Annotated in this window: 72 protein-coding genes and 1 pseudogene (2 of these 73 cut by a window edge); 42 read left to right on the plus strand and 31 right to left on the minus strand. The window is 37.5% G+C overall.

The window, feature by feature from the left end:
- Window positions 1-71, minus strand: partial view of a hypothetical protein gene (locus MHB39_RS10085; protein ID WP_016993992.1) — the 5' portion only. Its footprint begins 160 nt before the window's first position; 71 of the gene's 231 nt are visible here — the first part of the coding sequence; its start codon is at window positions 69-71; its stop codon lies beyond the left edge, outside the window.
- A gap of 507 nt (window positions 72-578) precedes the next feature.
- On the opposite strand from MHB39_RS10085, the gene MHB39_RS10090 reads away from it, so the two are divergent.
- The 7 genes from MHB39_RS10090 to MHB39_RS10120 all read left to right on the plus strand — a co-directional run bounded on the left by MHB39_RS10090 (window position 579) and on the right by MHB39_RS10120 (window position 4,305).
- On the plus strand, window positions 579-965 hold the full coding sequence (locus MHB39_RS10090) for a hypothetical protein (RefSeq protein WP_016993991.1): 387 nt from the start codon (window positions 579-581) through the stop codon (window positions 963-965).
- A gap of 76 nt (window positions 966-1,041) precedes the next feature.
- Complete coding sequence (locus tag MHB39_RS10095) at window positions 1,042-1,662, plus strand: SDR family oxidoreductase (RefSeq protein ID WP_016993990.1); 621 nt, start codon at window positions 1,042-1,044, stop codon at window positions 1,660-1,662.
- A gap of 15 nt (window positions 1,663-1,677) precedes the next feature.
- A complete protein-coding gene (locus MHB39_RS10100) occupies window positions 1,678-1,854 on the plus strand; it encodes a hypothetical protein (RefSeq protein WP_342546552.1) in 177 nt (58 codons plus the stop codon).
- A gap of 165 nt (window positions 1,855-2,019) precedes the next feature.
- The gene (locus tag MHB39_RS10105; RefSeq protein WP_016993988.1) at window positions 2,020-2,175 is read left to right on the plus strand and encodes a hypothetical protein; all 156 of its coding nucleotides are present in this window, start codon (window positions 2,020-2,022) and stop codon (window positions 2,173-2,175) included.
- Between the two features lie 556 nt (window positions 2,176-2,731).
- Window positions 2,732-3,061, plus strand: coding sequence for a hypothetical protein (locus tag MHB39_RS10110; protein ID WP_342546553.1), 330 nt, complete (start codon window positions 2,732-2,734; stop codon window positions 3,059-3,061).
- Entirely contained in the window at window positions 3,045-3,683 is a 639-nt protein-coding gene (locus MHB39_RS10115) for an O-methyltransferase (protein WP_342546554.1), read from the plus strand. Before MHB39_RS10110 ends, MHB39_RS10115 begins: the two co-directional genes overlap by 17 nt.
- Window positions 3,684-3,747: 64 nt before the next feature.
- Entirely contained in the window at window positions 3,748-4,305 is a 558-nt protein-coding gene (locus MHB39_RS10120) for an isochorismatase family protein (RefSeq protein WP_036081009.1), read from the plus strand.
- Window positions 4,306-4,342: 37 nt separating this feature from the next.
- Here the strand turns inward: MHB39_RS10120 and MHB39_RS10125 are convergent, their stop codons facing one another.
- Both MHB39_RS10125 and MHB39_RS10130 read right to left on the minus strand, forming a co-directional pair.
- Window positions 4,343-4,555: a hypothetical protein gene (locus MHB39_RS10125; RefSeq protein ID WP_016993983.1), complete on the minus strand. Its 213-nt coding sequence runs from the start codon at window positions 4,553-4,555 to the stop codon at window positions 4,343-4,345.
- Window positions 4,556-4,560: 5 nt separating this feature from the next.
- A complete protein-coding gene (locus MHB39_RS10130; RefSeq protein WP_342546555.1) occupies window positions 4,561-4,908 on the minus strand; it encodes a hypothetical protein in 348 nt (115 codons plus the stop codon).
- Window positions 4,909-5,205: 297 nt separating this feature from the next.
- Here MHB39_RS10130 and MHB39_RS10135 point away from each other — a divergent pair, with 297 nt between their 5' ends.
- The gene (locus tag MHB39_RS10135; protein WP_342546556.1) at window positions 5,206-6,087 is read left to right on the plus strand and encodes an AraC family transcriptional regulator; all 882 of its coding nucleotides are present in this window, start codon (window positions 5,206-5,208) and stop codon (window positions 6,085-6,087) included.
- An 11-nt stretch (window positions 6,088-6,098) separates the two neighbouring features.
- Here the strand turns inward: MHB39_RS10135 and csaA are convergent, their stop codons facing one another.
- The 3 genes from csaA to MHB39_RS10150 all read right to left on the minus strand — a co-directional run bounded on the left by csaA (window position 6,099) and on the right by MHB39_RS10150 (window position 7,116).
- Window positions 6,099-6,431: a chaperone CsaA gene (gene csaA, locus MHB39_RS10140; protein ID WP_258858797.1), complete on the minus strand. Its 333-nt coding sequence runs from the start codon at window positions 6,429-6,431 to the stop codon at window positions 6,099-6,101.
- An 89-nt stretch (window positions 6,432-6,520) separates the two neighbouring features.
- Complete coding sequence (locus tag MHB39_RS10145; RefSeq protein WP_004228639.1) at window positions 6,521-6,697, minus strand: hypothetical protein; 177 nt, start codon at window positions 6,695-6,697, stop codon at window positions 6,521-6,523.
- A gap of 77 nt (window positions 6,698-6,774) precedes the next feature.
- Window positions 6,775-7,116 carry a hypothetical protein gene (locus tag MHB39_RS10150; protein ID WP_342546557.1) on the minus strand — a complete coding sequence of 114 codons (342 nt, stop codon included), beginning with the start codon at window positions 7,114-7,116 and terminating at the stop codon, window positions 6,775-6,777.
- Window positions 7,117-7,232: 116 nt separating this feature from the next.
- On the opposite strand from MHB39_RS10150, the gene MHB39_RS10155 reads away from it, so the two are divergent.
- The 4 genes from MHB39_RS10155 (at window position 7,233) to MHB39_RS10170 (ending at window position 10,009) form a co-directional block, all read left to right on the plus strand.
- A complete protein-coding gene (locus MHB39_RS10155; protein WP_342546559.1) occupies window positions 7,233-7,517 on the plus strand; it encodes a DUF5316 domain-containing protein in 285 nt (94 codons plus the stop codon).
- Between the two features lie 630 nt (window positions 7,518-8,147).
- Window positions 8,148-8,456, plus strand: coding sequence for a hypothetical protein (locus MHB39_RS10160; protein ID WP_004228634.1), 309 nt, complete (start codon window positions 8,148-8,150; stop codon window positions 8,454-8,456).
- Window positions 8,457-8,562: 106 nt separating this feature from the next.
- Window positions 8,563-8,982, plus strand: coding sequence for a hypothetical protein (locus MHB39_RS10165; protein ID WP_016993978.1), 420 nt, complete (start codon window positions 8,563-8,565; stop codon window positions 8,980-8,982).
- Between the two features lie 214 nt (window positions 8,983-9,196).
- A complete protein-coding gene (locus MHB39_RS10170) occupies window positions 9,197-10,009 on the plus strand; it encodes a DnaD domain protein (protein ID WP_333006664.1) in 813 nt (270 codons plus the stop codon).
- Here the strand turns inward: MHB39_RS10170 and MHB39_RS10175 are convergent.
- Complete coding sequence (locus MHB39_RS10175) at window positions 9,995-10,915, minus strand: aminoglycoside phosphotransferase family protein (protein WP_312126090.1); 921 nt, start codon at window positions 10,913-10,915, stop codon at window positions 9,995-9,997. The genes MHB39_RS10170 and MHB39_RS10175 overlap by 15 nt on opposite strands.
- 369 nt (window positions 10,916-11,284) lie before the next feature.
- Between MHB39_RS10175 and MHB39_RS10180 the strand changes: the two genes are divergently transcribed.
- Together MHB39_RS10180 and MHB39_RS10185 are read left to right on the plus strand one after the other, a co-directional pair.
- The gene (locus MHB39_RS10180; RefSeq protein WP_016995468.1) at window positions 11,285-12,061 is read left to right on the plus strand and encodes an N-acetylmuramoyl-L-alanine amidase; all 777 of its coding nucleotides are present in this window, start codon (window positions 11,285-11,287) and stop codon (window positions 12,059-12,061) included.
- Window positions 12,062-12,168: 107 nt separating this feature from the next.
- On the plus strand, window positions 12,169-12,447 hold the full coding sequence (locus MHB39_RS10185) for a hypothetical protein (RefSeq protein ID WP_036080983.1): 279 nt from the start codon (window positions 12,169-12,171) through the stop codon (window positions 12,445-12,447).
- A gap of 50 nt (window positions 12,448-12,497) precedes the next feature.
- On the opposite strand, the gene MHB39_RS10190 is transcribed toward MHB39_RS10185, so the two are convergent.
- From MHB39_RS10190 to MHB39_RS10205, 4 genes are all read right to left on the minus strand, one after another.
- On the minus strand, window positions 12,498-13,106 hold the full coding sequence (locus MHB39_RS10190; protein WP_342546564.1) for a copper amine oxidase N-terminal domain-containing protein: 609 nt from the start codon (window positions 13,104-13,106) through the stop codon (window positions 12,498-12,500).
- A 143-nt stretch (window positions 13,107-13,249) separates the two neighbouring features.
- Entirely contained in the window at window positions 13,250-13,741 is a 492-nt protein-coding gene (locus MHB39_RS10195; protein ID WP_258858791.1) for a DUF2975 domain-containing protein, read from the minus strand.
- A gap of 143 nt (window positions 13,742-13,884) precedes the next feature.
- Entirely contained in the window at window positions 13,885-14,592 is a 708-nt protein-coding gene (locus tag MHB39_RS10200; protein WP_258858790.1) for a DNA alkylation repair protein, read from the minus strand.
- Window positions 14,593-14,610: 18 nt separating this feature from the next.
- Window positions 14,611-15,204: a TetR/AcrR family transcriptional regulator C-terminal domain-containing protein gene (locus tag MHB39_RS10205; protein WP_342546566.1), complete on the minus strand. Its 594-nt coding sequence runs from the start codon at window positions 15,202-15,204 to the stop codon at window positions 14,611-14,613.
- A 127-nt stretch (window positions 15,205-15,331) separates the two neighbouring features.
- Between MHB39_RS10205 and MHB39_RS10210 the strand changes: the two genes are divergently transcribed.
- Window positions 15,332-18,412: an MMPL family transporter gene (locus MHB39_RS10210; protein WP_342546567.1), complete on the plus strand. Its 3,081-nt coding sequence runs from the start codon at window positions 15,332-15,334 to the stop codon at window positions 18,410-18,412.
- An 86-nt stretch (window positions 18,413-18,498) separates the two neighbouring features.
- On the opposite strand, the gene MHB39_RS10215 is transcribed toward MHB39_RS10210, so the two are convergent.
- Window positions 18,499-19,119 carry a hypothetical protein gene (locus MHB39_RS10215; protein WP_036080965.1) on the minus strand — a complete coding sequence of 207 codons (621 nt, stop codon included), beginning with the start codon at window positions 19,117-19,119 and terminating at the stop codon, window positions 18,499-18,501.
- A gap of 271 nt (window positions 19,120-19,390) precedes the next feature.
- Here MHB39_RS10215 and MHB39_RS10220 point away from each other — a divergent pair, with 271 nt between their 5' ends.
- The 7 genes from MHB39_RS10220 to MHB39_RS10250 all read left to right on the plus strand — a co-directional run bounded on the left by MHB39_RS10220 (window position 19,391) and on the right by MHB39_RS10250 (window position 23,934).
- Window positions 19,391-19,735 carry a KGG domain-containing protein gene (locus tag MHB39_RS10220; protein ID WP_309484730.1) on the plus strand — a complete coding sequence of 115 codons (345 nt, stop codon included), beginning with the start codon at window positions 19,391-19,393 and terminating at the stop codon, window positions 19,733-19,735.
- 179 nt (window positions 19,736-19,914) lie between these two features.
- On the plus strand, window positions 19,915-20,469 hold the full coding sequence (locus tag MHB39_RS10225; protein ID WP_258858787.1) for an integrase: 555 nt from the start codon (window positions 19,915-19,917) through the stop codon (window positions 20,467-20,469).
- A gap of 71 nt (window positions 20,470-20,540) precedes the next feature.
- The gene (locus MHB39_RS10230; RefSeq protein ID WP_243456430.1) at window positions 20,541-20,723 is read left to right on the plus strand and encodes a hypothetical protein; all 183 of its coding nucleotides are present in this window, start codon (window positions 20,541-20,543) and stop codon (window positions 20,721-20,723) included.
- Between the two features lie 772 nt (window positions 20,724-21,495).
- A complete protein-coding gene (locus tag MHB39_RS10235; RefSeq protein ID WP_036080957.1) occupies window positions 21,496-21,963 on the plus strand; it encodes an NUDIX hydrolase in 468 nt (155 codons plus the stop codon).
- Between the two features lie 29 nt (window positions 21,964-21,992).
- Window positions 21,993-23,030, plus strand: a complete 1,038-nt coding sequence (locus tag MHB39_RS10240; protein ID WP_342546570.1) for an aminotransferase class V-fold PLP-dependent enzyme — start codon at window positions 21,993-21,995, stop codon at window positions 23,028-23,030.
- A gap of 94 nt (window positions 23,031-23,124) precedes the next feature.
- The gene (locus tag MHB39_RS10245) at window positions 23,125-23,676 is read left to right on the plus strand and encodes a DUF1697 domain-containing protein (protein WP_342546571.1); all 552 of its coding nucleotides are present in this window, start codon (window positions 23,125-23,127) and stop codon (window positions 23,674-23,676) included.
- A 45-nt stretch (window positions 23,677-23,721) separates the two neighbouring features.
- The gene (locus MHB39_RS10250) at window positions 23,722-23,934 is read left to right on the plus strand and encodes a hypothetical protein (RefSeq protein WP_342546574.1); all 213 of its coding nucleotides are present in this window, start codon (window positions 23,722-23,724) and stop codon (window positions 23,932-23,934) included.
- 45 nt (window positions 23,935-23,979) lie between these two features.
- Here MHB39_RS10250 and MHB39_RS10255 read toward each other — a convergent pair whose 3' ends face one another.
- Entirely contained in the window at window positions 23,980-24,171 is a 192-nt protein-coding gene (locus tag MHB39_RS10255) for a hypothetical protein (RefSeq protein WP_016991486.1), read from the minus strand.
- A gap of 436 nt (window positions 24,172-24,607) precedes the next feature.
- Here MHB39_RS10255 and MHB39_RS10260 point away from each other — a divergent pair, with 436 nt between their 5' ends.
- A complete protein-coding gene (locus MHB39_RS10260) occupies window positions 24,608-25,408 on the plus strand; it encodes an SDR family NAD(P)-dependent oxidoreductase (protein WP_342546576.1) in 801 nt (266 codons plus the stop codon).
- A 61-nt stretch (window positions 25,409-25,469) separates the two neighbouring features.
- Here MHB39_RS10260 and MHB39_RS10265 read toward each other — a convergent pair whose 3' ends face one another.
- Window positions 25,470-25,973, minus strand: coding sequence for a DinB family protein (locus MHB39_RS10265; RefSeq protein ID WP_342546577.1), 504 nt, complete (start codon window positions 25,971-25,973; stop codon window positions 25,470-25,472).
- A 349-nt stretch (window positions 25,974-26,322) separates the two neighbouring features.
- Window positions 26,323-27,195 (minus strand): DMT family transporter, encoded by an 873-nt coding sequence (locus tag MHB39_RS10270; protein ID WP_342546578.1) that lies wholly within the window; start codon window positions 27,193-27,195, stop codon window positions 26,323-26,325.
- 213 nt (window positions 27,196-27,408) lie between these two features.
- On the opposite strand from MHB39_RS10270, the gene MHB39_RS10275 reads away from it, so the two are divergent.
- Window positions 27,409-27,825 (plus strand): GNAT family N-acetyltransferase, encoded by a 417-nt coding sequence (locus MHB39_RS10275; protein WP_279494756.1) that lies wholly within the window; start codon window positions 27,409-27,411, stop codon window positions 27,823-27,825.
- Window positions 27,826-27,861: 36 nt separating this feature from the next.
- Here MHB39_RS10275 and MHB39_RS10280 read toward each other — a convergent pair whose 3' ends face one another.
- From MHB39_RS10280 to MHB39_RS10300, 5 genes are all read right to left on the minus strand, one after another.
- Window positions 27,862-28,332 carry a hypothetical protein gene (locus tag MHB39_RS10280; RefSeq protein WP_279494757.1) on the minus strand — a complete coding sequence of 157 codons (471 nt, stop codon included), beginning with the start codon at window positions 28,330-28,332 and terminating at the stop codon, window positions 27,862-27,864.
- A 51-nt stretch (window positions 28,333-28,383) separates the two neighbouring features.
- On the minus strand, window positions 28,384-28,833 hold the full coding sequence (locus MHB39_RS10285) for a DinB family protein (protein WP_342546581.1): 450 nt from the start codon (window positions 28,831-28,833) through the stop codon (window positions 28,384-28,386).
- Window positions 28,834-28,960: 127 nt separating this feature from the next.
- Entirely contained in the window at window positions 28,961-29,506 is a 546-nt protein-coding gene (locus tag MHB39_RS10290) for a hypothetical protein (RefSeq protein ID WP_048393824.1), read from the minus strand.
- A gap of 345 nt (window positions 29,507-29,851) precedes the next feature.
- A complete protein-coding gene (locus MHB39_RS10295; protein ID WP_342546583.1) occupies window positions 29,852-31,036 on the minus strand; it encodes an MFS transporter in 1,185 nt (394 codons plus the stop codon).
- A gap of 17 nt (window positions 31,037-31,053) precedes the next feature.
- On the minus strand, window positions 31,054-31,872 hold the full coding sequence (locus MHB39_RS10300) for a MerR family transcriptional regulator (protein WP_342546585.1): 819 nt from the start codon (window positions 31,870-31,872) through the stop codon (window positions 31,054-31,056).
- A gap of 239 nt (window positions 31,873-32,111) precedes the next feature.
- Here MHB39_RS10300 and MHB39_RS10305 point away from each other — a divergent pair, with 239 nt between their 5' ends.
- Both MHB39_RS10305 and MHB39_RS10310 read left to right on the plus strand, forming a co-directional pair.
- A complete protein-coding gene (locus MHB39_RS10305) occupies window positions 32,112-32,597 on the plus strand; it encodes a DUF2975 domain-containing protein (protein WP_342546586.1) in 486 nt (161 codons plus the stop codon).
- Between the two features lie 211 nt (window positions 32,598-32,808).
- Complete coding sequence (locus MHB39_RS10310; protein WP_342546588.1) at window positions 32,809-33,318, plus strand: GNAT family N-acetyltransferase; 510 nt, start codon at window positions 32,809-32,811, stop codon at window positions 33,316-33,318.
- 1,216 nt (window positions 33,319-34,534) lie between these two features.
- Here the strand turns inward: MHB39_RS10310 and MHB39_RS10315 are convergent.
- The 4 genes from MHB39_RS10315 to MHB39_RS10330 all read right to left on the minus strand — a co-directional run bounded on the left by MHB39_RS10315 (window position 34,535) and on the right by MHB39_RS10330 (window position 37,061).
- A complete protein-coding gene (locus tag MHB39_RS10315; protein WP_339280872.1) occupies window positions 34,535-35,182 on the minus strand; it encodes a pentapeptide repeat-containing protein in 648 nt (215 codons plus the stop codon).
- 75 nt (window positions 35,183-35,257) lie between these two features.
- A complete protein-coding gene (locus MHB39_RS10320; protein ID WP_339280873.1) occupies window positions 35,258-36,208 on the minus strand; it encodes a bile acid:sodium symporter family protein in 951 nt (316 codons plus the stop codon).
- 90 nt (window positions 36,209-36,298) lie between these two features.
- A complete protein-coding gene (locus MHB39_RS10325) occupies window positions 36,299-36,490 on the minus strand; it encodes a hypothetical protein (RefSeq protein ID WP_258858773.1) in 192 nt (63 codons plus the stop codon).
- A gap of 37 nt (window positions 36,491-36,527) precedes the next feature.
- Window positions 36,528-37,061: an HXXEE domain-containing protein gene (locus tag MHB39_RS10330; protein ID WP_342546591.1), complete on the minus strand. Its 534-nt coding sequence runs from the start codon at window positions 37,059-37,061 to the stop codon at window positions 36,528-36,530.
- A 362-nt stretch (window positions 37,062-37,423) separates the two neighbouring features.
- Here MHB39_RS10330 and MHB39_RS10335 point away from each other — a divergent pair, with 362 nt between their 5' ends.
- Complete coding sequence (locus MHB39_RS10335; protein WP_054549388.1) at window positions 37,424-39,196, plus strand: oleate hydratase; 1,773 nt, start codon at window positions 37,424-37,426, stop codon at window positions 39,194-39,196.
- Between the two features lie 187 nt (window positions 39,197-39,383).
- Here MHB39_RS10335 and MHB39_RS10340 read toward each other — a convergent pair whose 3' ends face one another.
- Entirely contained in the window at window positions 39,384-39,845 is a 462-nt protein-coding gene (locus MHB39_RS10340; RefSeq protein ID WP_342546595.1) for a GNAT family N-acetyltransferase, read from the minus strand.
- Window positions 39,846-39,923: 78 nt separating this feature from the next.
- On the opposite strand from MHB39_RS10340, the gene MHB39_RS10345 reads away from it, so the two are divergent.
- Entirely contained in the window at window positions 39,924-40,319 is a 396-nt protein-coding gene (locus MHB39_RS10345) for a pyrimidine dimer DNA glycosylase/endonuclease V (RefSeq protein ID WP_342546597.1), read from the plus strand.
- 14 nt (window positions 40,320-40,333) lie between these two features.
- On the plus strand, window positions 40,334-40,957 hold the full coding sequence (locus tag MHB39_RS10350) for an HAD family hydrolase (protein ID WP_342546599.1): 624 nt from the start codon (window positions 40,334-40,336) through the stop codon (window positions 40,955-40,957).
- A gap of 227 nt (window positions 40,958-41,184) precedes the next feature.
- On the opposite strand, the gene MHB39_RS10355 is transcribed toward MHB39_RS10350, so the two are convergent.
- Both MHB39_RS10355 and MHB39_RS10360 read right to left on the minus strand, forming a co-directional pair.
- A complete protein-coding gene (locus MHB39_RS10355; protein ID WP_342546600.1) occupies window positions 41,185-41,967 on the minus strand; it encodes a hypothetical protein in 783 nt (260 codons plus the stop codon).
- Window positions 41,968-42,568: 601 nt separating this feature from the next.
- A pseudogene (locus MHB39_RS10360) lies at window positions 42,569-42,681 on the minus strand (helix-turn-helix domain-containing protein); the annotation flags it as partial.
- Window positions 42,682-43,204: 523 nt separating this feature from the next.
- Between MHB39_RS10360 and MHB39_RS10365 the strand changes: the two are divergent.
- The 11 genes from MHB39_RS10365 (at window position 43,205) to MHB39_RS10415 (ending at window position 50,688) form a co-directional block, all read left to right on the plus strand.
- Window positions 43,205-43,573: a BlaI/MecI/CopY family transcriptional regulator gene (locus tag MHB39_RS10365; RefSeq protein WP_016994115.1), complete on the plus strand. Its 369-nt coding sequence runs from the start codon at window positions 43,205-43,207 to the stop codon at window positions 43,571-43,573.
- 8 nt (window positions 43,574-43,581) lie between these two features.
- Window positions 43,582-44,727, plus strand: coding sequence for a M56 family metallopeptidase (locus MHB39_RS10370; protein ID WP_342546601.1), 1,146 nt, complete (start codon window positions 43,582-43,584; stop codon window positions 44,725-44,727).
- 181 nt (window positions 44,728-44,908) lie between these two features.
- On the plus strand, window positions 44,909-45,409 hold the full coding sequence (locus MHB39_RS10375; RefSeq protein WP_342546602.1) for a hypothetical protein: 501 nt from the start codon (window positions 44,909-44,911) through the stop codon (window positions 45,407-45,409).
- A 179-nt stretch (window positions 45,410-45,588) separates the two neighbouring features.
- The gene (locus MHB39_RS10380) at window positions 45,589-46,140 is read left to right on the plus strand and encodes a hypothetical protein (RefSeq protein WP_342546604.1); all 552 of its coding nucleotides are present in this window, start codon (window positions 45,589-45,591) and stop codon (window positions 46,138-46,140) included.
- A 3-nt stretch (window positions 46,141-46,143) separates the two neighbouring features.
- The gene (locus MHB39_RS10385; protein WP_342546606.1) at window positions 46,144-46,776 is read left to right on the plus strand and encodes a hypothetical protein; all 633 of its coding nucleotides are present in this window, start codon (window positions 46,144-46,146) and stop codon (window positions 46,774-46,776) included.
- A 45-nt stretch (window positions 46,777-46,821) separates the two neighbouring features.
- Window positions 46,822-46,971, plus strand: coding sequence for a hypothetical protein (locus MHB39_RS10390; RefSeq protein WP_339280882.1), 150 nt, complete (start codon window positions 46,822-46,824; stop codon window positions 46,969-46,971).
- A 3-nt stretch (window positions 46,972-46,974) separates the two neighbouring features.
- Entirely contained in the window at window positions 46,975-47,607 is a 633-nt protein-coding gene (locus tag MHB39_RS10395) for a hypothetical protein (RefSeq protein ID WP_342546609.1), read from the plus strand.
- Between the two features lie 168 nt (window positions 47,608-47,775).
- Window positions 47,776-48,405, plus strand: a complete 630-nt coding sequence (locus tag MHB39_RS10400) for a hypothetical protein (protein WP_016994536.1) — start codon at window positions 47,776-47,778, stop codon at window positions 48,403-48,405.
- Window positions 48,406-48,516: 111 nt separating this feature from the next.
- Entirely contained in the window at window positions 48,517-48,861 is a 345-nt protein-coding gene (locus MHB39_RS10405; RefSeq protein WP_016994535.1) for a hypothetical protein, read from the plus strand.
- Complete coding sequence (locus tag MHB39_RS10410; RefSeq protein WP_016994534.1) at window positions 48,845-49,069, plus strand: hypothetical protein; 225 nt, start codon at window positions 48,845-48,847, stop codon at window positions 49,067-49,069. Before MHB39_RS10405 ends, MHB39_RS10410 begins: the two co-directional genes overlap by 17 nt.
- A 1,055-nt stretch (window positions 49,070-50,124) precedes the next feature.
- Window positions 50,125-50,688 carry a hypothetical protein gene (locus MHB39_RS10415; protein ID WP_333006651.1) on the plus strand — a complete coding sequence of 188 codons (564 nt, stop codon included), beginning with the start codon at window positions 50,125-50,127 and terminating at the stop codon, window positions 50,686-50,688.
- A 348-nt stretch (window positions 50,689-51,036) separates the two neighbouring features.
- Here MHB39_RS10415 and MHB39_RS10420 read toward each other — a convergent pair whose 3' ends face one another.
- Window positions 51,037-51,234 (minus strand): YwhD family protein, encoded by a 198-nt coding sequence (locus MHB39_RS10420; protein ID WP_333006652.1) that lies wholly within the window; start codon window positions 51,232-51,234, stop codon window positions 51,037-51,039.
- Window positions 51,206-51,400: a YwhD family protein gene (locus MHB39_RS10425; RefSeq protein ID WP_333006653.1), complete on the minus strand. Its 195-nt coding sequence runs from the start codon at window positions 51,398-51,400 to the stop codon at window positions 51,206-51,208. The genes MHB39_RS10420 and MHB39_RS10425 overlap by 29 nt, the downstream gene beginning before the upstream one ends.
- Window positions 51,401-52,003: 603 nt before the next feature.
- Between MHB39_RS10425 and MHB39_RS10430 the strand changes: the two genes are divergently transcribed.
- Window positions 52,004-52,354 (plus strand): PadR family transcriptional regulator, encoded by a 351-nt coding sequence (locus tag MHB39_RS10430; RefSeq protein ID WP_016994532.1) that lies wholly within the window; start codon window positions 52,004-52,006, stop codon window positions 52,352-52,354.
- A complete protein-coding gene (locus tag MHB39_RS10435; RefSeq protein ID WP_342546615.1) occupies window positions 52,341-53,339 on the plus strand; it encodes a hypothetical protein in 999 nt (332 codons plus the stop codon). Before MHB39_RS10430 ends, MHB39_RS10435 begins: the two co-directional genes overlap by 14 nt.
- A 383-nt stretch (window positions 53,340-53,722) precedes the next feature.
- Here the strand turns inward: MHB39_RS10435 and MHB39_RS10440 are convergent.
- Both MHB39_RS10440 and MHB39_RS10445 read right to left on the minus strand, forming a co-directional pair.
- A protein-coding gene (locus tag MHB39_RS10440; protein ID WP_342546618.1) for an IS3 family transposase occupies window positions 53,723-55,077 on the minus strand; the annotation gives its coding sequence in 2 pieces (ribosomal slippage) (window positions 53,723-54,624 and window positions 54,624-55,077; 1,356 coding nt in all).
- 124 nt (window positions 55,078-55,201) lie between these two features.
- On the minus strand, window positions 55,202-55,239 hold the final stretch of the coding sequence (locus tag MHB39_RS10445; protein WP_016994529.1) for a DUF3888 domain-containing protein. 373 nt of this gene lie beyond the right edge of the window; the window shows 38 of its 411 coding nt (coding positions 374-411); its start codon lies beyond the right edge, outside the window — the gene reads right to left on this strand; the stop codon is at window positions 55,202-55,204.

Below are 55,239 nucleotides of genomic sequence, written 5' to 3' on the forward strand. Positions count from 1 at the left end.
GTGCCAGGAGATAAGCATCTTAATAGATGACAAATACAGCCTTTACACTTGTGATCCTTGGAATAATCCATCTCGTAGTGGCACTCTTCCTCCTCTTTTTTGCAAGAGCAAGAATCCTCCTTTTCCCATTTACAATGGTCATCCTTATGCTTGCATTTACATTGCTCATGTTTATGTTCCCATTGACAATGTTCATGCTCATGCTTGTGTTTGCATTTGCAACCCTCTTGTTTGTGCTCACATTTTTTTTCTAAATGACAATAGCATTTTACATATTGTTCACAGCACTTTTCTTTTTTATGATTCCAATTCATATATTGACTAAATCTACTATCTTGCATCTTTTAATCTCCCTTTTTGTTAGTTTTTTAGTAATGGTAGCGCTAACCTTTACATTTCTAATCTATGAAGCCACAAACAAAACTTCTTGGTAATTTGCCCTCTGTACAAGAAGAAAATTATTTTTTTAAAATTAAATAGAGAAATAGCCATACATAGCTGTGAGAATAATAACAATTTCAGGGCAATAGATTGCTAGACTTCCGCCTGTAAATTTCATGGAGAAATGGAGCGAGTGTATGAAAAGCGTCCTGCAATTCTTCTTTTTATTCATGTGCTTACTGGTTGTGATTTCATTGTGGATGGTACAAAGGGAGCCTTCAGCTATAGCCCCGAGCACCGAAAGAGCGACGCCCTATGCAGAGGAGCTTGGCGAAAAATTACAAGCTACGAATTTTACAAAACAAGTGTTACAGGCCATACGGGCGGCAGGCTACTCGCCTGATAGTACAGTCGGTTATCTAATAGACTCTCCAGCGCACCAAGTCATCACTATTCAATTACACGATGGGGAAGAAATTGACGTAAGTACAGAAAGTGAAATTCAATCGATTATCGATGAGCTAGCCGAAAAGAATAATTTGCATTTATTTATGGTCAATGTTCAGCTACTAGAGCATGAATAGAGGGAGAGGCACCGTGATCGGTGTCTTTTTTTCATATAAAGGGAATTGTAATATAATGATAAAAGAGGTGAGAGAAATGAAAATATTAATATTAGGCGCGAGTGGACGTGTTGGCAGCCATTTGGTAGAACGAGCAATAAAGGATCAGCATGAGGTCACGCTATTGGTCCGTAATCCTGATAAATTACCGCAACAGCATCAACAGCTGTGTGTAATGAAAGGCGATGTGTTAAACAAGCAAGATATCGAGCAAGCAATGCATCATGTGGATGTGGTGGTGAGTGCATTAAATACAGATGGAGGCACTACATTATCGGCTAGCTTACCATTGATTCTTGAAGCGATGACAAAGCATCAGGTGACAAGAATCATTACGATTGGAACAGCAGGGATCTTACAAAGTCGTGTAACACCGACTCTTCTTCGCTACCAATCGACTGAATCGAAACGAAAATCGACCTTTGCTGCACAGGAGCACCAACGTGTATTCGAACAATTACAGCAATCTGCTATGGATTGGACGATTGTTTGTCCTACCTATTTACCAGACGGGGCTTGGACAGGAAACTACCGCGTTGAACGCAACTTCTTGCCGGAGGGAGGCAGCCAAATTTCCGTAGCGGATACAGCAGATTTTGCCTACCAACAAATCTTCAGTGAGGAATTTTTGAGAACACGCGTCGGACTTGCCTACTAGAAAAGGGGAGATACGGTGAAATATATTCATGCCATCATCGGGATGGTGATCATTGTCGTAGGATATGCCTTTCTCAGTACAACCATAGAGGAGGCGCCTGTTAGAAATGTGATGCTGAAAGTCTATGGGGCTATCATTGTTTCCATCGGGCTTTTCTACCTCAAAAAAATTGCGAAATTTGGTAAGCAATAATCACTTTTACACAAGGATAGTCTAAATGGACTTATCGTTTTACCTTTTTTTATCCTAAATCGTCCAAATGATAGCTATTTTAGTGAAAAAATATACTGTTATTTTCCTTTTTATAGAAGGTTTGCTATACTTTATGTCGAATATATCTATTGAAGAGGTGATTGTATGGACAAGGAGATATCAAATAACTATCAATATCCTAAACACCTAACAAGCCTTGATGGAATCGAAACGACAGAATTATATGTCATCAAGATAACAAAGGAACAAGTGGATAGGTTGATTGAGGATATCGATCAAACATTAAAGACGTCGACATGACGTCTTTTTTCATGCCAAAAAAGGCCACCTTCCAAGGGGAAAGTGACCTCAAAACAGGAGAGCTGTGGAAAGGCTAGCTAACAACACTACTATTTATATGTAAAAGTAGTGTTGTTAGCTAGCCATTTGCCTGAAAGATAGATGAAATTTACTCGATCTTCTAGCATGACATTTACCGCAGTTCACCATCCATATATGTACTACCTCAGTTCTTCAGACATGAAAAGGAGTAATTCAAAGCCAAATAATCGCGTATGATAGTGGGCTGTCCGCCATTTTCGAGACATAGCTTACTGGCAATTTTAATTTCCTTCTGATTATAGTGAGATTGTGCCCCAATCAAAAATATGCCTGACAGTATCAATAATGTCCCGATGCCTAACACATATTTTATAACCCTTTTCACTTGTCTTACCTCCATTTCGATGCATCTACCCTATTGTCTAACATATGTTGGAGCATGAAAGCATTATGTTTAATTGACAACTTGTATACGTTTGTATACAATGTGTTTAAATTAATGTATACAAACGTATACAAAAGGAGTGTTTTTGAAATGAGAGGATCTGGATTTAGAGAGCATATGAGAGAGGGACACCACCGTGGAGGACGCCACAGAGGCATGGAAGGCGCACCACAGCGAGGAGCAAAAACGTTCCGCCGCGGCAAAGCGATTTCATTTTTAGAGATGCTGCATGTGAAGCGAGCTACCATTAAACAGCAATTAGAACAGCCAGAGTTTCAATCCATTCAGCAAATTTTAGTAGGTGAATTAAAAGCCATCGATCTGGTTATTCAAGAATTTAGTCAGTTGTTTGATATTCAAGAAGATGAAACCAACGACAGTCTACAAGAGGAAGATAACGCACATGAAACAAATAAATAACTATATGGATGAGGTATTTTATCAGTATGATGTCACATTAGAGGATGTCCTGTCCTCTATTGCCGAAAATGGTATGCCTGCTATTTCTGTGTCTCGATCATCAGGAAAGCTGTTGACGATGCTTGCGTCGATGACTGGGGCTAAGGCTATTTTAGAAATTGGCGCTCTTGGCGGCTATAGTGGTATTTGTCTGGCGAGAGGAATGGAAAAGAAGGGCACATTGACGTCCCTGGAGTTAGAGGAAAAATATGCACAACTGGCTGCCAACAATCTTGCGAAGGCAGGCTTTGCCGAGCAAGTTACGTATATGACAGGTCCTGCATTGGAAAGCCTTGAAAAGCTTGTAGCAGAAGGACAGCGTTTTGATTTCTTCTTCATTGATGCAGATAAGGATAACTATGAAAATTATTTAGCCTATTGTATTCAGCTAGCAAGCCCTGGTGCATTCATTGTGACAGATAATGTCCTAGCGGGAGGCAGTGTAGCAGACCCCAAGGCAGCACCCAAGCGTTATACAGCCATCATGAAAAAATTCAATGTTACAGTGGCTAATCATCCCCAACTGGAATCGGTTCTTTTACCAATTGGGGATGGCATGACGGTTTCAAAAGTTAAAAAATAATGCATATCAGACAATAACGATTAATGGTAAAATATTGTTAGCAAACGATAAGGGAGAGATGCTTTTGAAGCAAGCACTAGTGATCATTGATGCACAGCAAGAATTAATCGAGGGGAATCAGGATGAACAAGCCGTCTATCGCAAGGATGAATTGCTTAAAACAATCAATGCCGTTATTCAAAAAGCTACTGAGGCAGAGGCACATATTATCTTTGTGCGTGATCGGGATGTAGCTGGTGGAGAAGGGAAAGGCTTTCAGGTACATCAAGCGATCCAAGGACCTACTACCGCTGTTTATTTTGATAAACTGGCTACGAACGCTTTTTATAAGACAGGCTTACTCGATTATTTACAGGCCAATGAGGTAGAGCATTTGGTGATGATGGGCTGCAAAACCGAGCATTGCGTGGATACAGCAGTTAGAGCAGCAACTATTCAGGGCTTTGATGTCACATTGGTGGGAGATGGCCATTCAACAAATGGTTCCCAATACTTATCACCAGAAGATACAGTTGCACACCATAACGACATCCTGCATGGCCATTATAATGTGGATCATTTCTCACTTGTGCGAAACGCCGATGAAGCATTATTTGAACCAACACATCATAGTTATCGCTAATTATAAAATGACCAAGAATCTAGGTTCTTGGTCATTTTTACATATAGAAATGATTGAGCATCCAACCTATAACCGTACTTACGATACCAACTCCTATCAAGACTAGCCCATGGGTTGGTGCTTGATAATCCTTTTTAAGTACGATGCCCATGCAGATCGCCATCAGCCCACAAAATGCTTGGAATAGGAGAAGGGCAGCTACCACATTGACCCAACCGATGATTAAAAGTAATCGCTTACTATTGACCATTTATTTTATTGTCCTCCTTCATCTTTTCTTTGAAAATAAAGTATCATACCTAACACGCCTAGTAGTAGGGTTGAAAAAATAATAGACATTATCGCTTGATAGACAATGGCAGTTATAGCCAAAAACAGTAAAATAATCAGTATGATGAGTCGCAGTAGGAATTTTGTTTTTTTACGAATAGCGAAAAAGTCCTGTAGAATAATGAGTAAAAAGCTCACCCCAAATAGGAGAGCATATTCAAGAATGATGAGAGGATGCACATTCTGTACACCCTCACCTTGTAAGTATTTTAAAATAATTATAGGAAGGAGTATGTATTTTAAATACTTGTACCACTGGAAAAGACGATCCATGTTGCTGCCTCCAGCTCAATAGACTATTTTTACAAATATTGTAACGGAAATTATGATGCGACACAATGATCTTTTATTTTCATAGGGCCACTGTGCGAGCAGTGACCCTAAGTATCAAGTCAGGAGGTGTAAGGCTAAAATTAGCTTTACACTATTATATGTATGTGAAAGTAGCTTCAAAAACTAGTTATCTGCCTGTTCGATAGATTATTTTTTGGAAGGCGACTAAATGGGGCACCAATTGTCGGATGGAGGGCTACTATTCCTGCTAAAGTAAAGATAAGGAAGGTGATAGAAGTGGATTCTTTAACAAGGTTGAATGAGGCGATTGCATATATCGAGGCCAATCTAACGGAGGAAATTGATGTGCAAGAGGCTGCGAGATTAGCTTATTGCTCGAAATATCATTTTAAACGTATGTTTTCCTTTCTAGCAGGCATTCCGCTGTCCGAGTATATTCGTCGCAGGCGTCTGACGCTTGCTGCACTGGAACTATCAGATTCATCTATGAGAATTCTCGATATCGCGATTCGTTATGGCTACCGCTCTGCAGATGCATTTTCAAGAGCCTTTCAGCAAATGCATGGCATCACACCATCAGAGGCGAGGCAAAATGGTCAGCACCTAAAAGCTTTTCCACGAATGACCTTCCAACTTACCATACAAGGAGGTTGTGAAATGAATTACCGACTCGAACAAAAAGAAGCGTTTCACATCGTTGGTCTTATGAAAAGAGTACCCATCGTTTTTCAAGGAGAAAATCAAGCGATAACTGAAATGGCACGTTCATTAACAATGGAGGATATTGGGCACCTAAAAAAGCTATCGAATGTAGAACCAACAGGAATCATCCAAGCCTCCACTCACTTTTCCGAGGGCAGAATGGAGGAAAAGGGCGAGCTTGATCATTATATCGGCGTAGCCACAACCGAAACGTCTGCCCATTTTTCACAGCTGGATGTACCCGCTTGTACATGGGCTGTCTTTGAAGCGGTTGGACCATTCCCCCAAACACTGCAGGAAACATGGGCCCGCATTTATGCGGAGTGGTTCCCATCATCTGGCTATGAACAGGTTGCAGGTCCAGAAATTGTGCGCCATTCAAGCACGGATTTTTCCTCACCAACCTTTACAAGTGAAATCTGGATACCGCTTCAGAAAAAGAAGCCTCTTGCGTAATGCGAGAGGCTTTACTGTATTTTCGTTCCATTGGGCAGCTGCTGATCGGGCGTTAACAGAATTACATCGCCCTCCACAGGTACACCCCCAATGACTAGTACCTCTGACTTAAAACCCGCAACGCGACGTGGTGGGAAATTAACAATCGCCACTACTTGCTTCCCAATAATGACTTCAGGTGTATAACGCTTCGTAATTTGTGCGGAAGACTGTTTAGTGCCCAGCTCTTCACCAAAATCAATTTTCATTTTAATCGCAGGAACCCGAGCCTTTGGTAGTTCCTCCGCCTCTAGTACCGTGCCGATTCGTATATCAAGTGCTATAAAATCTTCTATTGTCGCCATCACTGTACTCCTTAAGCTTTTATGACAATGTTAGCATTTAATAGAAAAAAATACAAAAAAAGAAGAGCACATTGCGTGCCCTTCTCTTGTTAACGACGATGCTCTACCAGGTCAATCGCGCCTAACACAATGTGCGCTAAGCCAAAGCCAAAAATCGTATTGGCCACCATTTTGTTAGAACCATGTTTTTGCTTCATTGCATAGCCTGCCGCCGTAACAGCTGACCCGAGTATAGTGGGGATTAAACCTTCACGAATTCCATTCATAAATTGATCCCTCCGTCGTATGATTCGGCGTGAGTTTCACACCATACTTACTATGAACGTTTGGCGAGGATACTATACTAGGCATCAACCGTATCAATCATAAAAGCGGTGATCTCTGTTTGATCTGCATTTGTATAGGCCTTACAAAAAAGAACCACAGCACTTTCTTCATCATCAAACCATAAATAGCGAATTTCTGTTATAAAGCAACTTTGGTCATCCATTTCATACACATCAATATCTACGGAAGCTTCATCCAGTGGCCATGTTAAGATACCTTGCAAGGCGAAAACCTCCTGTAGAAAAATAGCAGTATCCTCTGTTAATATCTTCTCTTGTTGAAGTTTCTCATATCTATTATGTACCAAATCATCTAAGGTCATTTTCGTTAATGCTCTTATTTTGTCTTTCATTTGCATAGCCTCCCTCCACCTAGTTATTTTACTGGAAAAGGAAAAATTTTGTATAGGTAAATAGGGGTTTATTGAAACGAAAAAGAGCGGTTAGCCGTATAATAAACTAAGGGGGGCTGAAAATGAAGTATATAGGCATTGGCACCATGTTGTCCATTCTAGGTGTTATAGGCTCCATTCTCATATGGGGTAAAGAGGAAGCCCATTTGATTTCAGGGCTACTCGGTGGAATTTTCCTCATTTCTGCCATGTTAATGTCAGGAGCCATGGCAAGCGGCGATAGAATGCGCGCCAATTTCGCAACAGAAACAAATGAAGACAGAAACGAACGCAATCTCCTCATGAATAACGCGTTACTATTAGCAATACCAAACATTATTGTAGCAATCTTTGCGTATTATTTATGAAGGTAATGGCAGCCATTAATCAGCATAAGCGATGTATCCGTCAGATATAGAATTCTATCCATCAAAATGAGCGATGTATCCGCCAGATTAGACATTGTATCCGTCAAAAATAGCATTCTATCCATCGATTTGAAAGAGCAATCTAATCTAAGCGTTTCTATCCATTAAAATGAGCGATGTATCCGTCAGATTAGATATTGTATCCGTCAAAATGAGCATTCTATCCATCGATTTGAAAGAGCAATCCAATCTAAGCATTTCTATCCATCAAAATGAGCATTGTATCCGTCAGATTAGACATTGTATCCTTCAAAATAAGCATTCTATCCACTGATTTGAAAGAGCAATCCGATCTAAGCGTTTGTATCCATCAAAATGAGCGATGTATCCGTCAAATAAGACATTGTATCCGTCAGATTAGATATTTTATCCGTCAAAATAAGCATTCTATCCACTGATTTGAAAGAGCAATCCAATCTAAACGTTTCTACCCATCATCCACCACATTTTACAGGCTATCCACCAAGCGTTACATATAAAAATCATAAAAGGTGTCACATCTACCCTAGGTGTGGCTTTTTTTGTTGCATTTAATAGAAGGGAGTACATTTGCAATAGAGAGGTGGTACTATGCAATTAACAGATGGTACACAGATATTTGACACGGATATCATTGATGAGGCTGCTAAAAAGAGGGAGCGTGATGAGCAGGAGCGGGAGATGCTCAACGCCTTTGCCCGCTATGCTTACCTACGATATAAGCAAATACGAGACAAAGTAAATCCACGGAAATGCAAATATATGTATATTCATCAGGTACGCCAGCAATTAGCATTGCCTGCTAGACTACAACGTGTTTGCAAGCTGTTAACGATGACAGAAGAAGAAGTTCTCTACATTGTAGAATTTGTGCGGAAGTACTTGAAATACGTTAAATAAGCCTCATCTTCATAGATGGGGTTTTTTTACATAACTTCTAGGGAGAATTGTTTCTCAACACCCGCTCCATATAGTATGATGAACGTGTATAAAGGAGTGAGCATAGTTGAGATTGATTAAATTTTTAGTGGTAATTGTTATATTCGTTGGTGTAGTAGGGTATGGTGTGCTACATTTCGGCACAAAATTTGCCTCTGAAAAAATTGTAGATACCTTGTCGACAGAATTGGAAAATAGCGGACAAAAGGAAGAAATCAAAAATACCATTGAAAATGACCCACAATTAAAAGCCTATATGGAAGAGGCGAAAACGGTCGATAGCAGTACATTGCCGTTTACGACAAAAGAAGAGGCAACGAAAGTCTTAATTCAAAAAGTGGGCATTACAGATTTGAACGACATTCGTGTGAAATTGCAGGATGGCTCGATGACGCAGGAAGAAGCTCTGCAAATGGTGGAGGGCAAATTATCTGATGAAGAGATTGCCGCTTTAAAAGTCATCGTCTATAAAGAGCTTTATAAATAAAACAGCAGAAGCAATTGTTTGCTTCTGCTTGCATTACCATTACAGATCATGATTATATTTCTATCTAAATTTTGTAGGAATTCGCTAAAAAATTCTTTTCACCTGCTGAAAAGGGCATGCTTCATGGCATGTTCTTTTTTTTCTTTTTATGTCCCTTTTTTAAAAATTTTCTTTATATAGTTAGAAAGGACATTAGATGGAAAGAGGGATCATCATGATTTATCGAGTAGCCAAAAAGGAGAATTTTGTTGTTTTGGATAAAGCATTTTTAAATGATGAGCAATTAAGCTGGAAAGCAAAGGGGCTGCTTGCCTATATGCTGTCTTTACCAGATGATTGGTCATTTAGTCTTGCAGATTTAGCAATACGTAGTAAATGTGGACGGGAAGCGACAGCCAAAATTTTGGACGAACTCATAGAGGCGGGCTATCTTCAAAAAGTGCAGGAACGAGGAAAAGACGGCAAATTCGGTAGGGTAGAATTTTTCGTCTATGAAGCATCAAAACGTGCTGCTATACCGTCAACGGGAAATTCGTCAACGGTCGTACCATCGACGGAAAAGCCCACACTACTAAATAATAATTTACTAAATAATCAATTACTAAAAGATAATGATGATAAGGAGTCTACTAGCACTGCCTACCACTTTTATGCACAACAAGGCTTTGGCACACTAACAGCCTACATTGCTAGTAAAATTCGTCATTGGCTCACTATTTTCTCAGAGGACATGGTCATCTATGCGATGAAGCTAGCGGTGGAGCATAATGTTTTACGCTGGCGGTATGTAGAGAGCATCTTACAAAATTGGTGCGATCAGAACATAAAGAGCCTTGCAGATATTGCTATCGAGCAGCAGCGTTTTCAAGCCCGCAAGCAGCAAGCGTCACCACCTTCTAAAGCCAGACGACTGGAAATCATTCCGAAGTGGTTGCAGCAACGTGGTGAGGAGGAACCAAAATCTCAGCCAACAATTGATTTTGCAGCAGAGCGGCAAAAAATATTAGCCCTCTTACGGAGTGAATAAATTCTTCGCATACCATGAAGGTTTAATCGATGAAAAGTCATCATGATCCTGTAAAATCATGTGAATTCTTTCCAACGCATCATCAAAGGAGCGTGGATCATAGTGACGAGTCCAAACAATGGTTGAAAAGACAGTCATGGCTGCATAGAGAGCATATAACCGCCAAAACAGATCGTCTGGTGCAGATGAAAAATAGCCATCAATCTGCCCAATACAAAAGGGGATACTTTGTCGTCTACTAAACAAGGCAAGATTATAAAAGTCATGATAAGGATCACCCACATCATAGCCATTAAAATCAATCACCCCATTGTAAGTATGTCCCTTACAAATAATGTGACCGAGATGGAAATCATCATGAAGCAGGGTGATGGGGCGTTGCTTTAACAGTGGTAAGTTTGCATGAATAAAGCGCAATAGTTTAGCCTCTTGTGGCAGTTGATAGGCATCTTGTTGGTATGCCTTCAAATAGGTAGAAAACTTTTTGAGCTGCGTTGTCTCCCAATGAATTTTTTGTGGAGGGCTCACTTGATGTATTTTTCTCAATTCCTTTCCCGCCGCAAGACCGAGGTGGTATTGCTCAGAGTCAGAAAGTTCCTGAATGATTTCATCGGCAGGCGAGCCTTCTAAAAAGCTAACGACCATTGCGGAGACGTTGGCTTCCTGAAACAAGGTATAGTCAACTGCTTTATGTGTTCTTACACCCTGGTTTGCTAACCCTTGGAGCAAGGAAAACTCTACTGCACGTTTGTCATGATGTGCTAGAGCTGACAGGCGCACCAAATAGCGCGTTTCACCAACTGTTACGACATACTTGCTATCAGGTGAATAGCCTTTGTTCATTTTCACTAGCTGTGTAAAGCCATGTAAGCTTGGTAATTCACGAATAATCTCTAGTGCCTGCACACTTTCTTTCCTCGCTTTCAATATTTTAGAAGATCTAAAATACTATAGGTAACAATACTTTGTCAATGCTTGGAATCGAGAAAAGAGGTTATAAAATCATAATGAAAAAATAGTAAAAGAGCACAACTAACTAGAAAACACTTTTGTGTGAGCATTTACTAATAGTAAGTGGATGTCTTTGTGACATTCACACTTCATAGCTTCGAGGAAAGAGAGGTGAAACGATCGCAGTAGCCTTAAGCACGAACAGAAGCTGATAAGCCTCGAAAGGAACCTCAAATCATCTGTTGTTTACCCTAAAAAAACCTAAAGAAGAAAAGAATAACATAGCGTCAGTCGCTAAAAAATAATAGGAAAGGACGGTGCAACATGAGTTATGTTATTGAAAAACAGATCATGTCAGGGCTACCAAATCAGGAACTCACGGCAGTAAAATACGTTGTAGCGCATGAATCAGGTAATGGCAGCAATACAGGTCCAAATGCATTGGAAAACGAAATTGCCTACATGAATCGAAATAAAGCCAATGCCTTTGTCTCTCACTGGGTAGGCGGTGGTGGAAGAATCGTACAAGTAGCCCCAGTCAATCGCGTGCAATATGGCTGTGGACCAAAGGGAAATCCGTATAGCTATGCCCAGGTGGAATTGGCAAGGACGGCTGATAAGGAACAATTTAAAAAGGACTATGCGGCTTATATTTGGCTGTTACGTAAGCTTGCTATAGAGGCAGGGATTCCCGCTGTTTTAGATGGTAGCGGCAACGGCATTAAGTCACATCGATGGATTGCGGAAAATCTAGGAGGCACTTCGCACAAAGATCCTTTTGACTATTTAAAAAGTATGGGGATTACAGAAGCACAGTTCCAGCAAGATATTAAAAATGGGCTTGAGGAGGGATTAACAGTGTCACAATATAATGAGCTAAAACAAGAAATAGAGACGTTGAAAAGCTTACTAGCTGAAAAAGCTAGTTTACAAACAAGCAGAGAAGTGGGAGCAGCCCATAAAGAGGCTTGGGAATGGGCTATTAGCGAAGGCATTATCCGAGGCGATGGAAGTAAGAACATGAATCCAGCAGGCGCCTTAACAAGAGAGCAAATGGCGACTATGCTGAAACGCTATTACGACAAATTTATAGCCAACTAATTGTGCAGGATAAAGCTCCTATGTCATCATGAGCTTTATCCTTTTTCGTTGAATAAAGGTTTTTTCAAACTTTTGTCGAATGTAGTAGAAGAGAGGAGGGGTTTTTGATGTTAACCAAAATAAGAAAAGTAAAGTTTGAACAGGAAAGAAAAAATCCATTATACCAGGTGGTGATGGAATGTCCAGATGGTAAGCAACTCTATGTAAAATTTGATTATACGTATAAAACAAAAAATTTCTGGCCATTAGAAGTAAATTATAATAAAAAGAACTATGGCGCTAAACTAGCATGGTATACAAATGAAGTCGAGAATATGACCGTGGCATTATTTCTAGAAACGATTGCTGGTAAAATCAACAAGAAGTATGATTTTAACTTTAAGTAACAATAAAAAAAGCAGCACCTTGTAGGAGCATACTGCTTAAGGCTTGTCCATTATTTAGTTGAGATATAAACAACAAGTGCTGCCTCATCAAATGTTACATTTGCGCCAAGTGCTTGACTGACAAAGCGTAAAGGCACCATTGTTGTACCTTGATATATTTCAGCAGGATGGCTGAGTGTGATCGTTGATGCAGAACCGTTTGTATCAACATAAGCCGTTTTATTCCCCACACCAATCACAATTTTTTTACTGTCCTTTGTTGCCGTTACTTTTTTCGTTGCATTATCATAGCTAACCGTTGCCCCTAGAGATTCAAAAATCGCCTTCATCGGCACTAAGGTTGTGCCATTTTTCATATAAGCGCCAGGCGTATAATTTTGCTTCACGTCATTTAAATAGACAGCAACCTTTGTTAATACAGGTGCTACAGTTGCTTTAGGTGTTGGCGCAGAATAACTTTGACCGCCTGAAGAAGACCCTGCATTATTGCCACCATTGCCATTATGATAATGATAGCCTGAACAAAGCCCTTTAGCCTTTGATTTGTCAGAACAATTGTGACCACCATTGCTATCTAAACGCCCTGGATGTGCGCTCGCAATAGAGGCTGTGGTGAAAAATAATGTAAGCATTGCTATCAATAAAACCAATTTCTTCATATAAATCCTCCTATTCTTAAAATATGTAATTATTATACTGTTAAAAAGAGAATTATGACATGTTTTTATAGGAAATTAGTTTTAGCGGATATTTTTGATACAAAAAAAGGCGCTAACCGTCCAGATTGGTTAGTGCCATTTTGTTATACCGTTAATTGATTTTCGCTTTGGAGATCAATGGCCTTTTGGAGCAGTCGATGCAGAACGGCTGCAAAGGTTGCAATCGTACTGGTTACAAAGATGCTGATGAGTGTCAGCGCAATAATTCCTGTAATATCTTCCTTGCCAGTAAACATCATCATAATTGTTGCAATGCCTAGCACAAGGCCGAGCAAAATAGTGAGAGCACAATTTTTGATCGTTCTCAAAGCCCGTACAGATGATTTGGAGAACGCTTTATGCTGGTCGATGTTCGTTAAGAGGCGATAAGCTTGATACAATGCAGCATAATAGGGAATGCATAGAACATACACATAGATTAAAAAAAGATAGGACAAATAGGACGATTCTGGATGTGCGGCAGCATCCCGGCTGGCCATCTCAGGTAGCCAAAACAGACCTAAAGCTAAAACTGGTATACCAAGCAGAATAATGACGCTCTTTAGGAAAATGGTTGACCCCTTTTTATGTTTCATTTAAAAACACCTCACTGGTAGTAGTATATTGATTTTAAAATAAAATTTATCGTTTTTCAATAAAAATATATTATAATTCATTGTTTTTTCGAGTAAAAAAAAGACGTCAATCCTTATAGGATCGATGCCTTTAAGTGCGATGATTAACATCTCACATATTTACGCTTAAAGCCAATTCTGCCTCGTGCTACTTCCTTTTGAATCATTTCATACGCATTGAGCTGCGTGCTTTTTTTGTTGTCTCGTTTCATTTCCACAGGACCTATCGCCTGTGCGGTTGCCACTGCTTGTTCGTGGAGCGGCACATAGGAAATAGCTACCGTGTATAAAAAATTATTCATGGCCGATTTTGTGCGTTCGGGTGCATCGTGAATGGTATTTTTCACGATTTCCAGCATTTGAGCTAGCTTGCTCTCGGAAAACTCGCTATCCTTGCGATTCCCTAATAGCCAGCAATAGCAGCTCCAGCCCGCAGACATTTTCAATTCCTCACCACTGGCAATCCACGCATCCGCCACTTCCTGAGCAATCGGTGCCTCCGCTAAAGTGACCGCTACTACATAATCCGACAGCATATAAAAATAAGCTGCCTCGATCCATCGATTAAAATCTTCCACAGTCATGGCTTTTGGATCTGCTATGACGCCAGCAAAGTACATGGCATCATAGTTACCGGTAGCATAAAGCTCTTCTGCTAGAGCCTGATCGATTTTAATTTTCTTCGCAATAGGCTTCATTGCACCTGTTGCCACACCGAACAACGGCTCGTGAGCGCCATTTGACATATACATTTTTTTCGTTCGTTCCTTGCCCAGAGCCTCTAGCTCCTGCATCACCAATTCAGCATTCATAGTAGCACTTCCTTTTCTTTAATCAATTGCCTTGAGACAGCTAGTATTATTTACGCTATATAGTGTTTTCGTTCCTTCTAAGTGGTCACTTAAGAACCGATCCACCATTTGAATAAGCTCTTCGACGGAAAAATCAAGTTCTCCCTGTAGCCAGCTAATGGTCACAGCCGTAATGGATACGGTGAAAAAATGCGTCACAAAACTCAAATATTTTTTCTCCATCTCTTGACACATTTCCGCAATTTGTTTCACGAAATCTTCAATAATGCTATATATTTCTTGATGGAAAAAGCGGTTAAAATGCTCATGGCCCATGGAGTTAATAGCATTAAGCGCAAACGCTCGATTTTTCTCTAAGTATAATATTATATCTCGATAGCCTTCTTGCCAAAGGCTTTCATCCTTATAATCATCCAATAACTCAATTGCCTCACGCTCTAATGTCCACTTCAATAAATCATATATATCCTCAAAGTGATAGTAAAACGTCTGTCGATTCAATTGTGCTTTCTCCATGACTTCCTGGATGGATATCTTTTCTAATGGCTTGAGCACCATTAAGTCTTTTAAGACACTGGCTAATTGCCTTTTTGTTTTTTCACTTTTTTTCATACGGATCACCTTTTTTACAATTTTGCATTTTTGTCTGAATTTTTACAGATCACATCATCTGTCTATATCTTGCTCTTCCTTTCTTGATATACAGTATAGTCAGTTCAAATTGGAAAGGAAGAAAAGCATGAAAAAGTCATGGATATTGAGTCCTGTTTTTTGGGTGATAACAGTTATCGTGATGCTGATGGTAATGCCTAATCTTGAAAAACTTGTACTAGATAAAGGACAAATCACATTGCCTAGTGATTTAGAGAGCGTCATTGGTACAGAGCTGTTAAATGATATTCAAAACGAAGGGAAGGATACCTATTCGTTTGTCTATGTATTTCATCAAGAAAAGGGTTTAACAGCTGCTGATTATTCGGCAATCGAAGGGGTCCTTCATCATTTAAACACAAAAAAGCTTCAGATAACAAATGCGCTCTTCCATACAGAGAGTGAGCAGGCGGCGAATCAATTGGTTAGTAAAGACCATACAACCGTCATGGCACAATTGTCAATCGATAGAAAGATCGGTACAGCGAGTGAAGCGGCAACGCTATTAAAGGCGGAAGTAAAAGATTTACCAATGGATACATATGTAACAGGTGCCGATATTGTGATGGATGATTTCTCTTCCACAACACAAGAAGGTGTGAAAAAGACTGAAATTATTGCAGTTGTCTTTATCATTGCCATATTAGTGATGATTTTCCGTTCACCGATTATTCCATTGATCTCGCTTTTAACAGTAGGGGTGGCTTATGCTGTATCATTATCCATCATCGCCTTACTTGCTAATTACTGGAATTTTCCGTTTTCTAATTTTACACAAGTATTTTTAGTCGTCATATTATTTGGGATTGGTACAGACTACAATATTCTTTTGTTTACTCGCTTTAAAGAGGAATTGGCTAAAACGAATCATGTCTTAAAGGCGATACAAAACACCTACAGAACCGCAGGCAAAACCGTATTACTGAGCAGTTCATCTGTGTTAATAGGCTTTACGGTGCTGTATTTTTCAAAATTCACCTTGTATCAAAGTGTTAGTGGAATCGCGATTGGCATTTGCGTCTTATTAGGGGTTTTGATGACATTAAACCCATTCTTTATGGCATTGCTTGGCTTTAAGCTGTTTTGGCCAAGTAAGGCTATATCAGGGCATACGGAAAATAAGCTGTGGGGTTTTTTAGCGAAAAACGCCTTTGCAAGGCCTATCGTTGGCATTATCTTTGCCTGTATTCTCACTGTGCCATTTATTTATCACTATTCAGGAGAGCTTAATTATAATGATTTAGTAGAAATCGATGACAAATATGAATCGAAGCAGGCAATTAGCTTGATTGAAAAACATTATGAGCCTGGTATGAGTGCACCTGCAACACTTGTTATCCAACAGAAGGAATCGCTCGCAAGCACTGATTATTTACGTGCATTAGATGAATTAACAGGCATTATTGCGAATACACCTGGTGTAGCAAAAGTCTATTCTCCGACCCGTCCAGAGGGGGAGCGTATTGCTGATCTTTATGTGAATGAACAAGCAAATACTCTAAAGGGGGGCTTAGGAGAAGCACAGGAGGGTGTCGGTTCCATTCAAAAAGGACTACAGGATGCCACCAAGCAATTATCGGAAGAACAAGATGTCAGTGGTGTCCAAAATTTAATTAATGGCACTATACAATTACAGGATGGGGCTAGTGATTTAACCAACGCGCTACAAGGATTAACGAATGGCTTAGACAATGCAGCAAACGGCTCTACAGATTTAATAAGCGGGACAGCAGCCTTAGAAGCGGGACTTGGGGAGCTTCAGCAAGGGCTCAATCAATTACAAACCTCCTATCAACAGATTGATACAGGCCTTCAACAATATCATTCCGTTTTTTCTCAAATCGAGCAGCTAATCACGTCCTCTAAACAAGCGTTCGAAGGTATTTTAGGGGCCATGCATGCGTATGTCCAAGCAAACCCGGAAGCAGCAGAAGATGACAACATCCAAACAACTATAAAGACTGCTCAGCAGGGACTAAGTGCGTTAAATGCATTAGATGTTGTATCACTTTCAGCCCAATTTAACCAATTAACACAGGCTTTTGGGCAAGCCAATACCTCCCTAGCTAATGCCCAATCAGCCATTGTGACATTAAAAGCAGGCGCTCGTACCCTAAAAAGTGGTGTCAGTGATTTATCGCAAGGAATTGGGACAGCAGCACAGGGGGCCAATCAAATAACGACTGGTTCTCACAATTTAACCGAAGGATTAGCTGAGGTAAAAGCAGGTCAACAGCAATTACAACAACAATTAATCAGCCTACAGGATAGCATGGTGGAACTGCGCAATGGATTAGGCGAAGGAGCAGAGGGGCTAGAAGACATTTACGCAGGCTTAGATGATGCAAATGGCTATTTACATGAACTGTCAGACAAAGAAACAGGGACATTCTTTGTACCAACAGAGGTGTTACAGGGTGAGTTCCAAGAAAGCTTAAATGCCTATATGACCGATGATCGTCATGCCACGACATTGATGATTATTTTGGATGTCAATCCCTATAAGGAAGAAGCCATGACGATTATGCGCGACATCAGGCATCGTGTAAACAGCTATGTGGAAAGTTCGCTGTTGCAAAATGCAGAGGTCTATTTAACAGGCAAAACAATGAGTAATATCGATTTACAAGAAATTTCTTCAGCTGACTTTATACGTAGTGCAGTACTGATGCTTGCTGGCATTAGCGTGATTTTATGGTTGATCACACGGTCATTTTTACAAACGCTTATTATTAATGCCAGCTTATTAATCGCGACATTTGCCAGCCTTGGTTTAACGGAAATGATAGCGAAGCAGCTGTTAGATTATGACATGCTTAGCTGGAATGTACCGTTCTTTACGTACATTATGATTGTCTCACTTGGTGTGGACTACTCCATTTTCTTGATGATGCGCTATAACGAAACAGCACAAGGAGGACTGAAGGAAATTATTCCGACAAGCCTACAGATGGGAAGCGTTATTTTAGCTGCCGCTGTTATTTTAGGTGGCACATTTGCTGCATTAATGCCATCTGGCGTTATTACGCTGATTCAGGTAGCAATGGCAGTGATTATTGGATTAGTGATCTTGACGTTTATGATGATGCCGATCTTTATTCCAGCTTGGTTTGGGCTTGCTGACAAAATAAAGCTTCTCCTAGCAAACAGGAAAGAAAAAAATCAGTAACGTTCATTTATTTTTTAAGAATAGAAAAAATACTATTATAGGAATTGAAAATGTGGATTTGGTATTTTCCAAATCCACATTTTTAGCTAGAGCCTATTCCAAATAAACATAAATTGAGCTGCATCCGATTCGAGGGCAATTTGATGATAGTCCGTTGAATCATCATCTGTAATCAAGCGACCTTTTTGCACGTTTAAAATGGCATGTTGAACAGAGTCTGGATGTTCAATTGTATAGTGGGAGTCTTTTAGAAGAGTGAGGGCAGATCGACATTTATGTTTATCGATGCGCTCATTTTTTCCTTTAAAATACAGCTTGATTAGATAGGGTACATCGTCAATGATTAAACCAAGCTCAGGATTGGACCGAACAATTAAATCGTCACAGTACCAATTCGCCTTACCTGGATCAAACCACTGAACGTTTTTATTTTTTAAGAATTTTATATAGGCTTTAACAGCTTCCTGGTAATTTTTCTGGCGTGCAGGAAGGGCATTATCCACGATATCGAGTAAATAGGTATCATTCAAACGATGCTCATGGTATTTTTTTAACCCATCACGCAAGGCTTTCCAATAATCTTTTATTGGATGATAATCTCCCTGATATTTTATATCCTTCACAAACTTTGTTTTAGCTGCACTTCCCTTCATTGTGAAGTCTGTAAATTGTGTTAAACCAATAGATGGCTTTGTGAGAGTCGTCATTTTTCCATCACCCTTCTTTCATCCTCGATGACATACTATAGATTAGTATTATATTGGAAAGGGTACATGTATATGATTGATGGGCTTGTTAGCAATCTGCTCCTCACAGTGTTCTATTACAATAAGAAAATCAATTTTTTAAAAAAATATGTTTAGATGTGTTTTGACTGGGAATATAAATAGCGAGCTAGTAAAAAGCTCAAAAAAATATTTAGGAGGAATAGAAATGGCTAACAAGCAAAACAATCGCAACAGAAACAACAATGAGAACATGACTGTCGAAGAAGCGGGACGTAAAGGCGGAGAAGCTACCTCCAGAAATCATGACCGTGATTTTTATGAAGAAATTGGACGTAAAGGCGGCGAGGCTACGTCTAAAAATCATGGACATGAATTTTATCAAGAAATCGGGCGCAAAGGTGGAGAAGCTACGGCTGAAAACCACGGCGAAGAATTTTATGAAGAAATTGGCCGCAAAGGCGGAGAAGCTACCGCTGAAAAGCACGATGACGATTTTTATGAAGAAATAGGACGTAAAGGTGGAGAAGCACGCAGTAAACAGCGTAGTAACAACTCCAACGGCAACCAAAATCGTCGAAATAACAATAATAACTAATCACTTTTAAATAGGTCGAAACCCTTCACACACAGGGCGTTTGTAGTTTTAAACTACAAGCGCCTTTTTTGTTGTTAAGCTCCTCTCCATCCACAGGATTAATTTGTTGAATTTCTCCTAATTGTAGTATATATTTAATCCGCTTCTATTTGTTTTTAGAGGAAATGAGGATCGAGAGAATGACGCAAATTAAAGAAAAAGAACTATTTCAGGTAATTCAATCCGTCGTGCAGGCTGTGAACATGACGGTCAAGATAAAACAAGATGATTCAGGTATTAATATGAGTTATAACTTTATTGGGGACTATGTAGGATTTGATGCGAAACGATTAGTAGAGGCAAGAAATGAACTAATGCTTCCAACTTCACTTGAAATTTATGTCAAAACAATGACCCTGCATGAGTTAGGTCATGCAGTAGATCGAGAAGCATTACAGGCATCACTTCCACGTACAATTGAAATCTTTACGATGAAAAAGCAACATACCTTAAAAGAAATATATCATCAGGAACAACTCTTAGCCATGCTGATTGAAGAACATGAAATGAATATTCAATTTGAGCAAACGGCTTGGGAAAACGCATGGATGCTTAACCGTACACATCACCTAGTTCCTGAAGAGGACTTTGACTATATCAAACAGCATAGCCTAGCGACCTATCAGAAATTATATGAGCAAGATTTACAAGCATATCACCATCTTTTGAACCAGCAGATGGTGCAATTAGTTTAGCTAGAAATAATCATTTCATACCGTCGCAGGAATAGATCAAACCAAATAGGGCAATGTAATACTACTTGGAGGTGATCATTTTGACAAAGGGCAAGCAATATAAACGTCAGTCAGAGTTGGCGGAATTAGCGACAGATTTAAGTCCAGATGATTTAGATGTGCGCGAAGAAAATGCTTTAACACAAGAGCAAAAGAAAAACTCGAACGAAGGAAATCGTTCAAAAAAATCTGCCACACGCAAATCGCAATCATAACGTGAACACCACAATCATTTTCGATTGTGGTGTTATTTTATCTATTGCCATTTTACATAGAACTGTACTACCGAGCGTTGATTTAATGTTACAATTTATAGTATGACTGAAAGGAGCTGGAATAAATGATTATATTTATCGTGTTTGTTGGGGTTGTCGTTGTCATAGGCATCATCAGTAATGCAAATAAAATTCACAGCAAATCAAACGAGCATAACCATCATATCCATTCCACAAACGATTTTTCAACAAATGATGCCCATCTTTCCTCCCAAGACAGCCAACAGTGTGCTGATACTAGTGCTACTTCGAGTGACTCATCCTGTGGCTCCGGCGGGGAATGAAGGTCAACCTTCTAATTATGGAGAACTTGCTAGGAAATTTGGTTGAGGTGATCCAAACTAAGGAGAAGCCGCTCCATAGTAAGCTCCAAGCGATACACCTGTAGATGAACCTCCCCTAAAGAGACTTCAAAGTAATCGAACTGAGAGGAAATTTTTATAGCGTTATTAAAGAATAGGAGATCAGCTTCTCTCTGATCTCTTCCGTTGTAGAGAAAACCGAACAGCTTTAATAAAGCATCCTCGACTAAACTATGATGCCTCTTACTTTTGAAGAACAATTTCAGCATATTGTATGAGGAGAGATGAACTGTTATTTTAGATAAAAGGCAATGACAGTATTTTTAGATAAACAAATAGCGTAAAAGGGACAAAATACCGTAATATATGAATACAAGAAATTAAGAAATGGATAATTGGGGAGGAGAAAGATGGGTTATATAATGGATTTACGACAAAAAATTGGAACTCAGCCCCTCATTATGGTGGGTGCGAGTATACTTATAATCAATGAAAACAATGAGCTACTCCTTCAGCTACGAAAGGATAATAAATGTTGGGGGCTGATCGGTGGTTCGATGGAATTAGGCGAGTCTCTGGAAGAGGTGGCCTTGCGTGAAATGTATGAGGAAAGTGGATTGATGCCTGAATCCTTAATGTTTCTAAAAATGTTTTCTGGTCAAGAATTTTATTATCAATATCCTCATGGGGATGAGGTATTTAATGTTATTGCTGCCTATGAATGTCGTAGTTTTACAGGTTTGATAAACTATGATCAAGACGAGGCAACTGCTATAAAATTCTTTCCACTGCACCATTTACCTGAGAAAATGAGTCCACCAGACCAACAAATCATAAAATATTATGTTAATAAGGTTGTAAATGAAAATGAGGAATAGATAGAGAGAATTTGGAGGTAGCAGTAGATATGATACGATTCGAAAATGATTATGCAGAAGGTGCCCATCCACAAATTTTGCAGCGGTTAGTGGCAACAAATGAAGAACAATCTCCAGGGTATGGTATGGATGAGCATTCCGAAAAAGCAAGAGCCTATATAAAAAAAGCGATTGCAGCGGAGCAGGCAGACATTCACTTTTTAGTTGGAGGTACACAAACGAATACAACCGTGATAGCGTCTATTTTGCGTCCTCATCAGGGCGTCATTGCAGCGAGTACAGGGCATATTGCGGTGCATGAAACAGGAGCTATTGAGGCAACGGGTCATAAGGTGCTGACATTATCTAGCGATGATGGCAAACTAACTGCGGCACAGGTGAAAGCCTGCTATGATGCACACTGGCAGGATAGCACACATGAGCATATGGTGCAGCCAGGCTTAGTGTACATATCTCATCCTACAGAAAATGGTACGACCTATAGTAAGGCAGAATTAACCGCCTTACGTGAAGTTTGTCGAGAATGTGGTTTACCGCTGTTTATCGATGGTGCTCGTTTAGGCTATGGTCTCGTGGCACAGGACAGTGATTTATCACTTGCTGACATCGCTAAGCTTTGTGATGTATTTTATATTGGTGGCACTAAAATGGGGGCATTATTTGGGGAAGCAGTCGTGATCGTGAATCCTGCGTACCAAAAGGATTTCCGCTACATGATCAAGCAAAGAGGAGGGCTGCTTGCCAAAGGCCGATTATTAGGCATTCAGTTCGAAACGCTATTTGAAGATACGCTCTATATGGATATTTCGCATCATGCGGTAGATATGGCAATGCTTATACGACAGGCATTTCTCGATAAAGGCTTCGCAATGCGCTATGATTCAAAAACAAATCAGCAATTTCCAATTTTACCAAACCATCTACTTCCAACGTTAGAAGAAAAATATTCCTTCTCCATTTGGGAAGCATACGATGATACCCATACGGTTGTGCGCTTTTGCACAAGCTGGGCTACGACCAAAGAAAATGTGGATCGTTTAATAGACGACATCTACCGTTTAATATAATCAATCAAGCTGCACCTTCCGTCAAAGGGTGCAGTTTTTTCCTATTATTCCCTAACTCTTGCTATACTATAGATAACAGGAAAGGTGGAAGCGAATGACTAAATACGTAGCACTTTTAAGAGGTATTAATGTAGGTGGGCACAATAAATTAAAAATGGCTGAATTGAGAAACGCGTTGCAACCACTGGGGCTCCAAAACATTCGGACATATATTCAAAGTGGCAATATCCTGTTTGAATCGAGTGAATCAGAAGAATTTTTGCAACAGCAAATTCAAGAGACCATCCAAAGTACCTTCACTATCACGAGTACAGTAATTATCCGTACAGCTGAAGAATTCCGCTCTATTGTGAACAATTGTCCTTTCTCAGAACAAGACTTAGCAGATGCAAGTGCTACAGCTACAGGGGAAAGTCTCCATGTTGCACTACTTTCAACAGTTCCAACTGAAGAGAACGGAGCTAAGTTATTACAATATGTAAGTGAAAAAGAGCGCTGCATTATCAAGGGGAGAGATGTCTATCTGTTATTTCACGATAGCATTCGCAATGCCAAGCTTAGTCAACAACTGCCTAAGCTAGAGGTGCCCGCTACAGCTCGCAATTGGAAAACGATGATGAAGCTTGCGACAATGATTGGTGAGTAGGGAAACTCATCTTTTCATCTTTTCTAAAAGGGGGGGCGATCTTAGATGCGACGGGATCAAGTAGGTTATTTTATCTATCCTTTTCTGTACTTCATTGTTAGAACGATGAATCAATGGAGGAAGCATGAGCCGATTGCATGGGGAGAAAATGTGACAATGATGGTCATCACAATGGTCATCATCTATTTCTTTGTTTGGATGTGGAATTGGTCCAAAAAGCCATATCAATGGGGAAAGAAGAATAAGAAAGAAACATAAAGCAAGAGAGCAAATTTCATTATTGAAATGGTGCTCTCTTGTTTTCTACTTAAACTTTTCAGGTTTTGTGGCTTTAATAGAGGCAATTTCTCCACATTGCGTACAAACAGTGAAAATAAGGAGTGAGCCTGAGGAAAAGCTGGTATTCACGGGTCTTAAAGCAGCATAGCCATCTAATTTTCCTTCAGAAAAAGATTGACCGCCACAGGCTTTACAACGATATGTATTTGTTTCCATAATCTCACCTCGTAATGTAAGTTTAAGGAAATGATAGCATAGAAAAAACTACAGCGATAAGCATCACTGTAGCTCAGAATTGGTTGATACCCTTTGAGGTTTTCTAAAGTATTATAGCATAACAACTTATTCATTGTATAGATGAAGGAACATATACTTCATTTGACTTGACTGAATTGGCTATTTGAACGAAAAGATTGGATGTTTCCTGATTGGTGATATCTTTATTCCTGAAATTAACTGCGTTATAAACATAGAGAATGTTTAGTGAATCATTTATGCCATCTTCATGATCTTTGTAAAATCAACAAGTTCACAGTGGAGCTATAAAATGCTAAAGGTTATTAGTTTAAAATTAAATAGTTTAATGTTAAACTATTTTACGTTAGGAGAGCTAATTTGCTCTTTTTCGTGTGATTTGAAGGAGGAATTGAAAATGGATCGAGTAAAAAATAAAGTGGCATTAGTAACAGGTGGGGCTTCTGGTATTGGTTTATCGGCAGCTAGCTTGTTAGCAAAAGAGGGCGCAAAAGTAGTCATTGCTGATTTTAATGTAGAGGGTGCGAAAGAAGCAGCAGCAACTTTAGTCAATAATGGGTATGAGGCAGCAGCCGTTTTCCTTGATGCAGGGGATGCTTCCTCCATTGAAGCGGCCGTGAACTTCACTGTAGAAAGATACGGCTCATTAACGGTGCTCTTTAATAATGTTGGTCTAACTAACCTGAAGAAAGATTTAGATATATTAAATATTGATTTAGATGAGTGGGACCGCTTAGTCAATGTGAATTTAAAATCCATATTACTAGGAAGTCGTTTTGCCATTCCACATATGCAAAAAGCGGGCGGGGGCTCAATTATTAATACGGCTTCTATGGCTGCATTCGCCAGTGACCAAATACGTACAGCCTATGGGGCAACAAAAGCAGGTGTGGTGAATATGACGAGAAACATTGCCACACAATTTGGGAAGGATCATATCCGTTGTAATGCGGTTGCACCAGATCTTATATTAACACCTGCCGCGAAAAACAATATGCCAGAAAAAATGCTGGCCATTTATGCGAAATTTAATGCGCTACCCTATCATGGGGAAGCGGATGATATTGGTCATGCAGTTGTATTTTTAGCCTCTGACGAATCAAAATTTATGACGGGCCAAACACTGCAAATTGAAGGCGGACATTATCTCGCTAACCCAACCATCGCTGATACTAATAACTGGCTAGCATCTTTATAGTCAATAAATAAAAGAGGTTGTCTTAAAATGGACAGCCTCTTTATATTTGGTACAGGCTTAGCTACATTTGAGGAGCTTCCAACCCAAACTGAGCCCATTCCTCTTTCGCTGGACCATAAATACCTGGAACACTTAAACCAGCCTGACGCATCAGAACCGTCATTTGACCGCGATGATGACTTTGATGCTGTAGCAAAAATAATAACAGGGAACCATTGGGCATTTGTTGACCAATAAATTCAATTGTTTCAGTCATTGTCTTGTCAGTCCATTGCGATTGTATCGCTTCCACTAAGGCTTCACTCGCTTGGTGATAGCCGTCTGCAATGAACCGAGCAGAAGTAGGAACTGGAAAATCCTTTGCTGGGGCTTCAAACGCTAAATTCGTATTCGAGGTAATAATTCGAATTGCAGTAACCGTGTGCCAAGCAACGCGTCCTAAAGTCCAGTTGTCGGGAGTGATTGCCTGATGTAGCGATTCATCTGTAAGGTGATTAAGTAATTTTTGCGTAGCAGCGGCTTCATATGCCCAAGACTGTAAAAAATGATCGATTGTTTGAAACATGAAATCCCTCCAAAAATAGCCTATGATGTCTTATTTTCCTATGCTCCTAAAAGAAAAGCAAGATAAAGCACTGCATAAAGGGGAAGGGCAATAGAGAGCAGGATGTACATGCTCCATTCACCAATCGATAATCTTCGTTGCCACCTCGTTAATTTTAGCTGTCGACAATAGACCATACTAGCAAGTAAAAAAATTAATAAAGTAAAATCCTTTAAGTTCACTAAAAAGATGTTCAGAATATCAGCTCCTTTAGGCATTTGCAATATATGTGCAAACATGACGTTCAATGACCATAAGCTGAGCCAACATAAAAAGTGCGTCTCTATCTAACATAGAAACGCACTTCGTTTTATTCGTCTCGAATGACAATAAAAACGCCGCTAAAAATTAATAGGGAGCCTATCCAAAAGGAAAGCCCAATCGTCTCTCCCAATAAGTGCCAGCCTAAAAATGTGCCAACAATCGGTTGAAAGAAGAAAAATAAGCCGCCACTAGACGCATTCATTAGTTGAAGCCCTTTATTCCACAATAAAAAACCACCAGCTGTTGAGATAATGCCTAAGTAAAGCAAGCCGCCTGAAATGGTCGGTTGTAAAACACTTGCCAGATCTAAATTCTTTAGCCTTGGAAGGACAAAAGGGGTCAATAACATCACGGCAATCATAGATGTATAGGTTGTGACAACAATTTGTGAGTAATGGCTTGGTACCTTTTTGACGAATACCGACATCAATGCCCACGTTAAGGCAGCAAGCAGTAAATAGAGTCCACCTAATTGCTGTGTCACATCGATTTGACCATTGCCTACAACGATCCCGACACCAATCGTGGCAAGAGTAATAGAGAAGCATTTTTTCAGCGTAATGCTTTCTTTTAAAATCAAACGGGCGAAGACAACCATAAAAGCAGGGGTTGTAGCAGTAATAATTGCCCCCATCTGCGCGGTGGATAGCATTGTGCCCATTTCCTGTGTCACAATTGAAATCGTGTTCCCAATAAGGCCAACAAGAAAGATGATCAGCCAATCTTTTTTAGCTATTTTCCAGGATTGCCTCATCATGATTCCAATGATCCCGAGTGCAATTACCGCGATCAAATATCGCATCCAAACAAGCTCTAATGGTGGCACAACCTCCACCACTACTTTAACAACTACATACATGGCACCCCAAATACTCGCAGCAAGCGATAAAAAGATGGCACCGATTATTAGATTTCTCATATTTTTTTCCTCCGTTTTCATAGATACCTATGCCCTTAACGGAGAAAAAGCGCTTCTACCGTTAAGGAAGAAGAAGTGCTGGTACGTCCTGTTCAAATAATGGAGCAAACATCATAATAATCCCACCATCCTCAAGTCATTTTTTATTAGTATAATAGAATACACATCGTTTTCATAGGGAGATTTCATGAAAGCAAAAAGAGGGGGATGAAAATGGTAATACTTCAATACGAGATGGAAGAGAAGGATTTGCCAATCATAAAGGAGGTCTATCAATCTGTAGGCTGGATGAAACATGATGAACAGATTATCAAACAAGTTTTCGATGCAAGCACACATCAAGTTTTCGCCGTGGTAGATGGAAAAATAGTGGGCTTTGCTAGAGCTTTGTCAGATGGCGTATTTAATGCCGCCATTTACGATGTGGTTGTGCATCAAGCCTATCAAGGCACAGGGATTGCACGTTTACTTCTGGAGGATATGATCGCACAGTTAAGGGAGGTATCCTGCATTCAGTTAATCGCCACAACAGGGAATGAACCGTTTTATGCAAAAATGGGCTTTAGAAAATTGAAAACAGGTATGGCCATCTATAAAAATCAGCAACTAGCTCAAGAATATCTGGATTAAAGGAAATGGTCGGAAACCCACAAATGGTTTCCGACCTTACAATTTTATTTCATTATAATTAGACTGGATGAAATAGCTGTTAGTGGATACCCGCTTATAGTGCCCTACATTCCACTCATTCAAGTTGATTAAATCCTTAAGGAATTTGGGGACAGGGCAATTCCAATCTACATTTGCTATTGTTAGTGGGAAATTATCCTCAGCGGGATTAGGTGTATGGATATTAACTGAATCCAAACCAGCATCCTCCTCTACAAACTCCATCCATATTTGATAAGGTTTTCCGAATGTCGAGAGCCTTTCTGATAAGCGGTTATATAGGGCTATATGTGCTTTGATGTGCTCTCTTCTTATCTTTAAACCATCATTGCCGTACCCGTAAAAATCAAGGTGAGTGTGCCACAAATTAAACCAACCTTCTTCGTCAAAGTCTACAATAGATAGCTCTGTGGTTGTTTGTCGCCATAAGTTACGGAAATAACGCCTTTTCCCACGAAATTTTTTCAAATTACTGTTCCTCCATTTAAAAAGCTGTTTCTTTCATTGCGTTGCCTTTTATTAAAATAAAGGCTTTGGCAATCCACTAAGATGCGCGATAACAGAGATTTGCCCAACATGGTAAGCTTCATGTGAGTAAACATGATGAAACAACCAGTTAAGTGTAGGGACGGAAGGTGGCGTCCAACCATCGGAAAACTTCGGCACCTCGACTATTTCATTGAGCTGCGATTCGTCTAATGTATGTAGAATGTCATCCGTATAATTTCTAATTTGAATATAGCTATCTAGTATTTCCTTAGGCGAACAATCATCGTGAAGGTTTAATATACAAGGATTTTTAAGTCCAATTTCATTCACCCAATAGTCTTCGCTACTTGATAAATGAGAAATAATCCATGCTACATTATTTGGATAAAACTCAGATGTCTTAAACCAAAACGTCTCATCAAGTGTGCTTAGGTAAGGTATTAACGTTTTCCTAAGATCATTACGATATGGAAATCGCACATCTATACATCCTTTCATTTATTAATAGGTTTATTGTATAGGAACAAGCACGGGATAGGAAATGAATCCTTTTTTCTCAGATTAAAAGAGGTCTGGAATATTAAAAAAATCACCTAGAGGAAGGTGATTAAATCGGATTGACTTTAAGTTCTCTTAGAATTAAAAGAACGCCCATTCCATACACAATAGAAATGGCTAAAGGTACAAGTGTGAAGGCTTGATCGACAAAGAAGCCACCTAAAATCAGAGCAGAAAAGCAGACGCCTAGAGTCACAAATAAATAAGCCTTACTTTTATAAATCCATATGTATGGCAGAAAATGAGAGCCTGCAAGTAAACCAATTGTAAAGGGAAGATATTCAGGTATGTTCATATACACAATGATAAATACAGGTATGTAAAAAGCTTGAGGAGCGGCAACGATTCCTCCTAACGTCCCTAAAGGATTGCCAGTAGCGTTTAAATTAATCCCAAGAATTTTACTAATACCTAAACCGATAGGGAAAATGGCACCTAAGCCAAATATCCAACTTAAACGAACTGCTTCGATTGGCAAAACTAAGGGCATTAGAGTAAAAAGTAAAAAGACAACCGCACCAGAAAGTAAAATGGGAAATCCCTTTTTTACTTCAACGATCATTTCCTTTTGTAAATCTTCCAGTGTTTTATCCATCAACGCACCATCCTTCATGAAATAAATAGAATATAACCTATAATATACCAGTATATCTCTATTTTTACCACAGATGATTTTAAATGGAACTTTTTAGAAAAGTTTGCGATCCATTGCCTAAAAAATTCTTGAAGATCAAGATTATTATTAAAAAGGAAGGAATAGCAGAGAGACGAAACTTTTGCTCACTCTATGGCATTGATGTGGAAGCTGCCACAGGTATATCCAATCGGGCTTTTACCTGTTATTTTTTAAATATAAATGTTTTTAATCAAGAGTACATATTTAGAAAAGCTACCTTTATATTGAATATGCCATTTTCAATATAAAGGTAGGATAAAAAAATTAATATTTGACTTTAGTAATAATAGGGGTTTCAACTCTACTATTCAATTTTTGGAATAGCCAGATAGCAAGGAATAAAGCCATGCTTACAGTACCAAAACCGACCCAATTCAAATTTAGGACAGAGGTATGACTGATGACAAACCCACCTAATGCAGACCCCAGTGCAAAACCGAATTGGATAAAGGAGGTATTTATGCTTAGGGCAATGTCTGGATTTCGAGGTACTAGTGTAACAAGAAGGAGCTGCTGGGCAGGAGAAATACTCCAAGTTGCTACCATAAAAATCATTAAAATCAAGATCAATACAAAGAGATTGATACCAGCTAGTGCGAATAAGAGGAGCGTTACTGCTTGTAACAGCAATCCAAAACAAATGGTAAAACGCGAACCCTTTGCATCAGCCAATTGCCCGCCCACTCTTGAGCCAAGAAAGCTACAGATGCCAGCTAAAAATAGAATGCCACTAATTTCAGTCATAGAAAGAGGGGATGTGGCTTGCAAGAAAGGCGTAATATAAGTAAATAGGGTAGCGTAGCCACCGACATAAAATAAAGTAATCGCCAGGGCAGTTAGAATTTTTGAATCTTTTAAAATCGAAAGCTGCGACCTGAGTGTAACAGCTTCTTCCTCCTTGATAACTGGAATTTTTTTATAGATGATAAGCAGTGGAAGAATAGTTAATAAACCGATCAGCATAAATAAAACTCTCCATCCAAATATTTCGCTAAAAAATGTGCCAATTGGAACACCCAGCACGAGCGAACTGCTTAGTCCCATCAAAATGATGCCGATAGCACGGCCTCTTCGTTCTTTTTCAACTAATCGAGTAGCTACTGCCATAGCTACCACTGTAGCAATTCCTCCGCGAACCCCTTGAATAATTCGTATCCCTAGTGCGTACTCAAAAGAAGAGCTGATAAACATGAATCCGTTACTAATAATGAACACACTAACGGTAGCCATAAGCAACTTTTTGCGATCCACATTGATCGTGAGCGCAATGAGAATTGGAGCGAAAATGGCTGCTGCTAGGGCAAATAAAGTAACCAATAACCCCGCTTCTGAAATCGTTACTCCAAAGTCGACGGCAATCATTTCAATAACGCCTGTGATAATGTACTCAACGGTTCCGATTAGGAAAACAATGAGTGATAGAACATAGATAATCAGCTTATTTTTCAACTCAATTCACGCTTCCTTCAGCTATTTATAATAGGTATTTGTATCTCCATTAATTGGACGTTTTGGGTTGTAGATAATGGTAAATAGATTTCTCTACCTGGTTCGTTTTCCTTGACTTGATAGTTATTTTCTACAATCCAGTTAGCTAAATCAACACAGGCTGTACAAGCAAAGTTAGAATCTGAACGAAAGGTCATTGTGGCCATCATTGGCTCAGGAGGAAGAGTCCGTAGTTGAAATGTATCAGGGAGTGATGAAAGCTCCTTGGTTAAAAAATAGCCGACTTCAAATTCGAACTCGTCTTCTTTCTCCTCTATTTCTTTCCATAAAACAACCTGAGGACTTTGAGCTAATTGGCGCATTTCCTTTGTGAGTAATTGATTAAATGTACGAAACAGATCTGGAATATCTTCTTCTCTCCCGCGTGCTTTCAAAGAAAGGAATTGCTGAGCATCCACTGCCTTGATGCGGATTTCTTGATCTGATTCCACCTGACCCTCTCGTTCTAAAAGTTGCATACGTTCTTCAATTCGTGAAAGCTTGGCCTGTTCCGTCTGGATAATATGTTGAATCTCACTTTTTTTCAGCTTAAACATCCCTTGTATATCTTTTAACGAAATATCTTCGTGGAGCAAACGTATAATTTGTGGCAAGGTAAACCCCAATTCCTTATAGAGAAAGATCCGATTGAGCTCTAGTAGCTGGTCTGCTGAATAGTATCGGTAGCAAGTATCATGGTCCACCTTTCTCGGCTTTAATATGCCAATCTGATCATAATAGCGCAATGTTTTTAAGGATACTTTGCTTAGCCTAGAAAATTCACTGATTTTAAACAAACGATCACCTCCAATCTAATAACTTAATGCAAGTATACAGTTTCCTGTGCAGGGGAAGGTCAAGTGCTTTTTAAATAACCTTACTACAATCTAATGTAGTAAGGCGCTTGTGAATATTTCAATGAATGTTAAATATAAAAATAACAATAATAATATAATTAAAAACAATTATTATTTATTGTTAATCAATAAATTTCGTGTTAAATTTATAGTGTCATTAAATAAGTGAGGTGCTTTCAATGAATGTTAAACCAGGTTTAACATCTTTTTTAAAGGTAATGATTCTTCTGGCTGGGATGGCCATTCTTGCCCTATGTATATTTTTTGTACCTCCTATGGCTGATTTCGCATCGAGTTTGTATCCGAATTTTTACCCAATGAATTATCTCATTTTCATTGTGATGTATGGATCGGCTGTACCTTTTTACATTGCTCTCTATCAGGCTTTTAATCTTTTACGGTACATTGATGCGAATACAGCGTTCTCGGAATTATCTGTAAAAGCGTTAAAGTACATAAAGTGGTGTGCAATAATAATCAGTGGCTTGCATGTCTTAGGTGCACCCCTTTTTCATTTTATAACAAACAAAATGGATCCTCCTTTTGGAATAGTGGGACTCCTCATCATTTTTGTCTCACTAGTTATCGCCATTTTTACGGCTGTCCTCCAGCGGCTTCTACAAGAAGTGACGAATATAAAATTAGAAAATGATTTAACGGTCTGAGATGGATGATATGTGATATTAGCCAAACGAAAACTGCTCATAGAAAAGATGTAGAACCTATCAGTTAGAATTCGGAATCCTATGGAAGTTTAATAGTAACGCAAGTAAATTTCTAGATAGATATGTAGTTTAATCTTTTAAGGGGGCTGATCCACTTTTATTCTACTTTTGCTATACTTTATGAAATTGAATAGTATAGGAGGCTATAAAAGTGGATTGGAAGATAAAAATATTTGATGAATTAACCGTAAAAGAACTATATGAGATACTGAAGGTTCGTGCGGAAGTTTTTGTGGTAGAGCAAGAATGTGTCTATCAGGATCTAGATTCAAAAGACGAAAATGCTTATCATTTATTTGGTGAAGACCAAGGAGAGGTAGTTGGGTATTTAAGGATTCTCCCCAGAGGAATAGCATATGAAGAAGCAGCAATCGGAAGAGTATTAACAAAGCAAACCTACAGAAAAAAGGGATTGTCTCTGGAAATGGTTAAAAGAGCAATTGATTACATTCTAGATGATATTGGAGAAGACGCAATCCGCATTTCTGCGCAGGCATATTTGCTAAAATTCTATGAGGGCTTCGGATTTGAAAAGACATCAGAAGTTTATTTAGAAGATGGAATAGAACATATAGAAATGCTATATAAAAGGGGGGATAGAGCTGAAAATGTAGCGGATAGGACGCTCAAAGTAGCGGATACCCCTCAAATAGAAGGATAGAATGCTAAAAGTGCAGGATAGAACTGAAAAAGTAGCGGATAGAACGCTCAAAGTAGAGGATAAGCCTCAAATAGCAGGATAGAATGCTAAAAGTGCAGGATAGAACTGAAAAAGTAGCGGATAGAACGCTCAAAGTAGAGGATAGCCCTCAAATAGCAGGATAGAATGCTAAAAGTGTAGGATAAAACTGAAAAAGTAGCGGATAGAACGCTCAAAGTAGCGGATAAGCCTCAAATAGCAGGATAGAATGCTAAAAGTGCAGGATAAAACTGAAAAAGTAGCGGATAGAACGCTCAAAGTAGCGGATAAGCTTCAAATAGCAGGATAGAATGCTAAAAGTGCAGGATAGAACTGAAAAAGTAGCGGATAGAACGCTCAAAGTAGAGGATAAGCCTCAAATAGAAGGATAGAATGCTAAAAGTGTAGGATAAAACTGAAAAAGTAGCGGATAGAACGCTCAAAGTAGCGGATAAGCTTCAAATAGCAGGATAGAATGCTAAAAGTGCAGGATAGAACTGAAAAAGTAGCGGATAGAACGCTCAAAGTAGCGGATAAGCTTCAAATAGCAGGATAGAATGCTAAAAGTGCAGGATAGAACTGAAAAAGTAGCGGATAGAACGCTCAAAGTAGAGGATACCCCTCAAATAGCAGGATAGAATGCTAAAAGTGCAGGATAAAACTGAAAAAGTAGCGGATAGGACGCTCAAAGTGGAGGATAGCCCTCAAATAGAAGGATAGAATGCTAAAAGTGTAGGATAAAACTGAAAAAGTAGCGAATAGAACGCTCAAAGTGGAGGATAAGCCTCAAATAGAAGGATAGAATGCTAAAAGTGCAGGATAAGCCTGAAAAAGTAGCGGATAGAACGTTCAAAGTAGCGGATAAGCCTCAAATAGGAGGATAGAATGCTAAAAGTGTAGGATAAAACTGAAAAAGTAGCGGATAGAACGCTCAAAGTGGAGGATACCCCTCAAATAGCAGGATAGAACGCTTAAAGAGGAGGATAGCCCTCAAATAGCAGGATAGAATTCTAAAAGTGGAGGATAAAACTGAAAAAGTAGCGGATAGAACGCTCAAAGTGAGGGATAGCCCCGCAAATTAGGAGGATAGAATTCTAAAAGACGATAAAATAGCAGATTAACAAATTGTAAAAATTGAGCGCTATCCGAGCATAAGGATAAGCGCTTTATTTTTTTCTTGAACTTTTAAGCCCTTAAACTAGTATTTAACCTTCAACCCTAGTAATGAAGCAAAACCTATGGCTTGTTCAGTAGAGACTTCACACCCATTTAAACTTTCTGGAGTTACTTGAAGTCTTTTAAATTTACATGTACTGATGTCTATTCCTTTTAAGGAAGTTTGGGAGAAATCCACATCATTTAGATCACTTTCTTGAAACGCCACCTTATTAAGTAAACAATCATAAAAATTCGCACCTTGCAGGGAGGTGCTATCAAATAGCACTTGTTTAAAGCGCACTTCGGGGAAATTACTTAAGTTTGCAAGGCAATTTTCAAATGAAACATTGCCGAGGTTTGCTTCAGTTAAATTCAACCCTAATAGTTTACAGTTTTTGAAGGCCACTCTATGAATGATGCCTTCACTTAAGTTAGTGTTAGATAAATCACAGTTTTCAAAAATGACGTCCGTTAAATCAATTTTTTGAAAGGTACAATCGATGAATGTGACATTTTTAAAGATAACATTAGAGACGATTAATCGTTCAATATCCTCGTGAGCAATGACCGTATCCGTAATCTTGCAATTTGTTAAATAGGGTTCCTCCTCATAAAAAATATCCTGAAAATTTGCTTTGTCAAGATTCGGGGATATTTTTGGTGATGTAAGTTGGAAATTGTATGACATATTAGCACACCCTTCAAATATAAATAAAAGCTTCTCCTATTTAGTATAAGTGCAAACCTAAAATAAGAACACCGTCTATACGGTGCTCTTATCTGGTTTAAACAAAGGATTTACCATCTTACTAAAAACGGAGGCTAGCACCTGTTGAAACAGCATACCGAACACAACAGGCATGGCGACTTTACCTGGAAAGTACGTTGTGGCCACGATGACACCGACTGCAATATTTCTCATGCCACCAGTAAAAACAAAGGTTGCCATTTGTGGACCGTCTTTTAACAGATATCGGCCTACGAGGTAAGCAAATAGATAGCCTGAGACTGCAAGTAAGAACACTAAAAGCACCACGAAGAAAAGATGCATGTTGATATCCTTTAAGTAGGGAGCAATGGCACTACTATTAATCAATATGACCGCAAATAAACATAGCTTTGAAAAAGGAGCAAGTTTTTTACCGATTTTTTTGGGGATGGCTCCTTTCGAAAGTTCATTCACTAAGATACCTAAAATCGTGGGTAAGACAATCATCCATAGTAAATTCAGAATCAGGGATGCCACATCCAACTCAATTTTTTCACCCGAAACGATATAAAGGATGAAGGGGAGGATGATGGGAGAAAGGAGCGTATCAATTAAAATAATTGATAAGCCTAACGGTAAGTTCCCTTTGCAAATATTGATCCAAATAACACTCGTTACGCCTGTTGGAAGTGCAACCGCTAAGACAAAACCAATAGTCAACAAATGGTCATCGAACAAAACGGTGGATAAGAAATAAGCCCATAAAGGCATCAAGAGATGAAGAAAAAGGATGGAGAATAAAATGAGAACTGGATGCTTCATGAAAATTTTTATATCTTTAAATTTCATATGTAAGCTTCCTGAGAATGTCATGAAGGCAAATAGCCAGGAGACAAGGAATAATAAATGATGTCCAATGCTTTCTAAGAATACACCTACAATTAAACTTAATGGTGTCAGGATCGCAATGTATTTTTGGAGAAATACATTTAGTTTTTCTAACATACAAAGACCTTCTTTTTTTATCTGATTTTATCACTTTTATTATAATCGTAGGTAAATTTACCGCAAAAAAAAGCAGAAGATTTACTCCTGCTAAGAATTTACATGTTTTTTATCGGTTTCTTTAGTAAACGGCATCCATACAATGCCTACGATCAATAAAATATTACCTGTCCACCTAATCCATAAATAATAAGGATGGTCTTTTAAAAAGTACAACGAAGCTAGGATAATAACCATCCCAATAGCAATCATCAACTTTAAATAAATCGGAGTTTTTGCCACTCTCCTGCCTCCTTTCTATCTTTTCATGAACATGTATCTATATCACTCTTTTTCCTAGCCAATGCGCAGTAAAGACAATGGGGAAAAATAGTATGCCAAAAGGCAGGCTTATCAAAACGATATGCCAAGTAAGGATGCCACTAGTAAACAAAGATTTAAATAAAATAATGCTATAGGGAATAATGATGATGGCTGATGTTATAGCTCCTGGAGTAACAGAACGAAATAAGAGCGATTGTCCAATATGGGTAAAAGCATGGATAAAGAAAACAAGTGTGACGGCTGTGAAAAAATAGAGAGTAAAAGCGACTCCGTTTAGGAAATAGTAGTTAGCCAGAATGGTAGAGAGACTGACAAACAAAAAGATAAATAATACGGCAACAGCAAATTGTGCTGTGGTCATTGAAAATTGTTTTACCACTTTATCAGCTATTTTTTGGGGTAATCTTTCATACAGCTTATGACGATTATGATGTAACCATTTCTCTATCATAATAATTTCTTCAAAATCATGGATAATAAATAAAATAGGAAACAACCAAATAAGTGTTTGAACATTCAACCATTCCATTTGAATACCTCTCTCCTTATCACTATGCTGGAAGTGTTACTAAAAATACCATATTTATATAATATATGTTAATAATAACATATTGAATAAAGGTTAAAAAGATTTATTGAGATAATAATTATGCAAATCTAATAACGACATACTGGATTGATTTTTCCTTTTTTAAGCAGGAGCTAAGTAGGTTTTTACTGTTTGATTCTCTTTTATAAAAATACAAATACTTGCTATGTCCAATGAGAAGGCTAGATAAATTAACGAACAATTATAGGATTTGAATTTTTTGTTAATTATTAGCTCATTTTACCATTTTGTCGATAACCTGTGTTATTCTATATTAGAATAATAAATTAGGAGGCGGTAATATGTATTACAGCAATGGTAACTATGAAGCTTTCGCACGTCCTAAAAAACCTGAGGGAGTCGATAAAAAGTCTGCTTATCTGATTGGCTCGGGACTAGCCTCACTGTCAGCAGCATGTTTTTTAATTCGTGATGGCCAAATGAAAGGTGAGAACATTCATATTCTTGAAGAGTTAGATATTTCAGGAGGAAGTCTTGATGGCATACTTAATCCGACGAGAGGGTTTATTATTCGCGGTGGACGAGAAATGGAAGATCATTTTGAATGCTTATGGGATTTATTCCGTTCCATTCCTTCGTTAGAAGTAGAAAATGCTTCCGTTTTAGATGAATTTTACTGGCTTAATAAAGAGGATCCTAATTATTCAAAATGTCGATTAATGAAGGATAGAGGCCAAAGACTTGAGGATGATGGCAAGTTCACTTTATCAGACAAATCCTCAGAAGAAATGATTAAATTATTCTTTACGCCTGAGGAAAAATTAGAGGATAAAAAAATCACAGATGTTTTCTCAGATGAATTTTTTGAATCGAACTTTTGGCTCTATTGGTCCACAATGTTTGCGTTTGAAAAATGGCATTCTGCGATGGAAATGCGTCGTTATATTATGCGTTTCATTCATCATATTGGCGGATTACCAGATTTATCGGCCTTAAAATTTACAAAGTATAATCAGTATGAATCGCTCGTGCTGCCAATGATTAAATACTTAGAAAGTCATGATGTTGATTTCCAATATAATACGGTTGTAGAAAATGTTTTAGTTGATAAGGTAGGAGACAAGAAAGTAGCTCATACATTGGTGTTACGAAAAGATGGTGTGAAAAAGAATATTGAACTAACAGAAAATGAGTTAGTGTTTGTGACAAATGGTAGTATTACAGAAAGTACAACATACGGGGATAATAATACGCCAGCCCCTATCAATAAAGATTTAGGTGGCAGCTGGTCCCTGTGGAAAAATATCGCTGCCCAAGGTGAAGAGTTTGGTCGACCAGAAAAGTTCTGCGATAATCTGCCAGAGGAAAGCTGGTTTGTTTCTGCTACCCTTACAACATTAGATGATCGAGTGGCTCCATATATTGAAAAAATCAGTAAAAGGGACCCATACGCTGGTAAGGTTGTAACAGGAGGGATTGTCACAGCTACCGATTCTAATTGGATGCTAAGCTATACATTGAACCGACAACCTCACTTTAAAAATCAACCAAAGGACCAATTAGTTGTTTGGATTTATGGCTTACTATCAAACAAGCCAGGTGATTTTATTAAGAAAAGTATTACGGAATGTACAGGCATTGAGATTGCCCAAGAGTGGTTATACCATATGGGTGTACCAGTGGATGAAATTCCAGACATTGCACAAAATTCTTGCAATACGATTCCATGCTATATGCCTTACATCACTTCTTATTTCATGCCAAGAGCAATGGGTGATCGTCCACTTGTTGTGCCAGAAGGATCAGCTAATTTAGCCTTTATTGGCAACTTCAGCGAAACCGCAAGAGATACAGTCTTTACTACTGAATATTCCGTAAGAACGGCGATGGAGGCAGTCTATCAACTATTAACGATTGACCGAGGTGTGCCAGAGGTGTTTGCGTCTGCCTTTGATGTTCGCACATTATTAGCATCAACGGCTCGTTTGCTGGATGGTAAAAAACTAACAGATATTGATGCACCATTTATCTTAAAGCAAATCGGTAAATTGGGTATTCATAAAACAAAGGATACAATCATTTATGATTTACTGAAAGAAAGTAAACTAATATAGTGTTGAAAAAGAGACAAAGCAGTTTGAGGGGCTTTGTCTCTTTTTTTTATAGCCAGTCTTTTACATAGGCAAGTAAACCGATAAACGCACCTAACCCCATGCCAATAAAGACAGGCACTATGAGGTTGGCTTTCTTGTGTACGGTTTTCATTTCTTCCATTGAAGTCCCTTCTTTCCCATCACATACTTAAAATTCTAAGCGCATCGTTTGGTTCGTATCCTTGAACCCGTGTTTTTCATATAAGGATTTACCACCTTTATTTTCAGTCAATACATTTAACTCCAGATAGTCCAAGTGACGATAGGCTGCCCATTTTTTCGCTTCATCTAATAAAGCAGACCCAATTCCTTTGTTTTGGTAATGCTTGCCAACAATCACATCCACAATAAAAGCATATTTGTGTTCAACCAAGCAAGTATAGGGTGGGGTCGTCGTTTCTTTAATAAGTAAAAAGCCTACTACTTCGTTCTCGAATGTTGCGATTAAAATATCTGAATCATCCTCAATGATCGTAAACCTGATAAAGTTGGCATCTTGTTTGGCAGGTTTGATATATTTAGGTTGAAGAATCGACATCTCTAAAAAAAGCTCTTGGTATAAACGCTCAATTTGTGGAATTTCATCGAGCGTTGCAGTTTTGATTTCCATACTATCCCTCCGTCAGTTATAGCATCATAGTAAGTAATATTTTACATTAATGGTTGATGAATAGAAAGGGGAAGGCACATGAGGTTATGGCACATCGATTTAATTGCGTATCTACCAAAAGGACAACTACTGTCACAGTGGAGAGAGCTAAATAGCATATTTGCGAAAGAGGATCAGCACATTCTGATTAATTATATATACGAATACCCGAAAGAAGACTTATATTTGTATACAGAAAAAGTCATGGCTGAAATGAAGAAGCGGGGCTATCAAATTCGAACCTACGAAAAAAAGAATCACTACTTTAAGGATTTAGGTCCAGTAAAGGATAGGAAACCCTTTCAACAGCATCATAATCAGGAATATCTTGAAATATGTTTTTATAATTTAAAGGAGAAATTTATAAGAGGCCAGAAGGATTATGAAGAGGAAATGTATCAGCAATTATGCACATATGTAAATAACGTGCTTTAACTAGGAGGGTATACATGTTAAAAGCGATTATATTTGATGTAGATGGAACGATTTTGGATACGGAGCAAGCGATTTTACAGTCATTGAAAAGAACCTTACGAGAAGAAACAAAAATAGACTATCCGTTTGAGACGCTACGATTTGCTTTAGGCATCCCAGGAAAAGATGCGTTGCAGAGGCTCAACGTGGATGACGTAGAGGCTGTGCATCAGATATGGTCTGCGGCTGTGCTGGATTTTTCACATGAAGTGGCTGTTTTCGAAAGTCTAGAGGAAGTTATTCAGCACCTTGCAACAAAGCCACTACAATTAGGTATTGTCACTTCTAAAACAGCGCAAGAGGTAGTGGATGAGTTTGAGCCGTTTGGGTTAAGTGAGTATTTCCACCATATTGTAAGTGCCAGTGATACGGTAAAGCATAAACCACATCCAGAGCCGCTGTTAAAATGTCTGGACGCATTACAGATAGCACCAGAAGAGGCCATCTATATTGGTGATTCTATTTATGATTTCCAATGCGCAAAGCAGGCAGGGGCCAAATTTGCCCTCGCCCATTGGGGAGCCAAATCCACCATTGGCTTTGAGGAGGCAGATTACGTTTTCTATGAGCCAAAGGATATTTTAGCAATCGTTAAGTAGCATGAAAAACAGAAGATGGTGTCCTATATTTTCTCATGAGTAGCAGAAGTACCTGTAGATAATACCATAGCTGCTGTTAATCCAGCATATATAAGTTTTTTCAAATTCAATCCCACCTTAGTTAATTTTCAAATATTTCAAAACTGCGATATAAACATATATTATAATATTAACCGTATTTTGTAAAAAAATGCGTTAAAAATAATGGTAAACTTACAAAGAATGAATTATTCTTGCTTGTTTGATAAGTTTTTTAATTCATTCTTTGCTTGGTCTACAAACGACCAATATATTTTATGAAATTCATCCTTCTTGTGTTGTTCAGCAGGTGTTAAACCATAATGCCACTCTCCATTAATGCTTGTTAATAATGTTTGTCCTCCAACTACAACCTCATAGTCATAACCACCTAAAGAATTTTGCCTTGGTTTAATGATACCGTCAGTAGACATGACTATATTTTTTTCTATGTCCCAATCCATTTTGTTTAGATAGGTGACAAGCGACAATTCTCCTAAAGGTGTCGCATTCTCTATTTCTTCAGCTTCAAATTGCTTAATGGCTTTCATAGCCTGTTGATGCAGTGCTTGGCGATCAGGTGATACAGGTGAAATATATTGTGCAAGTAATATGGCAAATTGTCTATTAATGGCATGATTTTCATCATTATTTCTATGTGTTGGAGCATTTGCTGCTTTTGCTGTTCTCATGGCTAGGGCTTTAATTTGTTCTATTAATTCATCCTGTGATGGTCCTTGCTTACCTTTGATTGGTAGCACATCCCAATCAGGTGTTGCTAAATTATTGAAATACATGGAGGCTGTCTTGACATTGGTTTGCTTCCCAATTTCATGGGGTGTATAATTCCGTATCGAGTTGTCAGTTTGGACGCTTTTTGTTGTAGGGATATAGGTTTCTGTTAAATGAATTTGACTATCTTTTTTCTTAGTGTCATTACTTGTTGTGTTAATAGAAGTAGACTGCATTTGTGAGAAATTTGTAATTTTCATGATTGAAGTTCACCCTTTCAATATAGTTCATTTTCTATAAAATGATAAAAATAGCGTTCAATAGATATAGTGATAAATGAAAAATTTTATATGTTAAACAACTAAACAATATTATAAGAAGGATGTAACGAATCCTATTTCCAAATCAAAGAGCATTAATTATATGGTAAAAAAGTAAAAATATATATTGTTAATTGTATCAGAATATAAGAAGAGAGGGAATGCAAAAATAGTAACTAAATATATTTTTTGGTAATTATTGTATATACAGAATGAAAAGCCCCACCTTTTGTTCAAACCAACTAACAAAAGAAAGTCTTGTTTTGTTAGTTGGTTTAGGAAATATTAGTTGTCATACGATAAATTGATATTTGATAATCATTCAAACAAAAAGGTGTCAACTAAAAGAGTGAAAATTGACACCTTAATCATGTTTCCAAAACTAGCACAAAAGTTTGGGAGTATCCCTGAATTTGTTTTATGACTTGTCATCAACAGAACGTATCTAATTTTTGTTATATTACACGATGTTTCTTGTTTTTTGTCAAAGAGCAAAATCCACGAACAATTCAAACGAAAGGAGGATGGATATGGCGTCCACTTAAATCTTAAATATTAAAATAGATTGCATTAGTTTTGAGCGCAAACGGTCATGATGTCCCCATCAATACCCCAATAAGTGTTTCCTCGCTCGTCACAAAGCTTACGCATAGAGAACCTTTTTCATAAGTATCTAACGTATAAAGTTGGTTTTTCTGCTGTGTTGTAGGGTCAGAAAAGGTCGTCTTGTGCTTGTTGTTTTCGCCTTTGGTTATAAGCATTGATGGCTTCATTCTTCAAAACTTGCTTACAAAAGCTATTAAATGCACAACGCACTTGCAACTCGGTACGAAATAGGTTTCATGCGCTCATCCCCCTTCGCATTTGCAAAGGTGTTGGTGATTTCCCCTTTCATAACCTTCAACTGAATTTCTTTCAAAATGCCAAGAATTATAATGAAATTTTTAGAAAGTTGCAGTAAAAAAGCTATTGAATCATAGTAGAATGTTTCTCCTTTTTCTTGCTGTTTCAGCATAAAAAGACATGGAAAATTCTGAAATGTTATATATTGACAAAAATTAAATAGCCATAGTAGACTTTACTATAAGGTTATAGTTTATAAAACTAAATTTTTATAGTGAATGTTACTATGTTGTTGTAGTTTAATAATAGTGAGTTCATAGAAAAGAGGAAAAAAATGACTGAATTCCAGAAATTAACTGATACAGAAATGGAAGTTATGCAAGTTATTTGGAAATTGAATCGTTCTGTTACATCAAGTGAATTGTTAGAGATCTTTTCAGAAAAGTCTTGGAAAGGACAAACCATTAATACCTTTTTATCGAAATTAGTTGATAAGGGGTTACTGTCTGTCACAAGAGGGAAATGGCGTGTGAATCATTATAGTCCTTGTGTAACTTTTAAAGAGTATAAAAAACGAGAAGCGAAAAGTGTATTAGACACGATGTATCAAGGCTCTATGACAACTTTTTTAGCAACACTCTATGATGATGAAGTAACAGAGGATGAATTAGATGAACTAAAACAATGGCTTTCCGAAAAGTAGGTGAATAAATGCATGCATGGATAAATAGTGTGGTAGCTTTATCAGTTGCTGGTAGTAGCATGTTCATTCTTTATTATGGTATGACGGTTATTTCAAGAGAGGCACTCACAGCGAGATGGTATTACTGGAATAGAAAATTAGCGCTTTTCTTTTTCCTAGTACCTGTATTTCTCCTATTGAATGTCCCCCTCTTATTAAAGAAAAATCATCAGCCAATAGAAGGGGAACAGCTACTTTTCGTACAACAAAATACAGTTTGGTTAACAGAAAATTTTGTACAAATACTGTTTATCATTTGGTTAGTTGGTGCGATTGTAGCAAGTGGATGGTTTTTATTTATGTATCAAAGTGGATATCGAAAATTATATCGAAACTTGATACCAGTTCCTAAAGACCATGAAGTATGGAAAATTTTAGCGCAACAACAAATAAATATGAAATTAAAAAATAGAATTCGCCTTACATATTGTCAAGAAAATATTAGCCCTATTTTGATAGGTCTATTTAAGCCAACGATTGTGTTACCAATGTATGAGATTCCGAATGACGAGTTAGCTTTGATTCTCAAACATGAATTGATTCATTATAAGAAAAAAGATTTATGGGTGAAAAGATTGGGAATTTTCGCTATCATTCTACACTGGTATAATCCGTTGATTTATCTATTACAAAAAGAGCTAACGAAATGGTGTGAGCTTTCTTGTGATGAGTATGTTGTCATGTCCATGTCTTTGTCAGAGCGAAAAAAGTATGCTGAAACAATTTTAAATATGATGCAACGTGCTCAAAGGCATTCACTCTCTCCTTTTTCAGCCCCCTTTTTTACGACAGGGAAAATGAAATTAAAAAAGAGATTACAGCGAATGCTAACTGACAAAAAGGTAAGTAGACCAATTGGTATGTTATCTATAGTTATACTCTTCATTTTTAGTGGTGTGAGTATTGTAAGTTCTGAATATACTCATAACAACATTTCACCTATTAAGGAGGAGGTTTTAACATTAACAGAGGAATCTTTTGATACCTCGATAGAAGAAGAAGGGCATTCTGAATTAATGTCTGTTAAATTATCAGATGAATCAAAATTTTCTAAGGAGGAATGGAAAAAAATTTTAAAAAAGATTGAAAGAAATGAAATTATTTTAGAAGAATAATGAAGAAGCCCTACCCAAAGGATAGGGCTTCTTAAATAAAAAATATATACAAATTGTTGGGTACAAAATATATTTTTTTAGTTTGAAAGTAATTTATAGCTAAAATTAATATATTATTACTTTTCATGTAATGTGTCTTTTCTTAGTTTGTTTCTTAATTTATAAAGGGGAGGAATAGAATATGTTCAAAAAAATCTTTATAGCAATGTTTAGTCTAATTTTAATGATATGGATAAGTCAAGATTCTGTAAGTGCTATGGAAAATTCATCAAATAATTTAGAAAACGAAATTTTAATAGCTGAATCTTTTGTGGAAAGTGATTTTTCCATTGAAGAGGCATCTATTGATGGAGTAACTCCTTTATTAAGTTTTAATATTTCTTCTTCTTCGTTGGGAGTAAATAAGTTTGTTAAATCAAGTAATTCTTATTACATTCAAAGCGGTGGAAAGGTAAATATCACAAATATTACATGGAGTCCATCTAATCAAAATATTCAAATAGGATTAGTTAATGCCGCTACAGATACAAGATATTGGTCAAGTGAACGTACAGGTGGAAGTCAAATTGGTGGTTCGATTGTCTTGCCAGAAACAGCTCCTAGTGGGCAATATTATGTTGCTATTCGTTCTGTAGCTACAAATACGACAAGTATCAGTGTATATGGGCAATTTAACTTTTAAATAATAATTTAATTTTGATAACAATAACTTTATTACTTTATCTTTAAAATATTGATTGCACATGAACAGAAATTCCATGACTATTCAGATACTTTGGAAGGGGGGATGTCTAATATAAATAGAAGGTGTAAGGTTTGTTCGATAGCTTTATAAAAAAAATTTTAAAAAGAGGTTTTATTATGAAAAAATTAACTTCATTTTTCTCAATTTTTGCATTGTTCTTAGTATTGTTTATGCCACAAAACGCATCAGCAGCAACTACTTACAGCGCTGGGGCAAGTTCACCGTCTACTATCTACGCCTATAGTCTCAATCAATGGTCTGAAGATGGTTTTTGGGATTTAAGAAATATAAGCTCTATTCCTGATACAGCGGTTGTGACAGCAGCTAAATTAAATTGGAGTATTTGTACAAGCTGTGGGATGACTTATAGCACAACAGACGTTGCATTGTTTATACAAAGTGGAGCTGGTGATTGGATGGATTCAGGTTTTTACAACTATAACTTTGGGGGTCAACCTGTAAAACAAATATGGTTTACTAGCTTCAAATCATCAAAATTCAACAGCTCAGGTTATATACAGCCTGTTTTAACTATATTATGGGAAGATTCTATGAGTGCGAAATCTGGTTCGTTTATGTTAAATGAATCACCTAATGGAATTCTTGTTGATAAAGATAGCCTTGTTGAAAAACAAGAAGTAACGTTGGTTAATTTAAAGGAGGAATAACCGATGACAGCTATAGTGAATTCAATACAAAATCTAGGGTGGGTTGCTAATTTTCAGATCAATCAACCCTCTCCACCCTTTAAAATAGCAGAAGGTGAAATAGATTCTAAAAAAGCGGAGATTGAAACCTCACGTAAAGAATATGCAGAATTCATACAATCTAGCAATTCTATTTATCATGGGGCAACTCCAACTCAACTTGTCAACAAACAAACAAATTCTATTAATATTATAGCAGGTGTTTACTATAATTTAGGAACAGTAAATGGAAAACCTTTGAATGGTACGCCTTTAGCAAGTGGAGGATTCAACTCGAATTTTAGTCCTAAAATATGGAAAGTACCAGGTTCGTCCATTGTAACACCAGAGCAAGAAGCAGCACTTAAAATGCGACAATCCTACTCACTACCTGAACGTCAAGAAGCCAATGAACTTGTGGCGGTCTTTATGAGCCTTTCTCGGTTAGCGGAAGGAAAGAAATCTGTGGCTAGTATGAATGATGATGTAATGTTTAAACAACACTTCCCTAAGTTTGCAGAAGGAGTAGGACTTGACTTAAGTAAGCCTTTCACTATTAATGGCAAGTCATTTATGTATTCAAAGGGAGTGTTACAGGCACTAAATAACGAAGTTTAGTTGATAAATTGCTGGAGCATAAATATATGTTCCAGCTTTAACGTTATGCTTATCAAGCAAACACTTTTATGGAATGATTCAGCAAGTGCAAAATCGGGTGTCTTTATGCTAAATGAATCTCCTAATGAAAATTTTGTGAAGGAAGCTGATTTTATTTTATTAGAAGGACAAACATCAGTAGAAATGGAGGAATAGTTAATGCAAGTTTCCTTTAATTCTGTTGGGAATTTAGGAATGGCTTCTACATTCCAAGCTCATCAGCGTCAAAATTCTTTTAATATTGAAATAGATAAAGTAGACTCAAAACAAGAAAAAATTGAAGCATCACGTGAAAAATATGCGGAATTTGTCCAATCCTGCAATAATATTTATCAAGAAGCGACGCCTACACAGCTTGTTAATAAACAAACAAATTCTATCAATATTACTAACGGTGTGTATTATCATTTAGGCTCAGTCAATGGGAAACCCCTTAATGGCACAGCTTTAACTGGTGGTGGCTTTAATTCTAACTTTAGCCCAATGATACAATGGACAGGAGTTGGTACAAAGGTTACACCCGAACAAGAAGCCGCTTTTAGAATACACCAGTCCTATTCACAAGTTGAACGTCAAGAAGCAAATGAGCTTGTGGCTGTCTTTATGAGCCTTTCTCGGTTAGCGGAAGGAAAAAAATCTGTGGCTAGTATGAATGATGATGTAATGTTTAAACAACACTTCCCTAAGTTTGCAGAAGGAGTAGGACTTGACTTAAGTAAGCCTTTCACTATTAACGGCAAGTCATTTATGTATTCAAAAGGAGTATTACAGGCAGTAAATAACGAAGTGTAGTTGATAAATTGCTGGGGCATAAATATATGTTCCAGCTTTAACGTTATGCTTATCAAGCAAATACTTTTATGGGAAGATTCAGCAAGTGCAAAATCTGGTACAATCTTGCTAAATGAATCATCTGATGAGATTTTTATTGAAATAGAAGATTTAGGAGAGGAATAATTTATGGAGGTAAAACCAATTTCATTTAAAAATCTAGGAGCTATTGCTAGTTTTCAAGTACACCAGAATCAAAAGCCTTTTCAAATGGAAGAAATGAAAACATATTATAAACAAGATAAAATTGAAGCAACACGTAAAAGTTATGCTGAATTAGTACAATCCTATAACAATATTCGTAGAGAAATAAATCCAACGAAATTCGTTAATGAGCAAACCAATTCTATTGATATTACGAATGGTGTGTACTATCATCTAGGCTTTGTAAATGGAAAACCTCTGAATGGGACACTTTTAACTGGTGGCGGCTTTAATTCAAATTTCAGTCCTATGATATGGGATAATCCAAACTCTAATGTTGTAACACCAGAGCAACGAGAAGCCCTTAAAATCCATCGATCTTATTCACAAGCTGACCGTCAAGAAGCAAATGAACTAGTAGCAGTTTTTATGAGGCTTGCTCGTCTGACTGATGGAAATGCTGTAGCAAATGCCAATAATGATAAAATGTTCGCACAACATTTTCCTAAGTTTGCAGAAGGAGTAGGACTTGATTTAAGTAAGCCCTTCACTATTAATGGTAAGTCATTTATGTATTCAAAGGGAGTATTACAGGCACTAAATAACGAAGTTTAATAGATAAGTTACTAAATTTGGTATTTTAATGAAAGTTAGTGTCTTTGTCAATGGATTTAGTTGGGAAAATTTATTCGTTATTATTCCTACTAGGCAAAGGATAAGATATGAATGAATCGTATGAATGTTAATGAGTTAACATTAAAACTTTTGGGTGTAGAAAATCCTTCAACATCTATTACAATGCCCCATTTTAATAATGGCGCAAATGCTATGCCAACTAAAACAGCGCCTGTCATGAGTGAAGAGGAATATAAAAAAGCAATCATTGCACAAGCAAAGAAAGATTTTGACAATGGGAAATTTGGAGGGAATAAAAACCATTCCTATATGGATATGAAAAATAGTTTTGTATCTGTTGCATCACCGAACCGCAAAGGAGCTATTACACAAGCATTTAAAAGCCTGCCATTTATGCAACTAAATAAAGTGAACTATTTTGGAGGTAAAAGATAGGCATGGAAACGAAATTGCTAGTTTCTCACCTGCAAAAGGCTGGACAGCAGTAGGTACGTCCGCAGAACATGCGCGAGAAAGTACATTTGATTCGATTTATACAGAGGCATGGCGTTCGTTTACAACAGCAGCTCAAAACAATAAAAATCAAGCGGATGCTTCTGTTCAACAAAATACAGGAAATAATTCTTTTGATGTAACTATTTAAATAAATACTTTATAAAATGGAGTGGCTATTAATTGATATTTCAGTTGATCACCATTCCATTTTTATCTATCTTTAGGATTCTTTAAAAAAGTCTGAGAGATACGGAAATACCAAGAACAGTGGGGATGTATTTGAAAAAAAATAGATTTATAATTTTGTTATTGGTTGTTTTTGTTTTTTCAAGTTTTATTTACTATTTGAATATGGATAGAAATTATACGAATTTAGAAGAATTCCAAGGATTCCCTATCCCTAATTCAGCAATTTTAGAGGAAGAAAGTTCAACACCGAAAAACTATAGTTGGAAATCCTCATACGGGACATCCATCCCTATTTCTTATCGTATGGTAATTAAAAAAATGGCTGGAAACAAGTCGAAATAGATGGTCATGGTATAACATATGAAAAGGATGGATATAAAATCAACATAACAGTCGCATCAGATTATATGGCTCTTATTAGAGTACAATAATTTTTTTAGTGTATTTCCTCTATTACTAATTAAGGGTAGATTTCATCAATGTTTCTCACTTAAAACTAACTTGTTATGTTTTGCTTATTTATCTTAAATAAATTAAAAAGACAAAAGTAACAATTTTGAAGGAATGCACCACGCATTCCTTTTATATGGAGAATTTTTTCGATTTCTTTCGCCACTGTAAATTCGGCAGTTCAACTAAGAGAAGAACGTGTCAGGTTTGGAGGGGTTTATTATTTTCTATCGCTTGAAGGTTTAACTAATTCTGGCCGTTTCTCGGAGTTCTTGAATGTCGTGGATTTTGTTGGATATAAATAGAAGGGATCTCTGTTCCAATTGATTGTTGTCGATTGGAATTGCAGGATGGACTAAAAACCGCCAACACGACATCATGATGATTCCTTAGACGGTTCAACAGATTACAGCTGGTCTTTGGACGTCCATAATTAGATGACCCATTCACAGAGAGGTAACACGCACAATTCTCCCCTCTCTTCGTTGTACAGATTTTTAGATGGGCTGAGTAGTTATATAATATTTTTATAACCTGATAAGTAAAGCAAAGGAGGATTTGAGCATGAACTCTATATTTTTATTAATCATTTCAATTTATGCTTTTTTTATAGGTTATAAGTTTATTAAACCAAACTTTAAAAAATCCTTATTTACAACTTTTATTATTATTCTTATTACAAGTACATTATTATTCTTCCTGGTAGATATAGTTACTTTCAAGCCACGACCAAATAAAGCGGTTTCTGGTAATGGGAATTTAGGTCTCATTGTTCTATACTTCCTAATTCCAATTTTTCTTATCCTTTTATTTATTTTAAGTAAAGGGATTTATCAAGGCTTTAAACGGCAACCACTATCTGAATTGAAAAAACATATCATGTTTGGGATTGTTTTACTTGTAATGGGGACTATATTGCAAATAACATATGTTTCAAGTACATTAAACGCTTTATCAAATCACCGGTATAATCCATTCGAAGAAGGATATAGAGGAAGTATCATTAATCAGTACACGAACACCTTGTTTTTCAATGGGAATATATATGGTATTTTTATTGCAGCAGTAGTTATTGGAACACTTTTAACTCTTAGGTTTAAAAGAGGTAAAGACCACACTAAAATGTAGATACCATAGTAAAGAACTCTCAGGGATATTCTCTTCTTTTCCATAAAAGGGTACAGTACTTCCAAAATCCTCCGATAACTAACCAGAAATATAACCTCCTGTATAGTAGTGTCATGCTAATTTGCATGCAACTTTAGTATACAAGAGGTTATTTTATATATAGTGGCTCTCTGTCTCCCAATGGGTGGCTCGAAACTCCGCACAAGCAGCTCAATTCATCCGCAATATTCAACAAGTGAGAATGTGACACTTGTTAGGTGTTTTTAGAAAATTAATAAAGTAGGACTCAAGTTTAATTGGAGATATATTTATTGGTCAACAATCATCCAATTTGATCCTTTTCTAAAATTAACTCATATTGTGAACGCTTTGTACATGGCTGGGAGGGCATTGTTTTTCACATAGTAGGCGACCTTCACTTGCGGTACATCCCGCATAATAGGGACCATTTTGATTAACCTGAATCGCTACCCAAACTATCCAGTAACGATAATAATCGTTGCTAGCATGAGCTAGGTCAGGAGAAAAACGAACTTTTTTTTTCAATTTTACTTCGTCCGTGTAATGCTTCTAAATCTATAAACACGTGCTCTTTTTCACAATCTATAATAATTGACGTTACATTATTTAGATCAAGGGTACCTACTCCGTAACTGCCATCCCCGTCAGTTGAATCGTTACTTAAAATTGTAAAATGCATTTTCTCTTTCATAGAAGTCACCTCTAGGCTTTTTATACCGATGTACTTTTTTATAATCAACAATATTTGAATCAAATCAATTGTCTGAACATACAGTTTTGCTCCTAGCAAAAATCGCATAAAAAAACATCACTGTACGCTACGTTGTACAAGCTGTTATACCTGTTGGTAATTTTTCAAGTACAAATCTAACAAACACATTACGTATAGTTTTATAAATTAAGATACTTGAACGTTTCGTAGTCATTTTTTTCTATACGTAATGGTTGTCTAGGATTTTTCCTCATACTTTTATCGTTAAAAAGTATACATACAATATACCGTGTGACGTCAAAGATTGTCTTCAGACTAATGTCTGAAATGTTATGTATTGGAAATTTGACGATAATACAGTGATTGGACCTTTAATTAACCGAACATTGTTGCTATCAATTTTGCCTTTCCGATTTAACTGCTTGAATCCAAGCACCTAGCATAATTTCGTGAAATAGGGATGGGACACAAGCTTGACTAGAGGGAAATAAAATTGCTTGTTGTTGTAACAACAATAGTGTATGATACATAGTATAAGTTATACAGTGTATATCATATAGTAAGCGAAATAGAGGTGAACGAATGAGTACGTTACTGAATTCATTAATGACTGAACTTAGGAGAGGAACACTGACATTAGCCGTTTTAAGTCAATTACGAACACCGCAGTATGGATATTCACTTGTTCAATTATTAGAAGATTCGGGCATTAACATCGATCAAAGTACCTTATATCCATTGCTTCGCCGTTTAGAAAAACAAGAGTTAGTGACAAGTAGCTGGGAAACCTCTGAGAGTAGACCCCGCAAATATTATGTATTAAGTGAATATGGATTAGACGTCTTTTTACAATTGAAACGAGAATGGATTAATAATTCAAAAGAACTCTATGAATTACTAAAAGGAGATGAGGATAAAGATGAATCTGACTGAAATTTATATTCAAGAAGTCACGCGGAGGCTGCCTGAAAAAAATCGTGAGGATATCGCACTTGAGTTACGATCAACCATTGGGGATATGCTGCCTGATGATTACAATGAGCATGATGTAAAGGAAGTGCTGGAAAAGTTAGGGAACCCAGCAGCGTTAGCGAGCGGTTATCGTGATCAACCAATGCATTTAATCGGCCCTCGCTATTTTGATGTATACCTCTCGTTACTAAAAATGATTATACCAATTGCCGCTGTCATTGCGGTAATCTCAATGATTGCTGAATATTTTATTAGTTTTGGTGGGGAAGAAGCGGTTATGAATGCTGTCATCAATATGATGGGTGAAGGAATATGGAGAATCATCGAAGTAGGCATACATGTCTTCTTCTGGCTAACAGTTGTATTCGTCATTTTGGAACGTACTGATAAAGGAAAAGAACAGCATCCGTTGTCAGTAAGTCTTAAAAAATGGACTCCCGAAGATCTGAAAACCGTCATGTATATTCCTAAGAAAAAAGCAATTACCAAGCTTGAAGTATTTGGCTATTTAATGTGGACGGCCATTTGGGCAACTCTTTATTTTTATGCAAATCATCTTTTAGGTATATATGAAGGTGGTGGAGAGGGTCTCAAATTCGTAATGCCAGCTTTAAATCAGGATGTTTTACTTCATTATTGGCCCATTGTAATCGTTGTCATTGCTCTCGAAATAGGGTTAGCTCTCTACAAATTACTGAAAGGACAATGGACGAAAAAAGTGGCAATCTTTAATACAATTGTGGAGCTTTTCGCAACCGTTGTATTCATTGTGATAGTAAGTAATCCGAATTTAATAAACCAAGAAAGTATCACGTACATGAGTGATTTATTTACCACCTCTACTAAGCAATTTGAAATATGGCTAATTGGCGGCATAATCATTATATTTGTTGTATCTGCGGCAATCAGTATATTCGACGGCTTCCGTAAGGCAAGAATCCGTTAATTCATTATCAACACACTTTACTTCAAGATGGCCTCCATAGTGAGCCATCTTTTTTTCAACTAATGGAGTTTTGTAACTTTCATACTTTTGAAACGTATGTAGTATAAAGTGAAATTACATAAATAAACAGCGGGGGAATTAAAATGTATTTACTAATTGGAATAGCGATTGTACTAATTGTGTTTTTCTCTTCAAGCATAATAGAGAGAAAGTTAAAATCGATTGAAAGGCAAAACAATCGCATAATAGAAATACTAGAAGAAATAAGAGATAAAAATAAATAGATAGTCCTCGAACAGCGAAGTTTAGTATAACGATCAATACCCCATCAAAGTAAATCTAGCTTTGAAGTGACCCCTATAAGTTAGACACGGTTATTTCGTTTAGGCAGCTTGGGTAAACTGAGTTCGGTATTCTACCGGACTCAGTTTTAATTTTGCCTTTAAACGTCTCGTGTTGTAATACGTTATATACTTTTCAAGTTCCTTTTTAAAATGCTCGACACTATCAAATTCCTTTAAGTAGAGGAATTCTGACTTCATGATGCCGAAGAAATTCTCCATGACAGAGTTGTCATAACAGTTTCCCTTACGTGACATACTTTGCACAATGCCTCTTGATTCAAGGGCGTGGCGATATTGTTTCATTTGGTAATGCCAACCTTGATCTGAATGCATCAATAATTGATGTTCCTCTGGCAACCTCTCTAGTGCCTTCTCCAACATTTCTGATACAAGCGAATATGTTGGTCTATGACCAATTGTGTACGTAATAATTTCGCCGTTAAATAAGTCTAAAATAGGTGATAAATAGAGCTTTTCACCAAACAGCTTAAACTCCGTAATATCTGTAACCCATTTTTCATTCGGTGCTTCTGCTATGAAGTTACGATCCAATCTATTAGGCGCAATCTTACCGATTGTCCCTTTATAAGATTTGTATTTCTTCATACGCACTAAGCACTTTAAACCTAATTCTTTCATGATACGTTGAACCTTTTTATGATTCACTTTTTTCCCACGATTTGCCAGCTCATCACGAATACGACGATAACCATAACGACCTTCGTGTTCGTTATAAATTGCTCGAATTTCGGCCTTTAACTCGGCATCTGGATCTGGACGATCCATCTTCTTCACTAAATCATAGTACGTGCTACGTGGAATGCCTGCGAATTTTGCAAGCGCCTTCACCGAGTATTTATGCCTTAATTCATAGATGACCTTTACTTTGTCTTCTTTGGTGATTTTTCCTTGGCTTGAACTAAGGCGTTCAACTTTTTTAAGTACTCATTTTCCATACGTAGACGATTGATTTCTGCTTGAAGTGCTTCAGGTGTCCCTTCTACTGGTGCTTGTTTTGGTTGTTTGTTCGTTTCTTTTTTCATGGATGGATGCCCCTTTTTCCTTGATTGAAGGGCATCGAATCCTTTTGTTTCAAATTGCTTTTTCCAACTACGAAGTGTAGAAGGCGTAGCTATCTTAAAGATAGCTGCTGTTTCAAGTAAGGACGTACCATTTTCAATCATAAAGTTTAGTACGTCTAGTTTAAACTGTGCCGAATAATTTGTATATCGCTTTATAAACGCTTCTACGCCATTATACTCATATTGTTTCGCCCAATTAAGAATTGCTTTGTGATCTGTTCCGATAGATTTAGCAATTTCATGTGAACTTTCATTGCCTTTTATGTAACGTAAGGCTGCTTGTAGTTTTTCTTCCGATGTAAATTTAGCCATATAAAAACTGCTCCTCCAAATGTTAGATGTGTCTAACATTTGGGGAGCAGTTCACTTTGACGGGGTATTTTTATGATTAAATCTACTACAGATGACAAAAATTATTCAATAAAGGGACAGCATATTATTCAGGCGGATATTTATACGTTTTGAGGTGCGTGT

It is taken from the genome of Lysinibacillus sp. FSL K6-4013 (assembly GCF_038630435.1).
GTDB lineage: Bacteria > Bacillota > Bacilli > Bacillales_A > Planococcaceae > Lysinibacillus > Lysinibacillus boronitolerans.

Bases quoted from the DNA above. Each gene is read 5' to 3' on its own strand.
- MHB39_RS10090 (WP_016993991.1), top strand. From the start codon at position 579: ATGAAAAGCGTCCTGCAATTCTTCTTTTTATTCATGTGCTTACTGGTT.
- MHB39_RS10095 (WP_016993990.1), top strand. From the start codon at position 1,042: ATGAAAATATTAATATTAGGCGCGAGTGGACGTGTTGGCAGCCATTTG.
- MHB39_RS10105 (WP_016993988.1), top strand. From the start codon at position 2,020: ATGGACAAGGAGATATCAAATAACTATCAATATCCTAAACACCTAACA.
- MHB39_RS10110 (WP_342546553.1), top strand. From the start codon at position 2,732: ATGAGAGGATCTGGATTTAGAGAGCATATGAGAGAGGGACACCACCGT.
- MHB39_RS10115 (WP_342546554.1), top strand. From the start codon at position 3,045: ATGAAACAAATAAATAACTATATGGATGAGGTATTTTATCAGTATGAT.
- MHB39_RS10125 (WP_016993983.1), bottom strand. From the start codon at position 4,555: ATGGTCAATAGTAAGCGATTACTTTTAATCATCGGTTGGGTCAATGTG.
- MHB39_RS10130 (WP_342546555.1), bottom strand. From the start codon at position 4,908: ATGGATCGTCTTTTCCAGTGGTACAAGTATTTAAAATACATACTCCTT.
- csaA (WP_258858797.1), bottom strand. From the start codon at position 6,431: ATGGCGACAATAGAAGATTTTATAGCACTTGATATACGAATCGGCACG.
- MHB39_RS10145 (WP_004228639.1), bottom strand. From the start codon at position 6,697: ATGAATGGAATTCGTGAAGGTTTAATCCCCACTATACTCGGGTCAGCT.
- MHB39_RS10150 (WP_342546557.1), bottom strand. From the start codon at position 7,116: ATGCAAATGAAAGACAAAATAAGAGCATTAACGAAAATGACCTTAGAT.
- MHB39_RS10155 (WP_342546559.1), top strand. From the start codon at position 7,233: ATGAAGTATATAGGCATTGGCACCATGTTGTCCATTCTAGGTGTTATA.
- MHB39_RS10160 (WP_004228634.1), top strand. From the start codon at position 8,148: ATGCAATTAACAGATGGTACACAGATATTTGACACGGATATCATTGAT.
- MHB39_RS10170 (WP_333006664.1), top strand. From the start codon at position 9,197: ATGATTTATCGAGTAGCCAAAAAGGAGAATTTTGTTGTTTTGGATAAA.
- MHB39_RS10180 (WP_016995468.1), top strand. From the start codon at position 11,285: ATGAGTTATGTTATTGAAAAACAGATCATGTCAGGGCTACCAAATCAG.
- MHB39_RS10185 (WP_036080983.1), top strand. From the start codon at position 12,169: ATGTTAACCAAAATAAGAAAAGTAAAGTTTGAACAGGAAAGAAAAAAT.
- MHB39_RS10190 (WP_342546564.1), bottom strand. From the start codon at position 13,106: ATGAAGAAATTGGTTTTATTGATAGCAATGCTTACATTATTTTTCACC.
- MHB39_RS10195 (WP_258858791.1), bottom strand. From the start codon at position 13,741: ATGAAACATAAAAAGGGGTCAACCATTTTCCTAAAGAGCGTCATTATT.
- MHB39_RS10200 (WP_258858790.1), bottom strand. From the start codon at position 14,592: ATGAATGCTGAATTGGTGATGCAGGAGCTAGAGGCTCTGGGCAAGGAA.
- MHB39_RS10205 (WP_342546566.1), bottom strand. From the start codon at position 15,204: ATGAAAAAAAGTGAAAAAACAAAAAGGCAATTAGCCAGTGTCTTAAAA.
- MHB39_RS10210 (WP_342546567.1), top strand. From the start codon at position 15,332: ATGAAAAAGTCATGGATATTGAGTCCTGTTTTTTGGGTGATAACAGTT.
- MHB39_RS10215 (WP_036080965.1), bottom strand. From the start codon at position 19,119: ATGACGACTCTCACAAAGCCATCTATTGGTTTAACACAATTTACAGAC.
- MHB39_RS10220 (WP_309484730.1), top strand. From the start codon at position 19,391: ATGACTGTCGAAGAAGCGGGACGTAAAGGCGGAGAAGCTACCTCCAGA.
- MHB39_RS10225 (WP_258858787.1), top strand. From the start codon at position 19,915: ATGACGCAAATTAAAGAAAAAGAACTATTTCAGGTAATTCAATCCGTC.
- MHB39_RS10235 (WP_036080957.1), top strand. From the start codon at position 21,496: ATGGGTTATATAATGGATTTACGACAAAAAATTGGAACTCAGCCCCTC.
- MHB39_RS10240 (WP_342546570.1), top strand. From the start codon at position 21,993: ATGATACGATTCGAAAATGATTATGCAGAAGGTGCCCATCCACAAATT.
- MHB39_RS10245 (WP_342546571.1), top strand. From the start codon at position 23,125: ATGACTAAATACGTAGCACTTTTAAGAGGTATTAATGTAGGTGGGCAC.
- MHB39_RS10250 (WP_342546574.1), top strand. From the start codon at position 23,722: ATGCGACGGGATCAAGTAGGTTATTTTATCTATCCTTTTCTGTACTTC.
- MHB39_RS10255 (WP_016991486.1), bottom strand. From the start codon at position 24,171: ATGGAAACAAATACATATCGTTGTAAAGCCTGTGGCGGTCAATCTTTT.
- MHB39_RS10260 (WP_342546576.1), top strand. From the start codon at position 24,608: ATGGATCGAGTAAAAAATAAAGTGGCATTAGTAACAGGTGGGGCTTCT.
- MHB39_RS10265 (WP_342546577.1), bottom strand. From the start codon at position 25,973: ATGTTTCAAACAATCGATCATTTTTTACAGTCTTGGGCATATGAAGCC.
- MHB39_RS10270 (WP_342546578.1), bottom strand. From the start codon at position 27,195: ATGAGAAATCTAATAATCGGTGCCATCTTTTTATCGCTTGCTGCGAGT.
- MHB39_RS10275 (WP_279494756.1), top strand. From the start codon at position 27,409: ATGGTAATACTTCAATACGAGATGGAAGAGAAGGATTTGCCAATCATA.
- MHB39_RS10290 (WP_048393824.1), bottom strand. From the start codon at position 29,506: ATGGATAAAACACTGGAAGATTTACAAAAGGAAATGATCGTTGAAGTA.
- MHB39_RS10305 (WP_342546586.1), top strand. From the start codon at position 32,112: ATGAATGTTAAACCAGGTTTAACATCTTTTTTAAAGGTAATGATTCTT.
- MHB39_RS10315 (WP_339280872.1), bottom strand. From the start codon at position 35,182: ATGTCATACAATTTCCAACTTACATCACCAAAAATATCCCCGAATCTT.
- MHB39_RS10320 (WP_339280873.1), bottom strand. From the start codon at position 36,208: ATGTTAGAAAAACTAAATGTATTTCTCCAAAAATACATTGCGATCCTG.
- MHB39_RS10330 (WP_342546591.1), bottom strand. From the start codon at position 37,061: ATGGAATGGTTGAATGTTCAAACACTTATTTGGTTGTTTCCTATTTTA.
- MHB39_RS10335 (WP_054549388.1), top strand. From the start codon at position 37,424: ATGTATTACAGCAATGGTAACTATGAAGCTTTCGCACGTCCTAAAAAA.
- MHB39_RS10340 (WP_342546595.1), bottom strand. From the start codon at position 39,845: ATGGAAATCAAAACTGCAACGCTCGATGAAATTCCACAAATTGAGCGT.
- MHB39_RS10345 (WP_342546597.1), top strand. From the start codon at position 39,924: ATGAGGTTATGGCACATCGATTTAATTGCGTATCTACCAAAAGGACAA.
- MHB39_RS10350 (WP_342546599.1), top strand. From the start codon at position 40,334: ATGTTAAAAGCGATTATATTTGATGTAGATGGAACGATTTTGGATACG.
- MHB39_RS10355 (WP_342546600.1), bottom strand. From the start codon at position 41,967: ATGAAAATTACAAATTTCTCACAAATGCAGTCTACTTCTATTAACACA.
- MHB39_RS10365 (WP_016994115.1), top strand. From the start codon at position 43,205: ATGACTGAATTCCAGAAATTAACTGATACAGAAATGGAAGTTATGCAA.
- MHB39_RS10370 (WP_342546601.1), top strand. From the start codon at position 43,582: ATGCATGCATGGATAAATAGTGTGGTAGCTTTATCAGTTGCTGGTAGT.
- MHB39_RS10375 (WP_342546602.1), top strand. From the start codon at position 44,909: ATGTTCAAAAAAATCTTTATAGCAATGTTTAGTCTAATTTTAATGATA.
- MHB39_RS10380 (WP_342546604.1), top strand. From the start codon at position 45,589: ATGAAAAAATTAACTTCATTTTTCTCAATTTTTGCATTGTTCTTAGTA.
- MHB39_RS10385 (WP_342546606.1), top strand. From the start codon at position 46,144: ATGACAGCTATAGTGAATTCAATACAAAATCTAGGGTGGGTTGCTAAT.
- MHB39_RS10390 (WP_339280882.1), top strand. From the start codon at position 46,822: ATGCTTATCAAGCAAACACTTTTATGGAATGATTCAGCAAGTGCAAAA.
- MHB39_RS10395 (WP_342546609.1), top strand. From the start codon at position 46,975: ATGCAAGTTTCCTTTAATTCTGTTGGGAATTTAGGAATGGCTTCTACA.
- MHB39_RS10400 (WP_016994536.1), top strand. From the start codon at position 47,776: ATGGAGGTAAAACCAATTTCATTTAAAAATCTAGGAGCTATTGCTAGT.
- MHB39_RS10405 (WP_016994535.1), top strand. From the start codon at position 48,517: ATGAATCGTATGAATGTTAATGAGTTAACATTAAAACTTTTGGGTGTA.
- MHB39_RS10415 (WP_333006651.1), top strand. From the start codon at position 50,125: ATGAACTCTATATTTTTATTAATCATTTCAATTTATGCTTTTTTTATA.
- MHB39_RS10425 (WP_333006653.1), bottom strand. From the start codon at position 51,400: ATGAAAGAGAAAATGCATTTTACAATTTTAAGTAACGATTCAACTGAC.
- MHB39_RS10430 (WP_016994532.1), top strand. From the start codon at position 52,004: ATGAGTACGTTACTGAATTCATTAATGACTGAACTTAGGAGAGGAACA.
- MHB39_RS10435 (WP_342546615.1), top strand. From the start codon at position 52,341: ATGAATCTGACTGAAATTTATATTCAAGAAGTCACGCGGAGGCTGCCT.